31 protein-coding genes, 3 tRNA genes and 1 pseudogene are annotated in these 48,174 nt (G+C 63.2%); 21 read left to right on the plus strand and 14 right to left on the minus strand.

What is annotated here, in order from left to right; translation table 11 throughout:
- Positions 1-576 precede the first annotated feature (576 nt).
- From VNH11_28750 to VNH11_28770, 5 genes are all read left to right on the plus strand, one after another.
- A complete protein-coding gene (locus tag VNH11_28750; GenBank protein HVA50378.1) occupies positions 577-1,305 on the plus strand; it encodes a sulfite exporter TauE/SafE family protein in 729 nt (242 codons plus the stop codon).
- Between the two features lie 235 nt (positions 1,306-1,540).
- Entirely contained in the window at positions 1,541-3,262 is a 1,722-nt protein-coding gene (locus tag VNH11_28755) for an SMP-30/gluconolactonase/LRE family protein (protein ID HVA50379.1), read from the plus strand.
- A gap of 22 nt (positions 3,263-3,284) precedes the next feature.
- Entirely contained in the window at positions 3,285-4,220 is a 936-nt protein-coding gene (nadC, locus tag VNH11_28760; protein HVA50380.1) for a carboxylating nicotinate-nucleotide diphosphorylase, read from the plus strand.
- Positions 4,221-4,393: 173 nt separating this feature from the next.
- Positions 4,394-4,921, plus strand: coding sequence for a histidine kinase dimerization/phospho-acceptor domain-containing protein (locus VNH11_28765; protein ID HVA50381.1), 528 nt, complete (start codon positions 4,394-4,396; stop codon positions 4,919-4,921).
- 34 nt (positions 4,922-4,955) lie between these two features.
- The gene (locus VNH11_28770; GenBank protein HVA50382.1) at positions 4,956-5,369 is read left to right on the plus strand and encodes a response regulator; all 414 of its coding nucleotides are present in this window, start codon (positions 4,956-4,958) and stop codon (positions 5,367-5,369) included.
- On the opposite strand, the gene rpsU is transcribed toward VNH11_28770, so the two are convergent.
- The 3 genes from rpsU to VNH11_28785 form a co-directional block, all read right to left on the minus strand.
- The gene (rpsU, locus tag VNH11_28775) at positions 5,370-5,564 is read right to left on the minus strand and encodes a 30S ribosomal protein S21 (protein ID HVA50383.1); all 195 of its coding nucleotides are present in this window, start codon (positions 5,562-5,564) and stop codon (positions 5,370-5,372) included.
- Between the two features lie 212 nt (positions 5,565-5,776).
- Positions 5,777-6,109, minus strand: coding sequence for a hypothetical protein (locus tag VNH11_28780; GenBank protein ID HVA50384.1), 333 nt, complete (start codon positions 6,107-6,109; stop codon positions 5,777-5,779).
- A 177-nt stretch (positions 6,110-6,286) separates the two neighbouring features.
- Complete coding sequence (locus tag VNH11_28785; protein HVA50385.1) at positions 6,287-6,811, minus strand: CBS domain-containing protein; 525 nt, start codon at positions 6,809-6,811, stop codon at positions 6,287-6,289.
- A 145-nt stretch (positions 6,812-6,956) separates the two neighbouring features.
- On the opposite strand from VNH11_28785, the gene VNH11_28790 reads away from it, so the two are divergent.
- From VNH11_28790 to VNH11_28810, 5 genes are all read left to right on the plus strand, one after another.
- Positions 6,957-7,038: transfer RNA gene (locus VNH11_28790), tRNA-Ser, on the plus strand.
- 659 nt (positions 7,039-7,697) lie between these two features.
- The gene (locus tag VNH11_28795; GenBank protein HVA50386.1) at positions 7,698-8,294 is read left to right on the plus strand and encodes a hypothetical protein; all 597 of its coding nucleotides are present in this window, start codon (positions 7,698-7,700) and stop codon (positions 8,292-8,294) included.
- Between the two features lie 134 nt (positions 8,295-8,428).
- Positions 8,429-13,699: an RHS repeat-associated core domain-containing protein gene (locus tag VNH11_28800; GenBank protein HVA50387.1), complete on the plus strand. Its 5,271-nt coding sequence runs from the start codon at positions 8,429-8,431 to the stop codon at positions 13,697-13,699.
- 614 nt (positions 13,700-14,313) lie between these two features.
- Positions 14,314-15,105: a PDZ domain-containing protein gene (locus tag VNH11_28805; protein HVA50388.1), complete on the plus strand. Its 792-nt coding sequence runs from the start codon at positions 14,314-14,316 to the stop codon at positions 15,103-15,105.
- A gap of 1,017 nt (positions 15,106-16,122) precedes the next feature.
- On the plus strand, positions 16,123-16,614 hold the full coding sequence (locus VNH11_28810) for a hypothetical protein (GenBank protein HVA50389.1): 492 nt from the start codon (positions 16,123-16,125) through the stop codon (positions 16,612-16,614).
- A 740-nt stretch (positions 16,615-17,354) separates the two neighbouring features.
- Here VNH11_28810 and VNH11_28815 read toward each other — a convergent pair.
- Positions 17,355-17,427: transfer RNA gene (locus VNH11_28815), tRNA-Ala, on the minus strand.
- Between the two features lie 147 nt (positions 17,428-17,574).
- Here VNH11_28815 and VNH11_28820 point away from each other — a divergent pair.
- A complete protein-coding gene (locus tag VNH11_28820; GenBank protein ID HVA50390.1) occupies positions 17,575-18,675 on the plus strand; it encodes a lysylphosphatidylglycerol synthase transmembrane domain-containing protein in 1,101 nt (366 codons plus the stop codon).
- 106 nt (positions 18,676-18,781) lie between these two features.
- Here VNH11_28820 and VNH11_28825 read toward each other — a convergent pair whose 3' ends face one another.
- Entirely contained in the window at positions 18,782-20,791 is a 2,010-nt protein-coding gene (locus tag VNH11_28825) for an alpha/beta fold hydrolase (GenBank protein ID HVA50391.1), read from the minus strand.
- A 283-nt stretch (positions 20,792-21,074) separates the two neighbouring features.
- On the opposite strand from VNH11_28825, the gene VNH11_28830 reads away from it, so the two are divergent.
- The 4 genes from VNH11_28830 to VNH11_28845 all read left to right on the plus strand — a co-directional run bounded on the left by VNH11_28830 (position 21,075) and on the right by VNH11_28845 (position 28,061).
- Positions 21,075-21,545 carry a MaoC family dehydratase gene (locus VNH11_28830; GenBank protein ID HVA50392.1) on the plus strand — a complete coding sequence of 157 codons (471 nt, stop codon included), beginning with the start codon at positions 21,075-21,077 and terminating at the stop codon, positions 21,543-21,545.
- Between the two features lie 141 nt (positions 21,546-21,686).
- Positions 21,687-22,673: a DUF6655 family protein gene (locus VNH11_28835; GenBank protein ID HVA50393.1), complete on the plus strand. Its 987-nt coding sequence runs from the start codon at positions 21,687-21,689 to the stop codon at positions 22,671-22,673.
- A 377-nt stretch (positions 22,674-23,050) separates the two neighbouring features.
- A complete protein-coding gene (locus VNH11_28840; protein HVA50394.1) occupies positions 23,051-24,442 on the plus strand; it encodes an efflux RND transporter periplasmic adaptor subunit in 1,392 nt (463 codons plus the stop codon).
- Between the two features lie 91 nt (positions 24,443-24,533).
- Positions 24,534-28,061, plus strand: coding sequence for an efflux RND transporter permease subunit (locus VNH11_28845; protein HVA50395.1), 3,528 nt, complete (start codon positions 24,534-24,536; stop codon positions 28,059-28,061).
- An 84-nt stretch (positions 28,062-28,145) separates the two neighbouring features.
- On the opposite strand, the gene VNH11_28850 is transcribed toward VNH11_28845, so the two are convergent.
- Positions 28,146-28,403, minus strand: coding sequence for a hypothetical protein (locus tag VNH11_28850; protein HVA50396.1), 258 nt, complete (start codon positions 28,401-28,403; stop codon positions 28,146-28,148).
- Positions 28,404-28,656: 253 nt separating this feature from the next.
- Between VNH11_28850 and VNH11_28855 the strand changes: the two genes are divergently transcribed.
- Positions 28,657-29,502 carry an ATP-binding protein gene (locus tag VNH11_28855; GenBank protein ID HVA50397.1) on the plus strand — a complete coding sequence of 282 codons (846 nt, stop codon included), beginning with the start codon at positions 28,657-28,659 and terminating at the stop codon, positions 29,500-29,502.
- On the opposite strand, the gene VNH11_28860 is transcribed toward VNH11_28855, so the two are convergent.
- The 3 genes from VNH11_28860 to VNH11_28870 form a co-directional block, all read right to left on the minus strand.
- The gene (locus VNH11_28860; protein HVA50398.1) at positions 29,411-30,049 is read right to left on the minus strand and encodes a hypothetical protein; all 639 of its coding nucleotides are present in this window, start codon (positions 30,047-30,049) and stop codon (positions 29,411-29,413) included. The two genes, VNH11_28855 and VNH11_28860, sit on opposite strands and share 92 nt — an antisense overlap.
- A 175-nt stretch (positions 30,050-30,224) precedes the next feature.
- Positions 30,225-31,394 (minus strand): hypothetical protein, encoded by a 1,170-nt coding sequence (locus tag VNH11_28865; GenBank protein HVA50399.1) that lies wholly within the window; start codon positions 31,392-31,394, stop codon positions 30,225-30,227.
- A 39-nt stretch (positions 31,395-31,433) separates the two neighbouring features.
- The gene (locus VNH11_28870; GenBank protein ID HVA50400.1) at positions 31,434-31,625 is read right to left on the minus strand and encodes a hypothetical protein; all 192 of its coding nucleotides are present in this window, start codon (positions 31,623-31,625) and stop codon (positions 31,434-31,436) included.
- A 494-nt stretch (positions 31,626-32,119) separates the two neighbouring features.
- Here VNH11_28870 and VNH11_28875 point away from each other — a divergent pair, with 494 nt between their 5' ends.
- Positions 32,120-33,004, plus strand: coding sequence for a M48 family metalloprotease (locus VNH11_28875; GenBank protein HVA50401.1), 885 nt, complete (start codon positions 32,120-32,122; stop codon positions 33,002-33,004).
- A gap of 46 nt (positions 33,005-33,050) precedes the next feature.
- Here VNH11_28875 and VNH11_28880 read toward each other — a convergent pair whose 3' ends face one another.
- From VNH11_28880 to VNH11_28890, 3 genes are all read right to left on the minus strand, one after another.
- Positions 33,051-34,592 carry a hypothetical protein gene (locus tag VNH11_28880; GenBank protein HVA50402.1) on the minus strand — a complete coding sequence of 514 codons (1,542 nt, stop codon included), beginning with the start codon at positions 34,590-34,592 and terminating at the stop codon, positions 33,051-33,053.
- Between the two features lie 156 nt (positions 34,593-34,748).
- Positions 34,749-35,615 (minus strand): hypothetical protein, encoded by an 867-nt coding sequence (locus VNH11_28885; GenBank protein HVA50403.1) that lies wholly within the window; start codon positions 35,613-35,615, stop codon positions 34,749-34,751.
- A gap of 20 nt (positions 35,616-35,635) precedes the next feature.
- The gene (locus VNH11_28890; GenBank protein ID HVA50404.1) at positions 35,636-38,122 is read right to left on the minus strand and encodes an Hsp70 family protein; all 2,487 of its coding nucleotides are present in this window, start codon (positions 38,120-38,122) and stop codon (positions 35,636-35,638) included.
- Between the two features lie 243 nt (positions 38,123-38,365).
- Between VNH11_28890 and VNH11_28895 the strand changes: the two genes are divergently transcribed.
- The 3 genes from VNH11_28895 to VNH11_28905 all read left to right on the plus strand — a co-directional run bounded on the left by VNH11_28895 (position 38,366) and on the right by VNH11_28905 (position 44,778).
- A complete protein-coding gene (locus tag VNH11_28895) occupies positions 38,366-40,990 on the plus strand; it encodes an FHA domain-containing protein (protein ID HVA50405.1) in 2,625 nt (874 codons plus the stop codon).
- A gap of 851 nt (positions 40,991-41,841) precedes the next feature.
- On the plus strand, positions 41,842-43,428 hold the full coding sequence (locus tag VNH11_28900; GenBank protein ID HVA50406.1) for a sigma-70 family RNA polymerase sigma factor: 1,587 nt from the start codon (positions 41,842-41,844) through the stop codon (positions 43,426-43,428).
- Between the two features lie 228 nt (positions 43,429-43,656).
- Complete coding sequence (locus tag VNH11_28905; GenBank protein HVA50407.1) at positions 43,657-44,778, plus strand: protein-L-isoaspartate(D-aspartate) O-methyltransferase; 1,122 nt, start codon at positions 43,657-43,659, stop codon at positions 44,776-44,778.
- 134 nt (positions 44,779-44,912) lie between these two features.
- Here the strand turns inward: VNH11_28905 and VNH11_28910 are convergent, their stop codons facing one another.
- Positions 44,913-47,297 carry a DEAD/DEAH box helicase gene (locus VNH11_28910; protein ID HVA50408.1) on the minus strand — a complete coding sequence of 795 codons (2,385 nt, stop codon included), beginning with the start codon at positions 47,295-47,297 and terminating at the stop codon, positions 44,913-44,915.
- A 305-nt stretch (positions 47,298-47,602) separates the two neighbouring features.
- Between VNH11_28910 and VNH11_28915 the strand changes: the two genes are divergently transcribed.
- Positions 47,603-47,688: transfer RNA gene (locus VNH11_28915), tRNA-Leu, on the plus strand.
- A 330-nt stretch (positions 47,689-48,018) separates the two neighbouring features.
- Here the strand turns inward: VNH11_28915 and VNH11_28920 are convergent.
- Positions 48,019-48,174, minus strand: a pseudogene (locus VNH11_28920) (transposase).

A 48,174-nucleotide genomic window follows, 5' to 3' on the forward strand; every position in this document is an offset into this window, starting at 1 on the left:
CTGCGCGGGGAAGTCCCGGCATTCATCGCTCAGAGCTAGGTCAAGCAGCGTGCCATCCATGATGGACGTGCTTTTACCCCGGAAATACCAGCGGGGACCAGATCAGTCCGCCAAAAAAAACGGGTTCGGCGAAGCTTTACAACCAGCGAGACGCTTCCTGATGGGTGTTTGCGCATCGTCCGCCGCGCGCGGCGGACGCTTGAAAAACCGGCGCCGCGCGCGGCGCCGGGGTTTTTGCGGGGCGGATACGCTCGCCGCCGCGCGCGGCGGCGACCTTGCGACTTGGGCTTCTTCGGAAAGCTGCATTGCGCGATGGCGACCACGACCTGGCCACCGCCGATCGCGCCGATCACGTGGTCCGCCTCGTTGAAGGACAGGCGGAACGAGCGTAGGTTTTGGCTTGGCGGTTCTAGCGGTCCAATACGAGGGTTCAGGGTTCACTCCCCGTCGCACAATCTATCGGGCGAGAGAGGCGGGTGCAATAATCAAAGGCGTTAGGCTCTGGGCAATTGCGAATTCGCAATTCGCAATTTGCAATATCCTGAACCCTGAACCCTGAACCCTGGACCTTCCTCAATGCCCACCGAAACCCTACTGCTCGCGACCCTCGTCCTGGCCTTGGCCGGTTTCACGCAGGGACTGACCGGTTTCGGCTTCGGCATCACCGCCATGTCGCTGCTGCCGTGGGTGCTGGGACTGGATGAGGCCCATGCGGTCGTGACGTTGACCAGCACGGCGGCCTGCCTGTTGATGGCGGCCGTCACGCTGCGCGACGTGCCGTGGCGCAGCTTGTGGCTGCTGGCGTTGGGCACCACCGCCGGCGTGCCGCTGGGATTTTGGCTGTTCGAATCGCTGCCGCGGTTGCTGGTCACGCGCGTGTTGGGGCTGACGTTGTGCTCGATGGTTCTGTTCGAGATGCTCGTCGTGTGGCACACCGAGTGGCGCTGGCCGCGCTGGCTGGAGCCGTTCGTCGGGCTGGGCAGCGGCATCTTGACCGGCGCCTTCAACGTCGGCGGCCCGCCGCTGGTGGCCTACATTTATTCACAGCCCTGGTCGAAACAGCGGCATGTCGCCGGCCTGACCGCGGTGTTCATGAGCGGCGGTTTGATGCGCGTGGCGCTGCTCGTCAGTCATCGTGAAGTTCCGCCCGACGTGTGGAAGGCGACGGGCTGGTCGCTGGTGCCGATGCTGGCCGCCATCGTGTTCGGCAACCGGCTGCTGGGCCTGATTCCGCAACAGCGGTTGCGAACGGGCGTGTTCGCGGTTTTACTGTTTTTGGGCGGCCGCTATTTGTTGGCCGGGTAATGTAGGGTGGGACCAGCGAGCTTGCGAGCGCCGGCCCACCATAAACGACGTTGCTATCGGTGGGCCGGCGCTCGCAAGCTCGCTGGTCCCACCCTACCTCCAAAACCGAAGTCGTTTGGCAAAACACTTCAGCCATGATTTCTCTTACTGCCCGTCGCCCGTTATCATAGTCACTCGAACCGAGCGGGCGAACCCGCCGGCCGCCCACCCACGCCCAGGCAACAGGACCGACACCATGCGCTCGTCTGCCGTTTCCCTTTCGATCGTCCTCGCGTTGCTGCCCCTGCCGGCCCTCGCCGACGACGCGCAGCCTGCGGTACCCAAGGGCGAGGTGACCAAGTACACGTTCGAAAGCAGCAAGGTTTTTCCCGGCACCGTCCGCGATTATTGGATCTATGTGCCCAAGCAGTACGATCCGGCCAGGCTGGCGTGTCTGCACATCAACCAGGACGGCGTGCAATTCAACGCGCCCGCGGTCTTCGACCGGCTGATCGAGGCCAAAGAAATGCCGGTGGTGATCGGCGTGTTCGTGATGCACGGCCGCGTCAAGGCATCCAGCGACGCGGCACTCGATCGCTTCAACCGCAGTTTTGAATACGACGGGCTGGGCGACAACTACGTCCGCTTCCTGCTGGAGGAGCTGTTGCCCGACGTGGAGAAGCGGACCGCCGCCGACGGTCGGCCGGTCCGGCTGTCGCGCGAGGGCAACGACCGGGCGATCGCCGGCTCCAGCAGCGGTGCGATTTGTGCCTTCACGGCCGCCTGGGAACGGCCCGACGCTTTTCGCCGCGTATTCAGCGCCGTCGGCACTTATGTGGGCCTGCGGGGCGGCAACAACTATCCCACGCTCATCCGCAAGTTCGCGCCGAAGCCGCTCCGCATCTTTCTCGAAGACGGCAGCAACGACCTGAACATCTACGGCGGCGATTGGTGGATGGCCAATCAAGAGATGGAGCGGGCACTCGTCTTCGCCGGCTATGAAGTCAACCACGCCTGGGGCGACGGCGGGCACAACGGCAAGCACGCCACCGAAATCTTCGCCGACGCCACGCGCTGGCTCTGGAAGGACTGGCCGCAACCGATCAAGGCCGGGGCCGGCTCGCCGCAACTGCAAGACATTCTCCTGCCCGGCGAAGATTGGCGGCCTGTCGCCCAGGGCTACAAGTTCACCGAGGGGCCGGCGGTGAATGCCCAAGGCGAGGTTTTTTACAACGACGTGCCGGCCAGCAAAACGTATAAGGTCGGCCTCGACGGCGGCGTGAGCGTGTTTCTCAACGAGACGCAAAAGGGCGACGGCCAGCGGTTCGGCCCCGACGGCCGGCTGTATTCCGTGGCCGGCGGCGCCGAGCAGATCGTCGCTTACGACGCGGCTGGCAAGCCGACGGTGATCGCCGACGGATTTCGCGGCAACGACCTGGTGGTGCGTCACGACGGCAGCGTCTACGTGACCAATCCCGGTTGGAACGGCACCGATCCGAGCAAGATTTGGCTCATCAGTCCGAAGGGTGAGAAGAAAGTCGTCGATACCGGGCTGAAGTTCTCCAATGGCCTCACGCTCTCGCCCGACCAGTCGCTGCTGTATGTCGCAGACAGCCGCAGCCATTGGGTCTACAGCTATCAAATTCAGTCCGATGGCACGCTCCGCTACAAGCAGCGGTATTGTCATCTGCACGTGCCCGACACGGCCGACGACAGCGGGGCCGACGGCATGCGCGTCGATCGCGACGGGCGGCTCTACGTGGCGACCCGCATGGGCATTCAGGTTTGCGATCAGGCCGGGCGGGTCAACGCGATCATCCCCACGCCGAACGGCAAAGTGTCGAATCTCTGCTTTGGCGGCAAGGATTTCGACGTGTTGTTCGCCACCTGCGGCGACCGCGTTTACAAGCGGAAAGTGAAGGTCCCCGGCGCCCCGTCGTTTTTGCCGCCGGTCAGGCCCGCCGCGCCGCGGCTCTAGGGGCTTTTGTCGAGCGATTCGAATGAACGATTTTCGCCAGGTCGAATGGGATGCGGAGGTCGAGGACGACTGCCGCCAGTTGGTGCGACTGGCGGTGCGTGAGGATCTCGAACGGCTTTACGATTGGACCAGCGTGGCCCTCGTGCCGGAGGCCGCCGGCGGAAAAGCGCGCGTCGTCGCTCGCAAGCCGGGCGTGATTGCCGGATTGCCGGCCGCCCGCGTGACGCTCGACGAATACGATCCGCGGCTCGAATGGCGGACGCTGATCGACGACGGACAGCCGGTCGGGGCCGCGACGGTCGTCGCCGAGGTCGCCGGCAATGCCCGCAGTTTGTTGGCGGTCGAGCGGCCGCTGTTGAATCTGCTGGGCCACCTGTCGGGCATCGCCACGCTCACCCGACGCTTTGTCGATGCCGTCGCCGGCACTTCGGCCCGAATCTACGATACGCGCAAGACCACTCCCGGCTGGCGACGGCTGGAGAAGTACGCGGTGCGCCTCGGCGGCGGGCACAATCACCGGCTGGGGCTGTTCGACGGCATCCTCATCAAAGACAACCACCTTGCCCTTGGCGCCGCGGCCGAAGGGCCGCACTTTTCCCCTGCCGACGCCGTGGGCAAGGCACGGGAGTTTTTGGCCCGGCTTGACGAACGCGATGCTCATCGTCGGATGATGGTCGAGATCGAGGTCGACTCGCTCGATCAATTGCGCGAGGTGTTGCCGCTGGGGCCCGACATCGTGCTCTTGGACAACATGCCGCCCTCGATGCTGCGGGAGGCGGTGGAGTTGCGGAACTCGCTTGCGCCGGACGTCGAGCTGGAAGCATCGGGCGGCATCCGTCTGCAAACGGTGGCCGACGTGGCGCGAAGCGGAGTCGAGAGAATCAGCGTCGGGGCCTTGACGCATTCGGCCGAGTGGCTCGATGTGGGGCTGGATTGGCTTGCAGGTCGGCCATTGTGACCTATAGTTTCCGTACACTCCGGTGGCAGGGACGGCCCCCGCACGAAATACCTTGGCGCGGCAGGGAAGCTGGATGCAAGAGGGGACCCCTGCCGCGCCTACTTCCACCGCGGCGCCGTGTAAACCGAATTCATTCCGTTACTGCTCGCGAAACCTCCGTGACCCTAAATGGAATGAATCTGCTCCCAGGCCGTCGCGATGCGATGATCGCCAGGGCGCTGCCGCCGGGCTTAGGGGCCGCAACCGTGCTCTCCGCCGCCGCGGCCCTGGCCACATGTTCGGCCTGGACCGCCCGGCAACCCTGGCTCTTGCAATTCGGCTTTCAAACCTTGGCGATCGCCGCTGCCGCCGCCCCGTTTTGGCTGTGGGCGCGGTGGGCCGCCTCGGACAAACCGGCCGTGCCGCTCCGCTCCGCCGCGCATCGCGGCCCCCTGGCGGAATTCCTGCTGGTGGCCAACCATGAAATGAAAACGCCCCTGGCAGGCATCAAAGCCTATGTCGAATTGCTGGCCGACGGCGATGCCGACGACGACGTGACGCGCGAAGAGTTTCTGAACGGCATCAGCAGTCAGGCCCAACGCTTGGAGGAAGCCATCGACGACTTGCTCGAACGAGCGCGGGCCGAGGTGGAGGTTTCACTGGCCGGAGACACGCTGGCCGACCACGCCGCCGACCACGCCGCCGCCCTCGCCGCCCCTTGACCCTCCCACCGCGCACTTTCCTCAGGAGAACCCTATGACCGCGAAAATCCTGCTCTGCGACGACGAAGTACACATCTTGCGGGCGGCGGAATTCAAGCTGGCCCGTGCCGGCTTCGAGGTGCGTTGCGCCGCCAACGGGCAGGAAGCCTGGGAAGCGATCGAGCTTGATCCGCCCGACCTGCTGATCACCGATCTTCAAATGCCGCGGCTGAACGGGCTGGAATTGATCGAACGCATTCGGCAACGGCCGGACATGGAGAAACTGCCGGTCATCGTGCTGACTGCCAAAGGCTTTGAGTTGTCGCCGGAACGATTGGCGGAAAAGTGGGGCGTGCTGGCCGTGGTCGGCAAGCCGTTCAGCCCCCGTGAACTACTGCGGTTGGTGGAACCGATTGCCGCCCAGGTCGCGGCACGTTCGACACCCTTACTTGAAACCGCCACGCGATAATCAGCGGACCAGGAGCGTGTTGCGACGCGTGCGCCGCTCGGCACGCAATCGGGAGCGGCGGCGTGTTTCGCTCGGTTTTTCGTAGTATTCTTTCCGCCTCATCTCCTTTTTGATACCACTCCGCTCGACCAGCTTTCGGAAACGGCGAACGGCTTCTTGAATCGATTCGCGTTCCCGAACGTTCAACTTGACCACAACTCCTCCTTTACTAAGACTGGAAACGGAAATACCGACGGACAATCCCCAGGCCCCAGCTTTACTTATCGGCAGGGGCGAACCGCTCAGTATAACCACGGCCCACCGCTTCTGTCCATCCCGGCCGTGACGCGGCGACAAGGCCGCCGAGGAGGAATCGGCCGTTAAGCAATTGCCAATTCGCAATTGCCTGAACCCTGAACCCCGAACCCTTACTGTGCCCCTTGGTCCAACTCGACGGCCGTCTCTTGCGACTGCGACGCCGCAACTTGGCTTCGCCGCCGCGCGATCTTCGCCGTGCTCCACTCTTTGGTCAGGGTTTCGAACACTTCGGGCGACTCGTAGCGGACGATATTCTTTCCTTCCGGCATGGGGCCGATCAGGCCGCGGAAGACGGGCAGGCCACGCAGGCCCAGGTCGGTGCTGCAATCGTCGATGCCGACTTGCGTGTGCATCTTGAGCAGCGATTCAGGTTTGTTGTATTCCCTTACACGAAGTTTGCCATCGGTCCCTCGAGTGACGACTCGGACGATCTCTTTGGGCATGGGTGTCGGTCCTACGTGGATAGCTTCGTGACAAGCGAAGTATCGGCGGCGGCGGCGGCGGCGGCGCAGGCTTTTTGGGCCGCTCAACACGGCGGGTCGAACCGCAAGAACCCCTAGATTGCATACGCCGGCAAGACTTGCTACCAGCGGCCGCGAGGCGGGTCGTTCGGGCGGGTTTTAATGATTGGCGGCCGTGAATTGCGCGGCCGTTGCGGCAGGTGACTGATGGAGGGTTTGTAACAACGTTTCCAGAACGACGTACAAATCGGTGCTCGTCAGGATGCCGACCACCTTCCCTCCCTCGACCACCGGCAGGCAGTTGATGCCAAAGCCGCACAGCAATTCGATGGCCTGCGCCAGCGGCGCCGAGGGCGAAATCGTCACCAGGTCGGTGCTCATGATGTCGGCCGCCGTCACGCTTTCCAGCACCCGTTCTTCCGGGTAACGGCCCGGACCAAAGCAGCGAATGACGTCGCGGTCGCTCACCACGCCCACCAGCCGGCCATCGGCATCGGCCACCAGGGGATGGCGAAATTCCTTGGCATGAAAAAGCTTCACCAGTTCGAGCAGCGTCGCGCTTGGCGAGATGCACGTCGGACCGACCGTCATGACGTCGCCGACCGCGACGGTCTCGCCGGACGCCTGCCGCGCGATGTCGAAGAGGCTTTCGAGTTGCTGTCGTTTGCGATCAAGTCGGTCCATGGATGGGCCCGCCCGGAGGTTTGAGGGCGACCGCTCGGCCGGCGCGAACCTGCCGCCCGCCAGCGCGGTCTCAAAGGAAACTTAGTTCACGTTGGGCCAGCTTGCCAATGCACGGCACGCACAGTAGATTCACAAAATGCCGCTCGGAGGGTAAGCGAATGGCTAGCGGCCTGACTCGAAATCAGGTGCCCCTTACGGGGTTGAGGGTTCGAATCCCTTGCCCTCCGCTTCGACGAAAACAAATACGCTGCTTGAACTTGCGATGTTTCTTTGCATGGCATGCCGCCGGCTTGCGCGGCGGTTCCTGACCTCGCTATAGAGCGGCGGCTCAAACCATCTCTCGCCGCATTCCGCCCTACTTCGCGCGCAGCAGGATTCGTGAGAATTCCGGCTCGAACTGTGGGGACGGCCTGACTTCTCACAAAGCCGGCTACCGGCCAGAGCGGTGGCGCGGCCGTCAGCAAGGAAACGATTCCTCCGTCAATCTCCGGTTGACCCGGGCTTTCCACCGTCAAGCATCGTCAAAAAGCGCCGTTCGACCGTCAAGCTCCGTCAAACACCGACGTTCGCATCGTCAAGCGCCGTGGTTTTGCGCCGTCAAGCGCCGATTGCAATGGCCTTGGCGTCGCCCTTAAAGTGACGCCAACACGCGTCAGTGCAATCACAAGCGGATTGCCGACGCGGACCACCTGACCTTTCAAAAGGGCGGCACGCCGATGGCAAGCGACCGGAATCCAATCTTGAAGGCGCAAGACTGCCGCCAAGGCGCTGACGTGCTACTCGCTGACTCGACAAACCGATGGCACGTGGCGATGCGGGCCGAATCCGGACCAAGGCGCCGACGTGCTACTTCACTTCCCCCCAAAACCACCCCAAGGAGGGCCACATGATTCAGGCGATTTCTCCCTGCACCAATCAGATTTGCGATTCCGCTGCGCTGGGCCAACCGCGGATGGATTTTCCCAGCGAAGGTTGGACGCTCCCCGAGCTCTACGACCGGGCAAGGTGGGAGGACAAAGAGATCGGGCATTGCCAGCGGTGCTGCCCCCGCTACTGGTTTTTCGGCAAGGTGCTTTTGCTCGTGCAGGCGCAGGTGCCCGAGGGCGGCTGGCAGGACTGGTGTATCGAAAACCACATTCAGCGCGACCGTTGGCACTGCGGCCGGCTGCTGGCTTTGGCGTTCGAGTCGCCCGACGACGTGGCCGAGCTGACGATCGACGAGGCCGAACGGCTGGCCCGTGAGATTCTCGGCCTGCCCCAACGCCGTTCGACGGCCGACGCCAAGCTCCGCCGCTGGCTTTCGGCCATGAGCAAGTCGCTGCAGGAAAGGCTCGACGAATTCGGCGAGGTCACGAACGTCAAGGACGTGCGCGTCTATGTGGCCGAGCTGCGGCGGAAGCTCAACGAGCTCGATGCCGCCTGTGCCGCACTGGAAAAACGCCACCCCGCCCCCGTCCGCAAACGTCGCAAACAAAAGCCCTGAATCCAAAACCCAAGACCCAAAATCCAAGACCCAAAATCCAAGACCCAAGACCCAAGACCCAAGACCCAAGACCCAAGACCCAAGACCTAAGACCTAAGACGCTGAACCCCGAACCCTCACACACGGAGTCGATCATGTTCAAAAAACGCACGCCAAAATCCCCGCCCCGCCGGTCCAACTCGCTGCTCGAGCGGCTCAGCGAAGGCCTGCCTTGGCTGTGGATGGTCATGCGGCCCAAGCCGCGCCGGGCCAAGCGCCGCACAACCCTCGCCCGGCCCGGTCTGTCGTGGCGGCAGCTCGCGCACGTGCGGGCCATCGAGCAGCTCGAAATGCGGGCCATGCTCTCCATCACCGCCAACAACGCCAACTACGACGCCTCCAGCGCCGGCACCCTCAACGTCGCCGCGCCCGGCCTGCTGGCCGATTGCAGCGACAGCGGCGGTTACCAGATGAGCGCCTACCTGATGGGCAGCCCGAGCTACGGTACCGCCAGCGTCAACACCGACGGCGGCTTCTCCTATACGCCCGACCCGAACTTCACCGGTACCGATACCTTCGAATACTACGCCACCGACACCAACGGCGGCCGCGGCAATATCGCCGCCGTCCAGCTCGATGTGCAGATGGGCGTCGTGACCTTCGTCGATACCACCAAGCTGCCGGTCGATACGATCGACGTCAGCCGGCAAATTCTCAACGACCCCTATCCCGACCAGGCGATCACCTCGCCTCTGCCGGCCGGCGGTTCGGGCGGCACCGTCGTCTCGGCCCAACCGGCCGACGGAGCGCCCGCCACCGCCCACAACCTCTCGCTGGAATATAGCAGCATCGCCGGCAGCCCCGATGTGGTGCTGGAAGGCGACACCCAACTCGCCATCGCGTCGGGCACCATGGGCACCGTCGAAGTCTCCGCCACCCTCGACGGCGCGGCCGCGGGCACCAGCTACTTCACCACCCAGTACCTCGGCGCCGACCCCACCGTCCACGTGGCCATCCAGACCAGCACCTCGCTGCCCACCGGTTGTTATCCCTACACGCTGACCCTCAGCGGCAGCACCTACGGCACTCCCACGATCAGCGGCTACGTGAACGTGGTCAACAACAGCGCCAGCCCGTTCGGCCTGGGCTGGGACATGCCCGGCCTCGACCGCCTCTACCAGAACAACGTGCCGGGCGTGCCCGCCGGCGTGCTCCTTACCGACGGCAGCGCTGAGGGCTGGTATTTCACGGCCGGCTCGGGCAACAGCTACACCAGCCCGGCCGGACCCCACGCCTTCGACACGCTCACCGCCGTCAGCGGCGGCGGCTGGCAGCTTGTGACGCGCCAGGGCGTCACCTTCACCTTCAACGGCTCCGGCGACCTCACCAGCCGCGTCGAGCGCACCGGTGAGACCACCGCCTACGGCTGGACCGGCGCCGATCTGACATCGATCACCGATCAATTCGGGAGGTCCGTCGATTTGAGCTATGCCTCGGGCCTCCTCAGCTCGATTAGCGACTATGCGGCCGACGTCTGGAGCTTTGGCATGACGAGCGGCGATTTGACCAGCGTCACTGAGCCCAACCCAGGCGGCGGCTCGCCCGTTTGGCAATACGCCTATTCGGTGGGATACATGACCAGCGAAACCGACCCCAACAGCAACGAATCGCAATTCGTGCTCAACAGCTACCATCGCCTCAGCCAGACCACTCTGCCTGGCGGAGCGAGCACCGCGGACACCAGCGAGCAGAACTACGGCTACGGCGGTACGCAATACCAGCCCTCGCAAGGCACGCTCGCCTCCAGCGTGGTTCCCAGCGCGACGGACGCCGATGGCAATACCAGGTCCTATCAAACGGACCAGCTCGGGGATGTGATCAGCCAAACCGACGCGGCGGGCAACACCACAACCATCCAGCGGGATGCCAACGGCTTGCCGACCGTGATCACCCAGCCGCCGCCGACCACGGGCGCCACCTCGCCCGTGACCACCATCGCCCACGATTCGATGGGCAACGAAACGTCGGCCAGCGGGGCCATGCCGACCTACGGCACGTGGACGTTCAACGCCTTCGGCGAGTGGGCCACCTTCATCGACACGACCGGAAAAGAATGGCTGCGAACCTTCGATAGCAAAGGCGATGTGCTGACCGAGCAAGATCCGTCGGGCAACCAGGTTTCGTGGACGTTTAACTCTTACGGGGAGCCTTTGACGATGACCGTGCCGGCGCCCAATAACGGCACGGGCACCGAGACCACGCAGTATTTCTACGACCAGTACCAGCGGCTTGACGAGATCGAGTGGCCCGACGGCAGCACCCAGCTCTTCGCCTATAACGCCGACGATCGCCAAACCAGTTTCACGAACGAAGACTCGGCGACGACCACCACGGCCTACGACGTCCTGGGGCGTGTCGTAAGCGTGACGAACGCGCTAAACGGCGTCGTATCAATGACTTACGACAAAGACGGAAACGTGCTCACCACGCAAGACGAAATGGGCAACATTTCCAGTCTTCAATACAATTCGCGCAACGAGTTGGTGCAAGAGACCTTGCCCGCGCCGGCGACCGGCGATGCCAATCCCGTGCTCTCATTCACCTATGACGCAAACGGAAATCAACTAACGTCCACTTCTGCGCTCGGTCGCGTCGCGTCCTACACGTGGGACAAGTTGAACCGCATGGCCAGCGAAACGCTGCCCGCGCCCGCCAAGGGCCAGTCGTGGCCGGTGACGACGGTGGCCTACGACAACCTCTCGCGCAAGGTGTCGGAGACGAACGCCCTGTCGGGCACCACGACCTGGGCCTACGCCAATGCCGACGAACGGCTGGTCACGACTGAAACGTTGCCCGCCCAAAGCGGTTCGGGTCAGGGACCAACGACGACGTTCGGTTTTGATGCCGACGGGCGGCCGGTGACGGTCACCGATGCCATGAATCACAACCAAACGACCGCCTATACGGCCGACGCGCAGGTGGCCTCGGTAACCGACAATTTGAACCACAGCACCTCGTATTCCTATGGGCACCTGGGAGAACTGCTCGGCACTACCGACGGGCTGAACCATACCGGCAGCCATCAATATGATTCTCGCTTTCGGCTCGTGCAAACCACGGACGCCAACGCGGGAGTGACCCAAATCACCCTGGATCCGGCGGGAAACGAAGTGAAGCTCGTCGACCCGGCTGGTAATTCTACTTCATGGACGTATGACCAGTTAAACCGCCAGCTCACGGAAACGAATGCCGGCGGAACGACGACTTGGGGCTATAACCCATCTTCTGACGTGACCAGCATCCAGGATGCCGACGGGCGCGTCCGAGATTTCACGTATGACAACCTGCACCGGCTGACGGCCGAGCAGTGGATGAGCGGCGGCACGGTGATCGCCACGATGGCCTACACATACGATGCCGATAACGAACTGCTCACCGCCAGCGATCCGAACTCGGCCTACGCCTTCGCCTATAACGGAGATGGCCTGGTGACTTCGACCGACAACGCGGGCACGCCCAACGTGCCCGACGTGCTGCTCACCAACGGCTACGACCTGATGGGTGACCGCACCAGCCAGTCGGCCACCGTCGCCGGCACGCTCGACTTCCTCAACAGTTATTCCTACGACGGCGATCAGAACTTGACGAGCGTCACGCAGCAGGACCAGACCGGCGGCAACATCGTCTCGCCCAAGGAGGCCGACTACGACTACAACGCCCTGGGCCAAGTCACGGATACGTGGGCGTACAACACTCTCGGCGGCCCGCGCAGCGACGTGTTGCATGGGGCTTATTCCTACGACACCGGCAACCGCCTGACCGGCCTGGCCTACACCTCGAACGCCGGCGCCAACACGATAGACACCTTGGGCTGGGGCTACGACGCCGCGAACAACATCACCAGTTTCACCAGCATCGACGGCACGGCCAGCTATGGTTATGACCCCACGAACCAGCTCACGTCGGCGACCTACACCACGGCGCCCGGTGGCACCCAGCCGGCCAACGAAAGCTATTCGTTCGACCTCAACGGCAACAGAACGAATACCGGATATTCGACCGGCTCCGACAACCTGATCACCAGCGACGGCACGTTCAACTATCAGCACGACGCCGACGGCAACACCACCGTCCGCACCCGGATCTCGACGAATTACGCCAGCGACTATCAGACCACGTATTCCTGGGACTACCGCAATCGCCTCACGGACGTCGAATACTACGACAACAACAGCGTGCTGACCGAGCACGTGCATTATGTTTACGACGTGTTCGATCATCTCCTGGCCACCGAAGTCGACACGACCGGCAGCGGCACCTACAACGAGATCGAGCATTACGTGCTCGATGTGTCGCGCGAAATCCCCGCGGCCGGCGTACCGGGCACGGCGCTGGCGCAGCCGGTGTTCGTGGTCGACGGCAACGGGAACCTGACGCAGCGGAACCTGGTGGCCCTGAATCCGGCGGGGGTCGACGCGGTCACTGCGCAGGAGGCGGTCTCTTCGCCCAACCAGGGCGGCGTCAACACCTGGGCGGCGGACGACAACCTCGGCACTCCGCACGACATCGTCAGCAACAGCGGCACGGTTCTGAATCACATTGTCGACACCGTCTTTGGCGAGACGGCGTACCAGAGCGACCCCTCGGTGACATGGTGGTCCGGCTTCGCGGGGGGCCATGAGGATGCGATTACTGGTCTGGTGAACAACTACCACCGCTGGTACAATCCCGCCACAGCCACCTGGGAGAGCCAGGATCCCGCGGGCTTCATGGCCGGTGACGTCAACTTGAGTCGGTACGCGCGAAACGACCCCAGCGACAGGATTGATCCGCTCGGTTTACAGTCGCCGCAGCCTTCACCGGGTGGGCCGTTCTCGCAGGCGGCGCAGCAGGCTGCTGCGGACATGGCCGCCATGCAGCAACAGATGCAGCAGCACCAGCAGCCGGGCGGGGTACTCCCAGCCTCGAGCCCCTTTGCTGCTGCAGTCACGAGCGAAGGTGGAACGGTAGCGGCGGCAGCGGCCGAGCAGGCCATGGAGGCCGCAGAGCTCGCGGCGCAGATCGGCGGCGACGTGGGACCATCGGGCGACCTGCTGCAGACGCAGGAGGCGAGCATGAAGCTTGAGGCGAGTTCGCCTAGCGCACCCCTTAAGCTTGAAGAAATCAAATTCGAGCAGAGCGCGCTGTTCGCGAAAGCGGCCATGTTCGCCACCGTCAACGAGACGAACCAAATCATGATTGGAGTGCAGAATGCGAACGGCGCCACTGCCTTGCAGGCGGGGCTCGCGATGCAGTTGTACGAAATGTCTGCGCCGTTCAATCTTACCGCGAAAATCGGCTTCATCTTGAGCGAGCCGCTCATGAACCACTCTAGAGAAAACACCAAGGAGACCCTTTGGATTCAAGGGACGATAATTCTCCCTTAACGATGAACTGGAGGAGCTGACGGAGCTTTGGGGGCGACGCCGGCAACGTCGATGTTGGATCGCAATTAGGGGTTAACAGGGTCTGAGACGGTTCCCGCGTGCATCGTGCATGCTAGCGCGGAACGCCTCATAAGGACGTCCTGCTCGGACGCTCATGCAGAATGTCTTGCGCTGTTAATCACGACCGGACGAAGCTTGTGGTGCCAGGACTCTTCTGCGCGCGTCTTGGTATTTGCTTGGCCCTACTCGTCACGACCCATGGGAGGGCGGAGCCGACGTCCGGCCACGAGAAGCTCGTCGAGGCGCGAGCCAAATTCGACCCCAATGGGCCACTCATCGGGGTTCCCATTAACTTGAACGGGACGACGCGGCCTTTTTTCATCGACACGGGCGCATCCATAACGGCCGTCGATTTGTCAGTCCGCGCGGAGTTAGGAAATCTCTTGCGGAACGTGGAAGTACATACATCGAATGGGACCAGACAGCTTGAGCTTTTCGCGGCACCGCGGGCTAAATTTGGGGATCGCGTTCTTTCGGGCGTCACGGAGGTTCTTTGCCACGATATGTCGTGGGCGCGCGAGGGCACCGGAGTCGATGTTGCAGGTATAATTGGAATGGACTTCCTCTGGCAACGAATCCTGCGACTCGATTTCGATCGAGGCGAGGTCGCGTGTCTCCGCGGCATTCCCAAAGGATCGGGAGAACCGCTGCCGCTAGATCGCCTGCCCCGGGGACCCGCCGTAACGCTGGAGATAAGCGGTTTGGGTCGCCTGCCGTTCACCATTGACACAGGCTGCACAGGCCAGGGCACGATCGAGGCCGGGCACTTCGCCACGATGGTGGATGGCGCGCATGCGGCGCACGTTACGACGGCGCGCGTCGCATCGGCGGGGGGAGTTTCGTCGCGGCGCGGTGCGCTGGCTGCGGGCGTCGCGCTGGGCGACTTCCGCCACTGCGACGTACTGTTCTATGAAGGTGAGAGCAATCTGCTAGGTCTTGAGTACCTCTCGCGATACGTCGTTACGTTCGATTTCCCCGGCAAGCGAATGTACCTTCGGCCGAGCGCGCGCCACAACAATCCGAGTCACTGGGACCTTAGCGGCGCGAATCTCTCGCGAAAGGACGGATGCACCGTCGTTTCGTTCGTGCTGCCTGGCAGCGCCGCCGAGCGCGCTGGCTTGGCCGTTGGCGATTTGATCGAGATGATAGATTCACGGCGCACCAGCGGGCGCACACTGTGGGATATCTGTCGGCCCCTTCGGGAACCCGGCACCCACACGCTCTGCGTTGAGCGAGGGAATCACACTATCGATCTTACTTTGCTTTTAGAGCGGCCCGAGAGCACCGCCGCAGCAGCCCCTGCGGCCAAAGCCACAACTGAAGTCACAAAGGGCAAACGGCGGTGATCAACCACAATTGGCTGCGACGCCGCCTCTGCACGTCTCGCACGCATCGCGCCTGCCCTTGGGATCGTCCTAACTTCGGTTTTCGGCACGGCTTCGCCAAGGTTGAGCGTAGTCGGCATGCCACCGGCGCGGCTGACACGAGAACCCTCCAAGCCAGCCCTACGGTAGGAACGACGTAGGCGGACGGTTGGCGGCGGGCGGTAGGCGGCCGAGCGACGTGCAGCGTGCCGTGTCGGAACGTCGCAAATCGAAGCAGTAAAAGCATTTACGTCGATCATGCGGGGTGGCGCCGGACGGCGAAAAGGGGAGAAGTCCAATGATTGACTCCGCAACGTATGCCCGACGCGCTGCGGCAACCTCCCGCACCCATCACGAATGCCCTTGGGATCGTCGCGACTTCGGTTTTCGGCACGGCTCCGCCAAGGTTGAGCGTAGTCGGCATGCTACCGGCGCGGCCGACACAAGAACCCTCCAAGCCAGCCCTTCGGTAGGAACGACGTAGGCGGACGATTCACGGCGGGCGGTAGGCGGACGATTGGCGGCGGGAGATAGGCCGATGTCGGAACGTCGCAAATCAAAGCGGCAAAAGCATTTACGTCGACCATGCGGAGAGGCGCCGCACCGGCGCCCGCGGCGGCGCCTAAACAAAAGCGACACGCGCGCGGCGCTTTTGTTCAGGAACGGGCCGCGCGCGGCGTGCGGCCACGCGCTGGAGGTGCCCCTGGATGTCCGCGTGCCGCTGACGCACGCGCAACCGAAGTCGCCAGCTCCAGAACGCTGGACGCGACAAACGTGTTGCCTGCCGCGCCGGCCGAGGCCCTGTCGTCGATCGCAGCGACCATCGCCATGAGCGAAAAATGCGCGGGTGCTTGACTTTGGCCGAGTGATTGTTATGTTAAGTGGGACGAAGACCGTGCCCGTTAGGCGGAATCAAACAAGGCGACGGCAAGTGCCGTGATGGAAGCCGGGGGGACGGGGTCAGAACATTTCCATCGGCTTTCATACGGAGATTTCGCCATGGCACGCTCAGTGCGTACGGCGCAGCGCTCCCTGGAGTCGCGCGCCTCGATTCCGTTGACCGACTCGGTCATTCTTGTCGATATCCATTATCACCCCTCGCCCGGCTCGCCCCTGATTCTGGCCGAGACGGTCGTCGAGGAGTTTCCCAGGTACGACGCGCTGCGGCGCGAGCTCTGGTTTCTGGGAGTGCTGGTCAAGAAGCTAAGAGTGTCGTCCGAGAACCAAGAGACGTTTCTCAACTGCTACGAAGACCAAGGGTGGCAGCGGCTGCTCTTCGACCCGCTGTCGCCCAATGGCACAACCGACCCTCACAAGCGCTTTTTCGACACCGTCGCGTCGCTGAACAAGCGCCATGCCAACCCCGGCTGGCTCGCGTTCCAGCCCGACGGCGGCGAAAAACTGTACTGGGTCGAAGGCCCGCAGGCGATCGAGCATCTCGCGCTGCGGCACGCCACGCCGCGCGCCCGTGCTCTGTCAGCCGTGCTGTGATCGGTCGACGCGGTGGCTGGGGCAGAAGCTGGCCGAGGTAGACGTCGGCTCTACCAAAACGCGCTGCCGGCCAGCGATGCGCCGGTTGTCGCGCTACCGGGGCATCGCCGCGACGGAGCGGACTGGGCGAGCTTGCGCGTCGAACTCGGCTCTGCCCCAGCCACCCCATAGGACCGGAACCAGCCGGATTTACGCGGGAGGGGCCAAGAGGCACGGACGGGCTTGTCGTCGGCCGCGCCGTGCAGCCAGAGGTATAATCTGCACCAGGGCCACTCCTCGGCGCGACGCACGAGGTCCGCGCGCAAGGCGTACCACATGCACTTGCAACAGGACAAAGACCAGCGGCTCTCGCCGCGGACCGCGCGCACCTACATGCAGCTCGCCCGCAACTGACCGCGCAGCACCCCGATGGCTATTCGTCGCAACGGCAGGCCCTGAAAGCACTTGCGGCGATCGTGCAGACGGACGAACCCGCCCCGGACGCAGCCAGTTCGGCCGCGCGCGGCCAAAGTGCCGTCGCCAGTTCGGCTGCGCGCAGCCAAAGTGAGGTCGCCAGTTCGGCCGCGCGCCGCCAAAGTGCCGTCGCCGGTCCGGCCGCGCGCGGCGCAAGTGCGGGCGGCAAGCGCAGGCGCACCGGTCCGGTTTGGCGGGCCTCGGGCACGTTCGTCCGCGAGGCCCTGCGCCTGGTCAACTCCCTCGACGCGATGCGACACGCGTGTCGCGTGCGCTGCTGGAAAAGGTGGAGGATAGGGGACTTGAACCCCTGACCTTCTGGCTGCCAGCCAGACGCTCTCCCAACTGAGCTAATCCCCCAAGGCAACCAAAAACAAGACCGTGCCCAGCGCGCAGATTGCCGCCCTTCCCTGGTCAACTGGTCTTGTCATGGCGAAGTGAAAAGCCTATCACCACATGCTGCCGGTGTCAAGGACACCGCCGAAATTTGCACCTATGCACGGACCTATGCAGCGACTCAAACCCCATCTTAAACGCATCGTTTTCAATCTGCTCAAGTTCGGCGTGTCGCTTGGGATCGTGGTTTGGCTCGTCATCGGCGCCTGCCGCGACCAGGCGTTCGCTCAGTTGAGCCAGCAGCCGAAGGACTGGCCGCTGCTCGCACTGGCCGCCGGTGCCGGGCTGGGGGCCGTTTTGCTCACCTTCGTACGCTGGCTCGTGCTCGTGCGGGCACTCGACCTTCCCTTCACGCTCAAAGACGCTCTGCGGCTGGGATTCCTCGGATACCTGCTCAATTTCGTGTCGCTGGGGGCCGTCGGCGGCGATCTGTTCAAGGCCGTGTTCGTGGCCCGCCAGTTTCCCGGCCGCCGGCCCGAAGCCGTGGCCACCGTCGTGCTCGATCGCGTCGTCGGCCTCTATATGCTGTTCGTCATGGCCAGCGTGGCCATCCTCGCCACGGGGCAACTCCACAATTCCGACGAAACCGTCCGTATCATCGGCCGCGGGGCCCTGCTGGCCAGCATGCTCGGCGCGGCCGGCATCCTCGTGATGCTCATTCCCGGCGTCACTCAGGGAAGCTTCTCGTCGTTGCTCAACCGGCTCCCCAAAGTCGGCCCGACCTTTGGAAAACTGCTGGGAGCCATTCGCATTTATCGCAGCCGGCCGGGCGTACTGGTTCTCTCCGCACTGATCAGCGTAGGAGTCCACTCGCTCAGCACGCTGTCGGTCTACCTGGTGGCCCGCGGCTTGCCCGGCGAGTGCCCCTCGCTGGCGGACCATTTCGTCATGGTTCCGCTGGCCTTCGTGACCGGCGTGTTGCCGTTGCCCGTCAACGGCTTGGGGGCCTTCGAGATGGTGGTGAAGATGCTCTATGAACGCGTGCCGCTCGACATCCACGTGGCCGAAGGGCAGGGCTTTGTGGTTTCGCTGGGCTATCGGGCCGTGACCATCCTGATCGCCCTGATCGGCGTTTGCTACTACCTGGCCAGCCGCCGCGAAGTGGCCAAGGTGCTGGCCGAGGCCGAACGCGAGATGGACGAAGAAGGCGAGCAGCCGGCGGCGGGAAGTCCGGACCTTTGCACCTCGGAACTCCGCGTCTCAAATTGCTGACAGGGCGTTAGGCCGCCAATGTCTCATTCTCGGCCGAGTGAAGTAGAACGCCTTGAACGCGGTGGGCCGGCGCTCGCAAGCTCGCTTGTCCCACCCTGCGACCGGCTCAGCGGCGCATTTCGCCGGTCATGCTCTCGCCCGCTGTGCGGTCGCCGCGGGGTGCCCGATAGGGGAACGCGTTCAGGTCGCGGAGGTGTTCCAGCAGGATGCGGCGAACTTCCAGAATGCTGAGCGGATGGCGGTTGACCGTCGTGTGATCTGCCGGCACTTTTGTTTCCGAGGCCACGTTGTCGAGGTGCGCGCTCTCATACGACACCACGCCGTCGGTGCCGCCGGCCACCGACCCGATCAGGCCCTTGTTGGGCAGCACTCCCACGATGTTATGACACTTCAGCCATGGCGGCTGAGGCGCTTCAAGCAGCACGGGCAGAATCGGCGAATCGGGCGCCAGCGAGTCGACGCTGGTCTTCACTTCCAAGATGGTATGATCTCGAAACACGCCCGGATTCTCTTTCAACAGCTCATCGCGGTGCAGCAACTGGAGCTTCGGCAAATTGATCAGCTCGTTGGCCAGCCAGCGCGTGGCGTTGTTGGCAAAGCGGCTGCCGCGATGCGGCGTGGCAATGGTGATCAGCCGGCGGACCGCCGGTTCCGGACGAAAGAAAAACACGTCTTCGAGCTGCCGCCGCTCGCCGGACGAAGCTTTGACGAGCCGAAACGGCTTGTCGCTGACAATGTGCCAGAAGTCGTCGCGGCTGGCCACCGTCTGCATCTTGGCCACCAGCCCGCCCATGCTGTGGCCCACCAGCACCATCTGGTCGAAGGCCGGCTCGCGGCGCCGCGGATCGAGCACGGCCCGCGCGTGCGCCAGGTCTTTGCGCAGCCGCGTGGCGCCCTGCCAGAACGGCTGGGCCGTGGGATAGAGATAGAACCAGAACTGGTAATGTTTGCGGATCTCCGGGTCACCGCGCAGGTCGTTGAACATTTCCATCCAGGTCATGGGGCTCGACCAGAGTCCGTGGACCATCAGCACCGGAATCTTGTCGGGCTCGTAGGGCTGCAGCATGTAGAGACCCGCTTCGGCGGCCGTCTGTTCGGGGTGCAACAGTCCTTGGGTGGCCACGGTTTCCAGGTTCAACCGCGGATTGTTCGGATCGAGCAACGGGTCGTTGAGGAAATACGCCAGCGGCGTGCTGAGGTCGGTCTCCAGCGGCACTCGCCGGTTGCCGGCCAAGATGTCGGTCGATAACAGCGGATCGTAAAGATTCAAGATCGCCGTGTGCCGCGGGCGCGTGCCGTCGCCCGAGGTCTGCTGATCGGGCACGACGTGCAAGAAGGCCGTCACCGGAAAGCTCAGCACGGCGGGCAGAAACTGTTCTTCCGGCCGCTGCTCGCCCCGACGCTCGCGGATGGCGATCAACGGCACGCCCAGGCCAAAGTTGTGGAACTGGTTTTTCAGTTCCCGCACTTCGTAGTCGGAAACGAACTTGAAGGCCGCGAAGTCGTCGTTCTGCCAACGCCCCGGACTGACCACGATTTTGACGTCCCAGGCCTGGCTCGCCGATTCGATGCTGTAGGTGCGGCCTGGCAACAGCCCGCCCCGCCGTTGCACCAAGCGCAAGGTGCTTTCCAACGCCCCGTTGTAGAGATCGCACGCGCTGCGAAACTCAGGATCGTAGGGATTTCGCATCGGTCCGTAACGCGGATCGAAAAGATAGAGGTAGGCGTGCGTGACCGTGGTGCCGAAGTAGTCGAGCGCCAGATCGGGATTCTTCAGCTCCGCTTTTCGTCCGGCGATGTAGTTCAATTCGGCGAAGGCATAGACTTTGTCGGGCGTCGGCTCGCGGTCGACGATGGCCTGAAACTTATCCAGCAACGGCTGCAGGTTGCCGTGCAGGTCGTCGCGCAGGTTATACAGCCGCAGCAGTTGCAACGTGCGAGCGCTCGGCTGCGGACCGCCGCGCGACGTGAGCTTGAGCTGCTCGACCAGCGGGCTGCGCGGCACCGAGCGCACCTTGACATAGTGCGTGGTGCCGCAGCCGGTCAAAACCGCGACGACCGCGGCGCAGGCCAGCCGGGCGACGGTCGAAGGCGCGTCGTTGCGGTGGGCGAGCATGGTTTGGAACGTGGCGGGGATCCGATGCAGAATGAGCTTCCTGACGGGCGCGGCTCCGCCCTCTAATAATGGGGCTGCACAATAGGGAGACCACGTGAAATGGGTCAATGCCGGTTTCGCCGCTGCTGTAGGGAACGCCCTCCGCGTGTGGCGTTCCGCGGCGTCGCCGGTGGAGAGTCCATGGGTGGGCCGCGGAACGCCACGGAGGGCGTTCCCTACAGAGTCTGGCCGACGACCGATTGCCGCCCTATACTGCGGAGAACGTGGTCGAAGCAGGTTGTGAATGGCAAAACGAGTGATTCAGGGGCTGAAAGGGCTGCAAGCGCTCGTCGGGCAGCACCTGGGCACGAGTTCGTGGGTGACCGTGACCCAGGAACGCATCGACGCCTTTGCGGCCGGGACCGGCGATTTTCAGTGGATCCATTGCGATCCGGCGCGTTGCCGCACGCAGTCGCCCTATGGCACCACCGTGGCCCACGGCTTTCTGACGCTCTCGCTCTGCAACTGCATGGTGCAGGAAATCTTCGAGATCGAAGGCGTGCAGATGATCCTCAACTACGGGGTCAACCGCGTGCGCTTTCCCGCCCCGGTGCGCGTCGGCTCGCGGGTGCGCATGAGTTGCGACCTGGCGGCCCTGAAGGAGACCCGCGGCAGCGTGCAGGCCACCTTCAAGCAGAGCTTCGAGGTGGAGGGCGAGAGCAAGCCCGCCTGCGTGGCCGAAACCGTGGTCCGGATCTTCTTTGCCGATCCTTGAGGCCGCCTGATTCCTCCATTTTTCCCCATCGTCGAAAACACCGGCAACTCGCGTTTAGCTCCGCGGCCTTGCTCGCTATAATCCGCGGCCCAGCCTGCCACGGCAGCACGTCCCATTGGCCGCCCACTCGACCTGTTTCTGATGCGCTTGTTTTATCTCTCCGTCGCCGCGCTCGCCTCGCTGGTGCTGGGGTGCGGCACCACGAAGTGGTCCGACACCGCGCGCACCGCGACCGAGCAACTGCTCCTGTCGACCGCCATCGACCGGGCCGTCGGCGCCATGGACTTCGCTCCCTTGACGGACAAGTTCGTCTACCTGGACGTCCAGTACCTCGATTGCGAGGACAACAAGTACGTGGTCAGCACGCTGCGGCAGCACATGCTCGCCGAGGGGTGTGTGCTGATGCCCGATCCGGCCTCGGCCGATTACGTCGTCGAGGTCCGCTCCGGCGCGGTGGGCACCGATCACCACGACGTCCTGGTCGGGGTGCCGGCGATCAGTGTGCCGACGGGAGTAGGCAGTTCCACGGGCATCCCCGAGATCCCGTTCGCCAAATCCACCGCCCAGAAAGGCATCGCCAAAATTGCCTGCTTTGCCTACAACCGCGAGACCGGCCAGGCCGTCTGGCAATCGGGCGCCTACCCGGTGGTCTCTACAGCGAAAGACTCTTGGTTCCTCGGTACGGGACCGTTCCAACGCGGCACGATCTACGATGGAACGCACTTCGCGGGGAGCCGCTTCATGTTCATGCGCAAGCAGGGGGTGGCGCCGTTGCGGACGCCCGACACGCCTTTGACGACTCAGGCCGTATTCCCCCATCGGCCGGCACTGGTGCGCAAGCGTCCGCCCGCCACGGGAAGCAACGATGCGCCCAAATCGGCCGGCGGAGGCAGCGGCGGTCCGCAACAAACCGTGAGCGGAAGCAGCGGACCGTCGCTTCCCACCGGCACGTCCACGGCGGGCACGGGCAGTTCGTCGGGCAACCTATCGGGCGCCGGCACCTCGACCGGACTGCCGGCCGGGCAGGTGGTGCGTCTGCCGGCGCTGCCGGCTCCGCAATCGACGAGCGGCGGGTCGAATTCGGGAGGTCTGAGTTTGATCCCCGACTCGTGGCTTAAGTTGAAATGAACCCGCTTTCCAGGCGAGGGCCCGGTCGAGCCTGGGCCGCAGCCGTAGGGTAGGACCAGCGAGCTTGCGAGCGCCGGCCCACCGTGGGCGACGTCGATTACGGTGGGCCGGCGCTCGCAAGCTCGCTGGTCCCACCCTACGTTCTTTCTCACGAGTTGGGAGTCTCGTTGTTTCGGCAGCATCGCCCGAAAATCGCGGTTCTGCCGGATAGTCCGCTCAGGTCCCCACTTGGCCTCTCTTTTTTCGCCCGCCAAACGCGATTCTGCCACCCTCCGCCGAATGCGCAACCTTAAACCTTTGTCATCACAGAACTTGGACGGTGCTGGTTGCTTGCCCGGCTCTCTCGCCGGTTGTAGGTTTAGGGAAAAGGCAGCAGCATGCAAAAGCGAACCATCGGCATCTTGGCGGTCGTCTTGGCAGTCGTTTGCGGCGCCGTCGCGGTTGCCCGATGGCCGCGGCTCAGCGAACTCTGGGCCAGCCGCAAAGGCAAAGACAAGGCCGACGAGACGGTGTTCGTCGATCAGGCCAAGGTCGCACGCTTCATCGAGCTGTTGCCCAGCGTCGTCGAGTTGAACGGCATCCGCACTGCCCCGGTGACCAAGCCGACGCGCAAACGAAGGCTCGAGCTCCGCGGGCAGCTCGATTTCGATCCCGACAGCATGGTCCACGTACACGGCCGTTTTCCCGGACAAATCGTGTCGCTGCGGCAGGTCGATGAGCCCAACGCCGAACTCCACACGCAATCGTTGAAGACGAAGCGCGACATCGCGGTCATGGACCACGTGGTGCAAGGGCAGGAAATCGGGATTCTGTGGAGCAAGGAGTTGGGTGAGAAAAAGAGCGAGCTGGTGTCATCGCTGATCCGTCTGCGTGTCGATCGGCAAAACCTGAAGCAGACCCTGCGGACCTATGAAGAAGGGGCCGCCCCGGAACGGACGGTCCGCGAGGCCACGCGGCTCGTCGAGCAAGATGAGACCGATGTGGAGAAGGCCCGCATGACGTTGCGAAGCTGGCTGTTGAGCAGCCCGGAAATCGACGAGGTGGCGGCCGAAGCCGACCGGATCCATCGGGAGCGGGGCGAGCGAATCGTGCCGTCCACGCGGATCGTGCAGGTGGAGAACGAATGGGCGCGCGTCAAAATCGAGGCGCCGCGCAAAGGCACGATCGTCGAAAAAAACGTGGCGGTGGGCACGATCGTCGATACCAACACCGACCTGTTCAAGATCGCCGACCTCTCGCGTTTGCGGGTCGTGGCCAACGTTTATGAGGAGGATCTGCGTTACCTGGAACAGATGCCGCGGCCGATTCCCTGGACCATCACCGTCAACTCCATGCCCGGCATGGAACCGATCAACGGTTTCGTCGAGCATTTGGGCGCCGTGATCGATCCGGCCGAACACGTGGCCCTGGTGTTTGGGAAGGTGGACAATCCGCGCGGTGAATTGGTGGCGGGCCAATTCATCAAGGCGGCCATCGAACTACCCGAATTGCCCAACGTCGTGGAAATCCCGACCCGCGCCTTGGTCGAAGACGGCAAAGAGAGCGTGGTGCTGGTGCGGGTTGACAAAACGCGGTTCCGTTACGCGCCGCGCCGCGTGCTGGTGGTAAGGCGCTATCACGACGTGGTCCGCGTCCGCAGCACGCTTACCGACGCCGAACGCGAGCAGGGACTGGAGGAGCTGCACGAAGGCGAAGAAGTGGTGGCGGTGGGAGCGTTGGATCTCAAAGCCGCGCTGTCGCAGCAGGAATCGCTGGAGAAGGAACCGTAGGCCCACCGACATTTTGGATTTTCGATTTTGGATTTTGGATTCTTATAGTTCCAATCCAAAATCGAAAATCCAAAATCCAAAATCCATTGCCATGATCGCCAAACTCATCCACTGGTCCATCACCAATCCGCTGGTGGTCGTTTTGTTGGCCATCTCGCTGGCGGCCGTGGGCGGCTACGCCTTCATGAACGTGAACGTCGAGGCCTATCCCGATCCCGCCCCGGCCATCGTGGAGGTCATCGCCCAGGCGCGCGGCCGCTCGGCGGAAGAGATGGAACGCCTGGTCACGATCCCGTTGGAAGTGGCCCTGGCCGGCATGCCCGGCCTCAAGTACACACGCAGCAAGTCGCTGTTCGGACTGACCTGGATCAACAACCAGTTCGAATACGGCGTCGATTACCTGAGCGCCCGGCAAGAGGTGATCAACCGCATGCTGATCGCCGAGCTGCCGCCCGACGTCGAGCCACAAATCTCGCCCCGCTCGCCCATCGGCGAAATTTTGCGCTACGCCGTCACCTGTCCCAAGGACGCCTTCGGCAACAACATCTACGAGTTGAGAGACCTGCGCAGCCTGCAAACCTGGACGTTGGAACGCGAGTTCCGCCGCGTGCCGGGCATCGTCGACGTCACCAGTTTCGGCGGCGTGATGAAGCGCTACGAGATCCATCCCGACCCCGACCGGCTCAAAAAATACGGCATCACCTTGGACACGCTGCAGCAGGCCATCGCCGACAGCAACGCCAACGTGAGCGGCGATTACCTGGTACAGGGCGAGACCGCCGCCGTGGTGCGCGGCCTGGGTCTGATCGGCCGCGGACGCGATCCGATGCAACACATTCTGATGAAGACCGATCCGGTCGAAGCCCATGAGTATCTGCGCGCCGAAGAGCGGCGTCGGCTTCGGCAGATCCGACAAATCGTCGTGACCACGACGAACAACGTGCCGATTCGCGTCGATCACCTGGTCGAAGGCGGGTCGCTGGGGCCGGGCGAGGAGTTCAGCCCGCAGGGCGTGGTCGTCGGTCACCTGACGCGGCTGGGCAAGATGGCCCTGAGCCGCCCCTTGCGCGACCGCGAAGGCCGCGTCGTCGTCGATCGAGAGAACAACCGTCTGTGGGTCGACGAAGAAGAAGCCATCCAAGGGCTGGTCTTGTTGCGAAAAGGCGCCGAATCACTCCCCGCACTCAAACTCGTCAAGGCCAAGATCGACGAACTCAACAACATCCCCGGCCGGTTGCCGCCCGGCGTGCGGATCGAGACCTACTACGACCGCACCGATTTAATCAGCACCACCACCGAGACGGTACACGAGAACCTGCTCGTCGGCATCTCGCTGGTGACCGTGATTCTGTTGATGTTTCTCTCCAACGTGCGCAGCGCGATCATCATCGCCGTCAATCTTCCGCTGGCCTTGATGTTCGCCTTTTTTGTGCTCTTCTTGCGCGGCAAGTCGGCCAATTTGTTGTCGATCGGCGCGGTCGACTTCGGCATCATCATCGACTCGACCGTGATCATGGTCGAGAACATTTATCGCGTGCTCAGCGCCGGCAAATACGCCGAATTCAGCATTACCGAGCGGATTGTGCGGGCGGCGCACGAAATCGAGCGCAGCTTGCTGTTCTCGACGTTGATCATGGTCTGCGCGCTGTTGCCGCTGTTCACCATGACCGGCCCGGAGGGCCAGCTCTTTCGCCCGATGGCCGAGACCTACGCCTTTGCCCTGGGCGGGGCGCTGCTGCTCTCCTCGACCATCGCGCCGGTGCTGTGCCTGCTGCTGTTTAGAAACCTGAAACCGAGCCGCGATAACTTCTTGGTCCGCTACCTGAAACACGGTTACTTGCGGAATCTGGAATTCTGCCTCAATCATCGCTGGTTTGTGGTGGGGACGTTCAGCGTCTTGATCGCCTTCACCATCGCGCTCTTGCCGCATTTGGGCCGCGAATTCATGCCGCCCTTGGAAGAGGGCCACCTTTGGATTCGCGGCATCTTTCCCGTCAGCATCTCGCTGGAACAAAATGCCGAAAGCTCCCGGCTGGCCCGCCGGGTGATGCAAAAGTATCCCGAGGTCGAGATCGTCGTCTGCCAGCTCGGGCGTCCCGAGTCGGGCACCGATCCGATCGGTTTCTACAGCGCCGAGTTCTTCGTGCCCCTCAAGCCATTTGAAACGTGGCCCGCCACCACACCCACCCACGGCTGGCGACGCTGGTTCGCCGCCACGCGGCCGCGCACCAAGCCCGAACTGATTCGCGCCATGAGCGGCGAGCTGGAGGAGCTGTTACCGGGCGTCAACTGGAACTTTTCGCAGGTCATCCGCGACAACGTGCTGGAAGTGCTGTCCGGCGTGCAGGGCGAAAACTCGGTCAAAATCATCGGTCCCGACCTGGACACGCTGGAGAAGCTCGGCCAGCAGGCCGTCGCCGTGATGCGCGGCGTGCCCGGCGTCAAAGACGTGGGACTGTACCGGATTCAGGGGCAGTGCAACCTGGAACTGCCGATCGACCGCGAGAAGTGTTCGCTGTGGAACGTCAGCGTGGCCGACGTGAACAACGTGATCGCCGCCGCCATCGGCGGAAAAAAGGTGTCCGATATGATCGAGGGTGAAAAGACCTTCGACATCATCGTCCGCTGGCCGCAACGGCTGCGGCAAGACCAGACCGACATCCTCAGTATTCCGGTCGACGTGACCGACCAGCGCGTCACGGAGGGGTTCGCCGGCGGCGCCGGCGCCACGCCCCTTTCGGGCGCCAGTCAACGGGTGGCCTCGATCGGCTCGTCGAGCGCGTTGCCTTCGTTGACGGGCAGCCGCTCGACCTCGCTCGACATCAGCAATTCGCCGCGCGAGCGGTTGGCCGATCTGGTCACGCCGCTGGCGGCCGATTCCGACCTGGAAACCCTCGACCCCCAAGGCGACTTTGTGCGGCCCGGCGCGTCGATGATCACCCGTGAAATGGGCAACCGCATGGTGGCCGTCAAGTTCAGCGTTCGCGACCGCGATCTGGGCGGCACCGTCGCCGAAGCCCAGCAGCGCGTGGCGCCGTTGATTCCGCAGGGCTATCGCGTCGCCTGGAGCGGTGAGTTTCAACAGATGGAAGAGGGCGAGCGGCGATTGATGGTCATCATTCCCGTCTCGCTGGTCTTGATCTTCATGCTGCTCTATCTGGCCTTCCGTTCGCTGCTCGATGCCGTCGTCGTTTTGATGAACGTGGTCGAGCTCTCGTTGGGCGGACTATGGGCTTTGTATCTGACGGGGACGAACTTCAGCATCGCCGCGGCGGTCGGTTTCGCCTCGATTTTCGGGGTGGCGGTGATGGACGGTCTGCTGCTGGTGTCGTCGTTCAATCAATTGCGATTGCAGGGTCTGCCCCTGCGCGAGGCGGTTCTGCAAGGGGCGGAGCGCCGCCTGCGGCCGGTGATGATGACCGCGCTGACGGCGATTTTCGGCCTGTTGCCGGCGGCCGTCTCGACCAAAATCGGCGCTCAGAACCAGAAGCCGCTGGCCATCGTGGTGGTGGGCAGCATGATCACGACGTTGTTTCTGACCCGCTACCTGATGCCGGTTCTGTACAGCTTTTACGGCGAGCGTCAGCCGCCCGAAGACGCCGGCGGAATGGCGCATTGAGATGATACTTCACGTGGCCGAGAGTGAGACGTTTTGCCGCGAGGAAAAAGTGGTGGCTGGGGCAGAAGCGGGCCGGGTCGCGGGTCAGGCCGCACGCGACAAGCCGAGCAACCGGCGCAGCGGGGCGCTGAGCGGCAGCCGACTCACGCCATCTTCGCGCGCCAGCGCGGTCAGCACAATTTGCAGCCGCTCTTGGACGCTCAGCGCAAGATCGAGAAACAGGTGCTTTCGTCCCATGATCTCGCAATCGCCGCCCGCCCCGTCCAGCCATTCTTGCCGCACGCGGTAACCAAGTGCGCGGGCCGCCCCAAGCGCCTCCTCCAATAACTCGACTGTGTGCATCCCAGCTTCTCCAAATGACCTGCATGAGGCAGCAGGCTTCGGGCATGCTGTGCAGACTTTGCCGCGTACCTCACGCCCGACGCCTGACGCCTGACGCCTCAAACGGTGGGCCGGCGCTCGCAAGCTCGCTGGTCCCACCCTACGTCTCCCCTCGCTCCCTCCCAAAAACCGGCGGCGGATTATAGGTCAGCAAGCTACAGTTGCCCAGCCGACTGCGACGATTCCTTAGAAAGCCATTCCAGGGAGGTGCCTCATGTCGATCGGCGGTGACGAAGCGGACTTGCGCGAGCAGGTGACCAAGCTTAAAGAGCAGCTTGCCCATGCCCAGCGGCTGACGGCGCTGGGCGAGTTGGTGAGCACCACCACGCACGAATTCAACAACGTGTTGATGACCATCATCAACTACGCCAAGCTCGGCCTGCGCCATAAGGACGCCGCCACCCACCAGAAGGCCTTCGACAAAATCCTGCAGGCCGGCAACCGCGCCGCCCGCATCACCAACGGCATCCTCGGATTCGCCCGAAACCGCTCCGGCAGCCCCGAGCCGACGGACATGGCCAAGCTGGTCGACGACACGCTGTTGCTGCTGGAACGCGAAATGGCGAAGTACCGTGTGGCGGTCGAGCGGCAAATCGACGAGGTGCCGCGGGCCCGCGCCAACCCGAACCAGATTCAGCAGGTGCTGGTCAACCTGCTGATCAACGCCCGTCAGGCGATGCCCCAGGGCGGCCGCGTGCTGGTGCGGTTGGCTTATGATCGCGAGGCCGACATGGTTGACTTGGCCGTGCGCGACAGCGGTTGCGGCATACCGCCCGACGTATTGCCCAGGATATTCGAACCGTTTTACACGACCAAGCGCGGCCCCGACGCCAGCGGCAAAGGCGGCACGGGCCTGGGGCTTTCGGCCTGCCGCGACATTGTGGAGGCCCACCAGGGACGAATCCGCGTGGAGAGCGCCGTCGGCAAGGGGACGGCCTTCACCATCAAGCTGCCGGCCGCCCGTGCGGTTACGGCGGCCCCGGTGGCGTTGCCGCATATAACCGCGGGCCGCGCAGAAACCACGGCGGCTGGAGTCCCAACCGCACAAACAACTGGTTGATCATCTTCTGCTCCAGGTTCGGGTCGCGACCCTGGGGAATCCAGCCGGTGACGGTCGGCTGCTGTCCCACGGGCATTTTCACATGCCGCTGCGAGGTTTCGTTCCGCAGCACGCCCGATCCGGCCGTGGCAAAGAGCGGTTTGGGCACGTCTTCCAGTTCCTTGAAGACGGTCACCTGCACGTTGAAGCCGCCTTCGACCGGAGATATCAGCACATTGGCTTTGCGGCGGTAAGACTGGAAGGTGCTCTCCAGCTTGTCGTAGAAGGTCACGGTGTCGCTGAGCCACGGCTCGGCCAGCGTGGAGCTGGCTTCGGGCCAGGTCCGAATCTCGCCGACCGTCAACGTGTTGTCGATCAGCCGCACACGCTCTTCGCGTTCGATGCGAAAATGGTCGTCGACCACATCGACCAGGGCATTGAAAACGATTTCGGGGTCGGGGACCGGCACGAAAACCGGGTTGGGATGCCGTACCAGCAGCCAGGGCGTGCCGCAGCCGAGGCAGGGCAGCAGCAGCGCGAGCCAGGCGATGTAAAGCGAGCGACCCACCGGGGACCGTTCGAGGGTTGAGGTGGCAAAGACGTGCGGAGAGCAAGGGTGGGTAGTGTGGCAAGAAGCATCGTCCGTTGCAAGACGAACTTGTGCGATTGCGGTTAGCTGGGTAAAGTGCGTTGCGAATCCGGCAGCAGCAGGCATGCCAGCCACGGGCCGAACTCGATCCAGGTCACAAACGGCAAGGCCCACGTCCAGTACCAGGGATTTTGGGTGGGCGACAAGAGCCAAAAAACCAAGCCAAGGTATGAAATGCGGCCCGCAACCACGTCGATGCGTTTGGCTCGGCGGCCGCGCGCCAAGCCAGCGTCAGGGCCATGAGAACGAAGGCCAGGCTCGTCGCGACGCGGACCAGCAGAAAGGCGCTCGTCTTGGGCGAAACGTCGAGCCGCTGCGCGAGTGGCGAGACAAGCCGCTGCCGCCAACTCTCCGGCAGAAGGGCGAACCAAGGCCGCTCGGCGGCGGGCGTTTCGGCGAGCGGCTTGACGTTTTCGATCAACAGCATGAATAGAAAGTCGTTCATCTCCCGACGGCCCAGGAAGGCTTGCAGTCCGCGGCTGGGGGCTTGCGGCGCCAAGGCGGCGTCACCGGCCGGCAAAGGTGGTAGATCGTCTTGTGATTCGGTCGACAGCGCGGGTGGTGGGGCCACGGTGCGTGGAAGCATCGGCCAAAGGACCGCCGTGGTGCAGCCGGCGAGCAGAATGCCGGAGCGAAGTCCCTCGCGCCAACCGCGACGGCGGGCGATGGCGACGAGAAACAGCGGCGCCAGAATAATCGGATAGAGTTTCGCCCCCTCCGCCAGGGAAAGGCACACCACGGCGCACACCAAATATCCCCGTCGTCGTCGTTCGCTCACATGTTCATCAAGCAGGGCATGAACCGCCGCACACACGGCGGCCGTGGTCAGGCAAACGGCGATTGCATCGAGGTGCCCGCTGTTGGCAAATTCCTTCATCACGAGGGGACACCAGGCGTAGGCCAACGACCAACCGACATGCCGACGCGCCTGCCGTAACAGGGTCATCACGAGTGAAAGAGTGGCTAGGTCAAAGACCAGCAAAAGCGCCTTGATCGAGAGAAGGTGCCTGGCCACGGTCTCCTGATCCTGCAAGAGCTTGAGGGTGGTGGTCAGCACGAACGCGAAGTTCTGGCTGTGGTGAATGGCCTTGGCGATCGCCAACCACACCAGATTCACCAGATTCAAAGCGCTGCGGCCGATGCGCACGTCCGCTCGACGCGCGGCTTCGGTAAATACCTCGGCCGTGAGCTGCTTGCCAAACGCACGGACATCGTGTTGACGAATGTCGTTCCATACTTTATCCCTGAGTTCATCCTTGAACACGTTCGAGCCCTCCTGGCTAAGTTGTTGTGGAAAAATAAATTAGGCCAGCGAGGGCTTTTTCAAGTCAAGACCAGGCTTACTGCCATTGGGGCAAGCCCGGACGGTGGCGGAGCGGAACAAATCTCGCCGCAGGTCATTGACCGTCTGCCAGCAATACGAAGCGGCATCGCCCAAAAATTCCACCGCAGGCTCTTTGGTTCTCCTTTTTCCGCTGAAGGTGATGTTGGCCACGCGGGCCAACAATTCCCGCATCCGCCTGATGGTTAGACGCTCTTCCTCGCTAAAAAGTTCCACATTTTCTGCCGCGCGATCTTCCCGCTGCGGGCCATACGGGCGGGCGAGGGACCAAAAGCGTTTGCACGACGCTCCCCAACGGTGTACGATCGAACTAACTATTTGGGCTTCGTGGCGCCGTGGGTTCGCCTTGCTCGGTGGCGGGCCCACGTGGCGGTTCGCTGCTTGACGGGTTGAACTGGCCTGTGGCGAATCGAGAACCTCTCGACGGTCAAAAGAACCTGATCGCGGATCGGCGATGTCGGAATTGATCGGAACGCGAGGATCCAGGCATGAATGCGGAGATTTGTGCTCAGGCGATTTTAGAGTTGCGGTGCTGCACGACACGAGGCTAAACGGTGGTCGTTATGAAACACTACCTGATCGGCGGAATCGTAGTCGGCGGCGTCATTGGGGCCGCGTTTCTTATCATTCGCGGCGAATCGGAGAAAATGCGCGAAACGATCCGCGACGCTGCGCGTGAGACGCGAGAAGATTTGGCGCATGACGCGGTTAAAGAAGGAATTGAAGGCGCGGCCGACGCGGTGCATGAGAAGATCGCTGAGAAGGCGACGCTCGCCAAGCCGGAAGAAGTGGTCGCAGGTGTTTTCGACGTGTTCCATGGCGCCACGAAGGCGGCTGACGAGTTGGGGCTGAAGATCATCGGCCTCGATACCGACGAGGAAAATCAATGGGGCGACAAGCTCGCCGAGGCGATGCGGGCCAACTCGAAGCTGCTCGAAGATCCGCGGGCGCTCGAGCGCATCGAGCGGACCGCGGCGCCCCTCATCAAACAATGCCGTCGCAGCCGCATCAGGTACACGTTCGCCGTGCTTGACGATCCCGAAATCAACGCCTGCTCCATTCTCGGCGGGCATGTCTTCGTCAACAGGGGCTTGCTTGAGTTCGCCGTCGGCGACGCTGAACTGCAGTTTGTGCTGGGTCATGAAATCGCCCATGTCGAGCTCAAGCACTGCGTAAAGAGGATGAGCTACGCGGCCCGTGCCACGCAACTTGCCTCGGTGACCGCGGGAAACTTGGTGGCGATTCTTCACGCGCTTGTGTCAGCCGGTTATTCCGAAGACGAGGAGTTCGCCGCCGATGAATGGAGTGCGCGCGGCATGACGTCGGTTGGTCGCAGTGCTGATGAGATTCTGTCGTTCATCAGGCGATTTAACCGGTTCTGCGACGACCACGGACTCGAAACGAGACCGTCAGCGAAGCCCGAAACCGTGCTTGCGACGGTAAATCGCGAGCTTGGCGATCATTTCCGCACGCATCCACCGGGCCGCGAACGATTGCGCCGATTAGAGCTGCTCACCAGGAGCGGTAAGTAGCGGATCTCAAGGAAGCATTTTCCAAGGCAATTACAGTTAGCTGGCCCTACTTGCCGCGAGGCTTGGCACTGCCGTTGACGACCAGCGCGAGCGCGTCCACAACCAAGCCCTGCCGTTTGTGGATGCCGATGACCGGCGCTCCATCGCCAGTCAGCGTGTATTCTAGACCCAATGCGGGGTACCCCATCCACTCGCTCACGTAAGAATCGTTCTTGTCGAGCGATCCTCCGTCTTGGATGCGCATGAAGACCAATTGCAGTGCGTTCACATACTTTCGTGAGCTTACGTGTACGGCGCCCACCGCGTAGCCCTCGCGGGCGATGGCTCCGTAAATGTAGGTGTTCGGCCGCTCGAATGAGAAAATCGGCAGCAACTGGCCGATACACTTCTCCCCGAATTCGCCCGGCGCACACTCGACCCCAACCAGGAATCCGGCATCCGTGACCAGGCGCTGCGCACCGCCGCCCATGCTGTTGCCCGCGAAAGCGGTGTCTTGGCCCAAGTTGTCCTTGGCGAATGGATTGAAAAGCCTATTACGGTTTCGCGCGGGTTTAGCACGCGCGGCTGCCACCTTCTCCGGTTTCGACGACGCTTTTCGGGCCGCCCTCTCCAACGATGGCCAACTTCCTGGCGGCTCGATGGTCGTCTCGCGACGTTGCGCCTGTCGGGCCCGTTCGGCTGCCTGAGCCTTTACCTCTGCCCTCATTCGCTCGAAGATATCGTCGACCTGCTCGTCATTCGGAAAACCTGGTACGGCTTGCGGAGGGGCAGGCGAGATCGGTTCGGCGGTTGCCTGGGGCCCGGAAGACGGTTGGGCACCTATCGAGGGCGACTGGTCTACGCTCACGTAAGGTTGAACCGGACTAACGCTGGGGCTGGACGGCGCGGGTCCGCGATTTCCAGGCTGCCCGGACGGGTAAGGTCCGCTGGCGATCAACACCGTGCCAGCCCGCGACGAGTCGACGTCGCCCACTGTGGCCTGAGAATCTGAATCGGGCGATCGGCCGGAGAAAGCAACACCCAAGAGCGCGATTGGCACGCAGCACCCGAGCAGCACAAACCAAACCCAGATTGGCGGCATGCCGAGTCGGGGCCGCGCCGCCGGTCGGAGCGGACCGGTCCCAGCGGGGACCGCCGCAACGGGGGCCGCCCACGCCGCAGTCGCGCTGGAGAACGGCCTACGTTCGGGCCCGGCCACTTGCGTTTGGCCGGCGAAGCGGCGAGCGGTGTCGGCGGGCGCCGCAACGGGCCGCGACGCAATCGGTGGCCGACCGGGCGGCTGGTCGGCCGCCTTGGCCGGACGCAACGGAGGGACGAACTCGTCGTTGCGCCGCTCGGCGTCGTAGCGCGAGCGTTTCAGCGGGTCGAGGAGGCAAAGCTTGGCCGCCGCGATTTCATTCAGCAGGCGGGTCGCTTCCGCGCCATACTTTCCGGTCTGGAAATTTCGCACGTAGGCGCTTTGACGCACCACCGCGGCGTTAATGACCTCCGTGTCCCGCTCGTCGGGCGAGATCCCAAGCAACTGGTAATGCGTTGGGGGACGTCGTCCCTCGGGGATACCCAGCCATTTGCGATACGGATCGAACATCGAAGCTCCACCCTTCAAATATGCGTTTCGCGCTGCGGTGCCGCATGCGCGCCGGCCCACCTAATGCCGCGCATGCGAATCATCTTAGACGATGTTCGCTGTCAAGCCAACTGGAAGCGGCAATAGTAACGTGTAAAATGCGAGGTCTCGCCGAGATCAGGGTCGCGCGACGTCGGCGAGCTGGGGGATTGAGTGGAGCGGTCGCCAATCGTTGGCGTGCCAGCTTCCGTGTCGCGCGAGGCTGTCGAGCGTCACTTCTTGCGCTTGGTACAGCGCTTTCACGTGGTGCTTTCGTAACGACGCTGAATACATTCCGCGCACCCGGACGTACCACTCATCGTTGGCCGGTGGAGCAGGCGGTCGAAGTCGGGCCAGTGGATAACCATTGGTCGCCTGCGGCGACCTAGCAGGTTGCGACGCTCCCGGCGGCCGAACCGTCGGCGGATTTCGCACAAGCGACGAAGTTGGGACCACCGCGGTCGGAGCGAGGGGCGGCGGCGATGGTTCGACCAACTCGGCCTCAATCGGCACGTCGGCCACTGGCGTCGATGGGAACCGGGGGGTGGCCGCTCTCTCCGTCGTCGCTGCCGGTGGCTGTGAGGCAGGCGGCCCGACCGCCGCGGGCGCGGGTGCGAAGAAGTCGCCGATGCGCATCCACGGCCCGTTCGACGCACATATCAGGTCGTCGTCAGCGACGCGCCCCGCGAGGCGAAGCTGCTCGACTTCGTGGCGGTGCAAGGAGCTGACAATGCGGCCCCCACGAATCACCCGCAGCTCGCCTCTCTTGTGCCGGCTGACCGGTGTGGCAGGATCCGCCGCGGGCGGATGCTGATCGTTCGTCGTCCGCGCCGGGGCAGCAAGGAATTCGGCGATCGACATCCAGTCGGCGTTGCGCACCGAGACATGATCGGCCAACGTAATGCGGCCTGAGGCGAGCAAACGCTCCAACCCCGCGCGATCGGTCGGCCCAAACGCTACGCCGTCTTTCAACAGCCGCAAATCGCCCTGCTTCTTGCTCGCCATCCGCCTACTCCCCTACTCCCCTACTCCCCATTCCGCATCGCTTCGGCCGTCAGAGATTCGCCCCACAGCATGAGATCATCTTCCGACAAACTGTTATCGCGGACAAATTCGGCTTTCACTTTCGCCTCATGCCCGACAAGCGTGGCCGACACCTGCAGGCGGCCGTTCTCTTGATAGCTGTAACGCACCTCGACGGGCCAGCCCGCGGGCAAGTTGGGCGGCAGGCCGCGGATCACACACGTGCCCACCTCCATGCAGGCGTCGGGGATTTCGCTTTCGCCCTCGACCACCGCCACCTTCACGGTCGTCTGACCGGCCTTGAACGTCTGGAACCGCTGGGCGGCCGAGTGCGGCAGCGGCGTGTTCTTGGCGATGATCACGCGGTTCACGCGCTCGCCGCTCTGCGCGTCGATGCCCACGATGCCCAAGCTGTGCGAGTTGATGTTCGTCACCGCGAATTGCGCGTGGCCGCCGCCGCACCCCTGCTGTTGGAGCATAACGTCCGCATACAGCGCCGCGCCGTGGGCCACCGCTTCGTCGACCGAAACCGAGTAATCGACGGCGCGGCCCGCCAGCTTCTCCAGCATGCGGCGAATCATCGGCATTCGCGTCGCCCCGCCCACGACCAGCACCCGATCGATGTCCGGCCAGGTCAACCCCGCCTGCATTACCACAATGTCGGCGGTAGTGCCGGTGCGCAGTACCAGCGGCGCAGTCGCCTCTTCGAACTCTTGCCGCGTGATCTCCACTTTCAACCGCCGGCCGGCGTGGTTGACGAACATGGTCGCCTTCAGCCGTTCCGAAAGGGTTCTTTTGGCTGATTCCGCGGCCAGCCACATGTCTTCGAGAGTCTCCGGGCATTGCCGCGGGTCTTCGCCCAGCTCTTTCTGCAACCGTTCCGCGGCGATCTCGACCAGTTTTTCGTCCCAATCTTTGCCGCCCAGCCGCACGTCGCCGTCGGTCGCCAGCGCCTTGAACGACTGGTCCCGCATCTCCACCACGGTCACGTCGAACGTTCCGCCGCCCAGGTCGTACACCAGCGCGCGCAGGGGCTTGTCTCCCTTGACCCTGCCCGATCGGTCGAGAAAGCCCTCCTGATAACCGTAAGCAATGGCCGCGGCGGTCGGCTCGTTGAGAATGTCGAGCACTTCCAGTCCGGCCAAACGGCCGGCGTCCATGGTGGCGCGACGCCGCGTTTCGTCGAAATACGCGGGCACCGTGATGACCGCCTTATCAACCGCGCCGAGTTTGCGTTGGGCGTCGGCCTTCAGCCGCCGCAAGATATAGCTGGAAATGACCTCGGGCGGCAGCGGCTCGCCGTTGATCTTTTTGTGGTAATGCTTGCTCCCCATATCACGCTTGACGCAGTCAGCGACCTTCTCGGGTTCGATCGCCGCGGCCAACACGGCCTGTTTTCCGACGACCGTGCCGCCGTCGTCAAAGAGCACCACGCTGGGCGTGAGCAAGTCGCCATCGGCGTTCGGAATGCTCGTTGGGCGGCCCTGTGGATCGAGGCAAGCAATTACCGAGTAGGTCGTGCCTAGATCGATTCCGACTGCGCGCGCAGGCTGAGCGGCGACAGGCGACCGCGGTAAGGGATACGGCTCGCGCTCCGCGCGCGGCAAATGTGCCGGCTCGCGCACAGCCTTCGAAAAGGCATCAGCGAAGGAAACGCAGCTTGGGAAGCGGTCGTTCGGATGCTTCGACAGGGCGCGTTTCACCGCAGTGGAGACTGCCGCTGGAATCGTGGGCACGAGTGCGTGCAGAACGTCGGGCTCCTGCGTCACCTGGGCTACGTAGATTCCATTTGCCGTCGAACCTTCAATTGGGTGACGGTCCGCTAGGCACTGAAAGACGGTGACGGCCAGAGCGTATTGGTCGGTCTTGCCGTCGATCGGCTTGCCCATAATGAGTTCGGGTGCCATGTACTCTGGCGTCCCCAGCACCATGCCCGCCCTCGTGAAGCCTTGCTTCGAATCCGCTTGGTCTGTCGCGAGAACCTTAGCGATACCAAAATCGCTCAAATATGCGTTTCCAGGCTCATCGAAGAGGATGTTCCCTGGCTTCACGTCTCGGTGGACGTAGCCCCGCGTGCCAACAAAGTCCAGCGCGCCGGCGATATGGGGAAGCCATTCGAGCACGCCGGCAAGCTTTCCTTGAATGGGCTTTTCGCGGTCCGTTCGAAGTCGGTCATCAAGGCTGCCGCCGGACAGGAACTGCATCACCGCGAAGGGAAGGCCGTCGTGTTCGTCCACGTCCGTTATCTTGACGATATGCGGGTGCGACAGGCGCACGAGCGATCGAATTTCGCGCGAAAAACGCTGAGCGAATTCGTCGTCCGCCATCAAAGTACGGCGCGGAACTTTGATGACCACGTCGGCCTGTAGCTTGCCGTCGTGCGCACGGAAGACGAACCCCATGCCGCCTTCGCCGAGCTTGGCGGTTACGCGGTAACGGCCACCGGACAAGTCGATGCCCGTCCAATCGAGGTTGACGTCTAGGCTCACGTTTGCTGCTCCTAACGCGTCTTGGTCCGAGCGGCGAGTGTTGGGGACGCTGCCAGGCTTGCACGAGATCGAGCATAGCCGGGCCGAAGCCGGTACGCAAGCATGGCGGCCAGATGAAGCCTGCTGATTGTAGGGCGGCGCGAACTCTCTTACGATAGTCAGAGGCCAAAGGCTGCGCCCTCAAAGAACGTCTCTCGGGGCCCAGGCCCAACCCGATTGACCGTTCAACAGCGAGAAAGAGCGATGGCGGCACGGAACCGATGGACGTTCGGGCGTGATCCGAACTGCGATATTGTCATCGAACACGCGGCGGTGTCATCCCGGCATTGCCAGTTGACCCGCCTCCCTGATGGGTTCGTGCTGGAAGATCTCGGGTCGAGCAAGGGCACCTTCGTCAACGGCCAAAGGATCTCGGCAGTGGTCAAGGTCGGGCCGCACGATCAAATCACCCTCGGACACGATTGTCGGTTGCCGTGGCCAGGACCAACGGCCGCCCCGGGGCGGGTCATCCCAATCGGCCGCGCAGACGACAACGACGTTGTTCTCGACTATCCGATGGTTTCCCTTCACCACGCGCAGTTGATCGTGAACGGCTCACAACTGACGCTGGAAGATCTGCGGTCGAGCCACGGAACCGCAATTGGAAGTCCCGAACGAAAAATCACCAGGGCGCCGCTGTCCCCTAACGACGTCGTCTATTTCGGCTCGCTACGTGTGCCGGCGCAGCGTCTCCTGGCGGGTCGGCTCGTCTTGGGCCAAAAACCCAGCCTTCAGGTGAAGGTTCCCGTGTCGGCGATCATCTTCGGTCGCGATCCATCGTGCGATCAGGTGCTGGATGACCCTCTCGTCTCGCGCCGGCACGCTCGCTTGATCCGCAGTGAGCAGGGCTATTTGATCGAAGATTTGGGCTCGACGAACGGCACCTTCCTCAACGGCCGGCGGTTGGCGGAAAAAGCGCCAGTGCAGCCGGGTGACCGAATTGGGCTGGGAGATTGCGTGTTTCAATTGACTGACGACGGCAGGCTCGAGAGGCGAGATTATCGCGGCAACGTCACACTCGAGGCGCGTGATATCGGCGTTTCCGTCCCCCGCCGACGTTTGCTCGAAGGGGTCTCATTAACCATCTTCCCTTCAGAATTCGTGGGTTTGATGGGACCCAGCGGAGCTGGAAAAACAACTCTCATGACCGCCCTGAACGGCTACACGCCGCCCAGCACCGGTCACGTCATGGTCAATGGCAGCGATCTGTATTCGAATTACGATCAATTCAGCGGCTCGATCGGCTACGTGCCTCAAGACGACATCATCCACCGAGAGCTGACTGTCTACCAGGCACTCTACTTCACGGCGAAGCTTAGGCTGCCCGCCGATTATTCGCGGCAAGACATTCAATCCCGGATCGCAACGGTGCTCGACGAGCTCGGCATCACGGGGACCGAGCACGTGCCAATTGGTTCGCCGGAAACAAAAAAGGGCATAAGCGGGGGCCAGCGCAAGCGCGTCAATTTGGCGATGGAGCTTCTCACCGACCCCTCCCTGCTGTTCCTCGATGAACCGACTTCCGGACTGTCGTCGGGCGACACGCTGGTAGTGATGCGGATGCTGCGCAAGCTGGCTGACCGTGGGAAGACGATCTTGCTGACGATCCATCAGCCGAGCCTCGAGGTTTTCCGGTTGATGGACAACCTTGTCTTTGTGGCGCGCGACAAAGAACAGGACGGCCCTGGCACGGTCGTTTACTATGGCCCGGCGTACCCGGATGCCGTCGAGTTCTTCAATCCAAATGGTGTGCCGAACCTGCGGCCAGGCGCGGATGCGCCGCCTGAGGCGGTGGAAGAAGGCTATAAGAAGGGCTGCCAAGAGCACGGCCACGCGGATTGGGTCCGGCGCTATGGCGGCTCGGTCCACCACCGCGACTACGTGGCATCCCGCGCCGGCCGGCAGCCGAGCATCGGCCAGTTGGCCTCGTCGTACAAGAAGCGCCCGGGCTTCGATCTGCGGCAGTGGCTGACCTTAACCGCCCGCGCGGCGACGATCAAAGCCAAAGACCACCGCAACACGGCGGTTTTGCTGGTGCAGGCCCCGATCATTGCACTGCTCATCAACGCTGTATTTAGCGCCCAGGTCGCGGAAGCCCAGGCAAATCCGGTTCAAGCGTCAAACTCGCTGTCAGTAACGGTCTTTCTGCTTGTGCTTTCCGCTTTATGGTTCGGCTGCTCCAACTCGGTCCGCGACATCGTCGGCGAAGCCGCGATCTATCGGCGCGAACGGATGGTCGGTTTATCGATCGGTTCCTACGTGGCCTCGAAGTTTACTGTGCTGGGAGGCCTTTGCGTTCTGCAATGCCTCGTTCTGCAAGCCCTGGTCGCACGGGGGTGCGACCTAAAAGCGGGATTCCCAGGCATGTTCGCGGTGCTGTTGGTTGTCGCGCTCGTCGGGGTGGCGATTGGCCTGGCGGTGTCGGCATTTGCGAAGACTTCGGAGTTTGCCATTGCCATGCTCCCAATCGTTCTGCTGCCGATGGTGATTCTTGGCGGGATCATGCTACCGGTACATAGGATTCAGGCCGGCGTTCGCCCGATGGCCCAGCTCATGCCGTCGCGTTGGGGGTTCGAGGGCCTCCTCCTCTTGGAGAATAAAAGACGATCGCCGTTTAGCGCGCCCGCCGAGAGAAAAAAAGACGAGAAACGTTCGTCGGCTCCGGTCATGGAGAGACGCGACTGGGCCGAATACTATTTTCCGGCAAATCAACACCGGTCCGGCGTCATCGCAGCGTTCGTGGCGCTCCTCGCCATGTTGACGGTGCTTATAACGGCAATTTGTTTGATTCTGCGATCGCGCGATATACGTGCGCGACGAACGCGGTGACATCTCGTAATGGTGGCCTGGGAAGCGATTCGCGAAGAGGTCGAAGCACGACTGGAGTCGTTGCGTGACGCGATCGCCCAACAAGAGGCGATTCTGTAACAAATCGTCAAGCCGGAAGATGCGGCGTTGGCCGTCGCCTTGACGGATTTGCAAGCTCGCCGCGACCAGCTTAAGGACGAGCGTATCCAATCCTTGGGCGAGGTCAGCCAAGCGCAAATCAACACGAACGAGGTCGCTTTGAAAAGCGCTCCAGCGGCGGACGACGCCGCAGCCGATTCGTGCGAGAATCGCCTCCACAACCACCGTTTCAGGTGGAAAGGCTTGCGATCCACCGTGCCGGCGGCTTCGACGCGCGTGCGATCGAGTCGCCCCCCCTTGCCAAAGTACACGGTGACATGGCACAACATAGGATACAGCATCGCCGGCCAGTGGCGGTAAGTGGGGATGGGGGCGACGGTTGCGCGCCGCAAGGGGTGCCGGCAGGGTGCTGCCTTCCGAGGCAAGTGCGATCTGAGTGCCGCACATTGCCATCGTGTTGTGCATTTGCAACATGCCCGTTAGCGCATGCTGCCGACAAGCAACGTCGAACGCGCCGCAGGGAGCTGCCGCGCGAGCGCTGACTTTTGCGAATGCTCGTGGCCGCAAACGACTTACGGCCATCTCTCGCCGAATGGATCCCGATTGTGGCACCGCGCGTGCTTTTGGTTCCAGCGACACGCATTTCGGCTGGCAACCACATCCAGGCCAGCCATTTTCAGCAACCGCAAAAAGGAAACTCGCCCTTGGCCAAAACCCCCAAGCACGCTGGTCACACTCGCAAAATCTCGACGGACCCGGCCCACAAACAGAACATGAAACCGCGGTCGAAACCCGTCGCCGGACGCCCGAACGCCTTTGATTTCGACGACGAACCGCTGGCCCGCTTGAGCGACGAGCACGAACCGCTCATCGACGACGAAGCCGACGAGACAGCCGAAGCCGCGGATGCCGACGAGGCCGACGAAGAAGAACTCGGCTTCGGCGACCAGGAACTGGAAGGCAGCATGGGCGGAGACCGCATCGACGATCCGGTGCGGATCTACCTGATGCAGATGGGCGAGATTCCGCTGTTGACGCGCGAGCAAGAGATTGCCGCCGCCAAGGAAATCGACCAGGCGCGACGCCGTTATCGCATCACGCTGTTGGCCAGCGACTTTTTGTTGCAAGGCGCGGTGGCCCTGCTGAAAAAGGTCCGCGACGGCGAGCTGCGGCTCGATCGCACGGTCGATGTCTCCGTGACCGACGCCCAAGAGAAGAAGCGGATCATGGCCCGGCTTCATCCGAATTTGAAAACGCTCGACCACCTGCTCAAGCAGAACGAGCTTGACTTCCGCACCGTGATGAGCCGCGGCGCCAAGATGCCCGACCGCCGCGCGGCCTGGCGGCGGCTGGTCTTGCGACGCCACAAGGCCGTGCGGCTCGTCGAAGAGCTCGATTTGCGAACGCAACGCTTGCAGCCGTTGATGGAGAAACTGGCCGAAATCTCCCGGCGCATGGACGACCTGCTCGACCAGATCAACGTCCTGCGGGTCAAACACGCTGGGCCGGAGCAAGTGGCCTCGCTACGGAAAGAGCTGCGTTATCTGCTGCGAATTACGCTGGAAAGCCCGTCGACTTTGCGTGCCCGGACCGCCAACACGGCGGCCTGCCTGACGCGCTACGATGCGGCCAAGCGCGTGCTGTCGGCGGGCAACTTGCGTCTGGTGGTCTCCATCGCCAAGCGCTATCGCAACCGGGGCCTGAGCTTCCTCGATTTGATTCAGGAAGGGAACACCGGGCTGATGCGGGCGGTCGACAAGTTCGAGCACGGCCGCGGCTTCAAGTTCTCGACCTACGCGACTTGGTGGATTCGCCAGGCCATTACGCGGGCCATCGCCGACCAGAGCCGCACCATCCGTTTGCCGGTCCACATGATCGAAACGATGGGCCGGGTGAGGGAGGTCACGCGCCGCTGGTTGCAAGAATACGGCCGCGAACCGACGGTCGACGAAACGGCGGCCGAAACCGGGCTGACTCTGGAAGAGGCCCGCTGCGTGTTGAAGATGACGCGGCATCCGCTCTCGCTGGACCAGCCGGTGGGCGACCACGACGACAGCTTCTTCGGCGAGTTCGTGGAAGACCATCGCCACGAGGACCCGCTGCACGACATGACGCAAAACATGCTCAAAGAGCGGCTGGCCGACGCCCTGGGCGAGCTGAATTATCGCGAGCGCGAAATCCTCCGATTGCGTTACGGACTGGCCGACGGGTATTCTTACACATTGGAGGAGGTCGGAAAGATCTTCTCGGTGACGCGGGAGCGCGTGCGGCAGATCGAGGCCAAGGCCGTCCGCAAGTTGCAGCATCCCGTGCGTTGCCGCCGCCTGGTCGGCTTCCTCGATCAGGTCGGCTCGGCGTGAGGCACGGAGGTAGACGGTAGACAGTAGACGGTAGACAGGGAGAGGGATATGAAGAGCGAGCATGTCGGCCAGACTCCAAGTTTGCAATTCGCAATTGGCAATTGGCAATTTGCAATTTCCTCCCCCCGTCTGCGGTCTGCCGTCTACCGTCTACTTGTCGTCGCATTCATCATCGCCATCGCATCAAGCGCCCGCGCCGCCGACCGCTTCGCGGCTATTCGCGACCGAATGGTCGACGACGTTGTCATCGGCCAGGGGGTGACCGACTCGCGCGTGATCGCGGTCATGCGCAAGGTGCCGCGGCACGAGTTCATGCCCGAAAAGCAGCGCGACAAGGCCTATCGCGACGAGGCCTTGCCGATCGGCGAAGGGCAGACGATCTCGCCGCCGTTTGTGGTGGCCTCGATGACCGAGCATCTCGATCCACAGCCCGACGACAAGGTGCTGGAGATCGGCACGGGCAGCGGTTATCAGGCGGCCGTGCTGAGCGGTCTGGTGAAAGACGTCTACACGATCGAGATTCAAAAGCCGTTGGGGGTCCGCGCCGAAGCCACGTTGCGGCGGATCGGCTATCAGAACGTCCATTGCCGCATCGGCGACGGCTACCAGGGATGGCCCGAAGCCGCGCCCTTCGACAAGATCATCGTCACCTGTTCGCCCGAAAAAATCCCCCAGCCGCTCATCGACCAGTTGGCCGACGGCGGCCGCATGATGATTCCGGTCGGCCAGCGGTTTCAGCAGGTGCTCTATCTGTATAAGAAGAGCGGCGGCAAGCTGGAAAAAGAGGCGGTCGAGGCGACGATGTTTGTGCCGATGACGGGCACGGCCGAGAATTTGCGCGAGGTGGAATATGATTCGGCGCACCCGGAGATGATCAACGGGAGCTTCGAGAAATCGACGGTGATCGAGGGCGTGCCCGACGGCTGGTACTACGCGCGGCAGTGCAAGCTGGAAGCCGTCGACCGAGCGCCCGACGGGCGGCAGATACTCACCTGCCGCAACATCGAGCCGGGCAAGTTTTCGCAGATTCTGCAGGCGTTTGGCGTCGATGGCCGAAAGGTTCGGCAGTTGGAAGTGGGGCTGTGGGTCCAAGGCTTCGACATTCGTCCGCCCCTGACGGAGCCCGACCGCCGGCCGCGGCTGATCGTGAATTATTACGACCAGAACAAGGCGTTCATCAAAGAGGAGTCGCTGGGTCCGTGGACGGGCACCTTCGGCTGGATCGCGGTCCGCGATGTGGTTCCCGTTCCGCGTGAGGCCCGCGTGGTCGTGCTCTATCTGGGCATGCTGGGCGCGACGGGCGAGGTTTCTTTCGACAACGTCAGCGTCAAAGCGGTGGCTGCGAAGTGACCGCCGCGCAAAACAAAAGCGACACGCGCGCGTCGCTTTTGTTTGGGCTGGCCGCTTCAGCGAACGCTGTTTCGATCCAGGTCCCTCCTCGACGAGTCAGCCGCACGGCTGGAAGACCTGGCCAATCAATGGCTTCAATGATCTTGCAGTCCGGTTTCTGCCGACGCCTCCGCCGCGTGCGACTCGCCTTCGATAAGATCGGCGGCGTGGGCATGCTGGATCGCTTCTTCGGTGCTGGATGGGTCGACCACGCGGCAACTCGCCGCCAGCCGCTCGGACAGCTCGCGCAATTCCGCCTGCCAGGCGGCCGGCTCGACCTCCGGCGGACAAACGGCGGCAAATTCCTCGCACAGCAAGATCAGCCGCAGCAGATGCCGGAAGATCAGCCCTTCCTGCTTGGTCAGATCGCGCGACTTGACGAAGTTGTTGAAGTTGCCGCCGAAGAAGAACAGCTCGCCCGCCGCCCACACCGCTTGTGTCTCGACGTCGCGCACTTCGGGGTGCAAGGCGTCGAACAACAGCCGCAGCTTTTCGGCGAAAACAGGCGGCCGCTCGAAAGGCCCGTCGCGGTCGAAGCGGTCTTCCTCTTCTTCGCCTTCCGGCACGGGGGCCGCCATCAGGCCACGGGCGATCAGCTCGTCGTCGAGCCGCGTGGTCGCCAACGGGCCGGGCGGCAGGTCGCGCGGCACGCGCACGTATTTCAGCACCGGTCCCGGCAAGCCCAGCACGCTCTCCAACGCTTGCAGCCGCTCCGTGCGGTCGGCGATGCCAAGCTGCTCGATCAGAAAGGCGCCGTACAGCGGATTGACGCTGCGAAACGACAGCAGCCGCGGCAATGTGTCCGTCGCATGCGCCAAACGCGGCGAATAACGCGGCGGAGTCGGCGCGTCGCTCCCGCTCCCGCCGTGAGAGGCGTGGGGCGATGACTGCGGCAAACCAAACAGTCCCTTGGTCGGCGCCGCCGCGACCTTCGGTTGCTGCGGTTCCTCATTTTTCTCAGGCGGCTCGGGCTCCAGCCTCACATAGCCGCCGGAGCAGAGCGTAAGCAGCATGCGGTCAAGCGCCTGTTCGCCGGCACGAATCCGCGGCTCGTCCATCAGCCGCTTGCGAATCAGCTTGCGGATGAGATCGACGTCGGGCGAGATGCTGAGCAAATATGCCAAGAGCCGCCAGGGAAGCTGTCCCTTGCTGTAAAGCTTGCCCGGCGGCGCCAGCTTCAGCTTGTCGAACTGCTGCTCGTTCCAATAGGCCTGGTTTTCGCGCCGCGTCGGCCGCTTCTTCTTGAGGGCTTTTTTGGCCTTCATCAGGCCGGGGTCTTTGGTGTCTTCCGGAATGGCGTCGTACTTTTGCTTCCAGCGCAGAATCTTCACGTCGTCTTCGTGGGCCAGGGCGAACACGTAGCCGCGGTCGTCGAATTGCGGGCGGCCGGCACGCCCGAAAATCTGGTGGGCCGTGCTCGCCTCCAGCAGCTTCTGCTCGCCCGGCTTGCCTTTGACCAGCGACGTCAGCACCACGCTTCGCGCGGGCAGATTGATGCCGGCCGCCAGCGTCTCGGTGCAGACGCACACGGCCAGCAGCTTGCGCTGAAAGAGGTGTTCGACGATGCGGCGATACTTGGGCAGCAGGCCGGCATGATGGACGCCCACGCCGCGCATCAAAAGCTGCTTGAGCTTCGTGCCCGCCCCCTGCGATAAGTCGAGCTTGTTGACTTCGTCCAGAAGCCGCGAGCGGACCGGCTCGCCGAGCAAGTGGCAACCTTTGAGCTGCTCGGCCACGCTCCAGCATTCGTCGCGGTTGAAGCAGAACACGAGTGCGGGCGTCTGCCGGGTGGCGTCGTCGCCCGCGGCGATGCGGGTGGCAAACTCGTTCAGCAGCTCGTCGGGCACCCACTGATACGTCAGCGGCACGCGCCGCTCGGTGCTTTGCACCAGCTCGACTTTGCGGCCGTGGCAACGGTCGAGCCAATTGACGAACTCCTGTGCGTTGCCGACGGTGGCCGAGAGCAGCAGCAGCTTGACGTGCGGCGGCAGCATGCCCAACGACAATTCCCAGACGGCGCCGCGTTCGACGTCGGCGAAACTGTGAAACTCATCCATCACCACGGCGCTGACCGGCGTAAAGTCGAACGCCGCCTGGTGCAGCAGCCGGTTGAGCAGAATCTCGGCCACGACCACCAGCACGCGGGCCTTGGGGTTGACGCGGCGGTTGCCGGTCACGAGTCCCACGTCGTCGGGCGAGAAGCCCCAGCGGACGGCGGCCGCCTGCATCTCGGAGAATTTTTGTTCGGTAAGCGCGATGAGCGGGGTGGTGTAATAAGCGAGCGTGCCGTTGTGCAGGGCCTCGAACAGAGCGGCTTCGGCGATCAGCGTTTTGCCCGTGCCGGTCGGCGCGCAGACCAGCACTCCCTGCTCGGCCGTGAACCAGGCCAGCAGCGCCTCTTCCTGCACCGCGTAGGGCGGATAAGGGAGCTGTTTGAGATACGCTTCGGCCAGTTCGTCGCGGGAGAGCGTGGTGGGCATCCGCCCAGTGTAGAGCCTGCCGGTCGCGACGCCAATGCTCGGACTTTCGCGTAAGATTGTCCAGCGGCTCCAATTCCGATCTATCCGGCCGGCACCTCGGGACCGCCGGAGGCCGACCGCCCGATGGAAGAACGTTTTGGCGGTTGGCGACGACCAAGGTCGTCGTCTCGGTGGAACGAGGCGAGGGAAAAGTCTTTACGGGCGCGGGTCCGATTGGTTGGTCCCGGCGTTGCGGAAGCTCCGCGCGTGACGATTTCAGGCACTGGACGAGCACGCTTTTATAGCGTAGAACCCGTGAAAACGCGGGCCGAATGGCGGAATTGGCAGACGCACAGGACTTAAAATCCTGTGGTGGGCAACCACCGTGCGGGTTCGATCCCCGCTTCGGCCAATGCGTTACGGCAACTCCACCCAATCGGCCGGGGGGACTCACAACGAGTAGCCAACGCGCCGCCCCCCTCATCCCGAATGGCCGAAGTTCAGATTTCGGCGACTGGTCTCGCCACAACTGCAGGAGTTGCCCCAACGTGGGCCGAGCCACGCTCTCGCGCGGGAATAACCGCCCGCTACGGCAGACGGGACAGGCGTGAGCTTCAGGCCCGAAAGGAAAATCGCCTGCGCTGGCCGGCTCCGCGGCGGGCGGTGCGGCGGGCGGTGCGGCCTGTTCCTGCTGTTGTTGCAGCAGCCGGCGGCACACGTCGAGCTTTCTCTGGCGATGGCAGTTCGCCAAAAAGCCGTAGTGCCGGATGCGCTGAAAACCGGAGGGCAAGACGTGCAGCAGGAAACGACGCAGGAACTCCACCGCCAGCAGCGTCATCGTGCGCCAGCCCCCGCCGTGCGCGTAATCTTTCCATCGAAAGCTGACGTGGCGGTCGTC

Source organism: Pirellulales bacterium (assembly GCA_035533075.1).
In the GTDB taxonomy this organism is placed as follows: domain Bacteria; phylum Planctomycetota; class Planctomycetia; order Pirellulales; family JAICIG01; genus DASSFG01.

Bases quoted from the DNA above. Each gene is read 5' to 3' on its own strand.
- VNH11_28750 (HVA50378.1), top strand. From the start codon at position 577: ATGCCCACCGAAACCCTACTGCTCGCGACCCTCGTCCTGGCCTTGGCC.
- VNH11_28755 (HVA50379.1), top strand. From the start codon at position 1,541: ATGCGCTCGTCTGCCGTTTCCCTTTCGATCGTCCTCGCGTTGCTGCCC.
- nadC (HVA50380.1), top strand. From the start codon at position 3,285: ATGAACGATTTTCGCCAGGTCGAATGGGATGCGGAGGTCGAGGACGAC.
- VNH11_28765 (HVA50381.1), top strand. From the start codon at position 4,394: ATGAATCTGCTCCCAGGCCGTCGCGATGCGATGATCGCCAGGGCGCTG.
- VNH11_28770 (HVA50382.1), top strand. From the start codon at position 4,956: ATGACCGCGAAAATCCTGCTCTGCGACGACGAAGTACACATCTTGCGG.
- VNH11_28780 (HVA50384.1), bottom strand. From the start codon at position 6,109: ATGCCCAAAGAGATCGTCCGAGTCGTCACTCGAGGGACCGATGGCAAA.
- VNH11_28785 (HVA50385.1), bottom strand. From the start codon at position 6,811: ATGGACCGACTTGATCGCAAACGACAGCAACTCGAAAGCCTCTTCGAC.
- VNH11_28795 (HVA50386.1), top strand. From the start codon at position 7,698: ATGATTCAGGCGATTTCTCCCTGCACCAATCAGATTTGCGATTCCGCT.
- VNH11_28800 (HVA50387.1), top strand. From the start codon at position 8,429: ATGTTCAAAAAACGCACGCCAAAATCCCCGCCCCGCCGGTCCAACTCG.
- VNH11_28805 (HVA50388.1), top strand. From the start codon at position 14,314: ATGGACTTCCTCTGGCAACGAATCCTGCGACTCGATTTCGATCGAGGC.
- VNH11_28810 (HVA50389.1), top strand. From the start codon at position 16,123: ATGGCACGCTCAGTGCGTACGGCGCAGCGCTCCCTGGAGTCGCGCGCC.
- VNH11_28820 (HVA50390.1), top strand. From the start codon at position 17,575: ATGCAGCGACTCAAACCCCATCTTAAACGCATCGTTTTCAATCTGCTC.
- VNH11_28825 (HVA50391.1), bottom strand. From the start codon at position 20,791: ATGCTCGCCCACCGCAACGACGCGCCTTCGACCGTCGCCCGGCTGGCC.
- VNH11_28830 (HVA50392.1), top strand. From the start codon at position 21,075: ATGGCAAAACGAGTGATTCAGGGGCTGAAAGGGCTGCAAGCGCTCGTC.
- VNH11_28835 (HVA50393.1), top strand. From the start codon at position 21,687: ATGCGCTTGTTTTATCTCTCCGTCGCCGCGCTCGCCTCGCTGGTGCTG.
- VNH11_28840 (HVA50394.1), top strand. From the start codon at position 23,051: ATGCAAAAGCGAACCATCGGCATCTTGGCGGTCGTCTTGGCAGTCGTT.
- VNH11_28845 (HVA50395.1), top strand. From the start codon at position 24,534: ATGATCGCCAAACTCATCCACTGGTCCATCACCAATCCGCTGGTGGTC.
- VNH11_28850 (HVA50396.1), bottom strand. From the start codon at position 28,403: ATGCACACAGTCGAGTTATTGGAGGAGGCGCTTGGGGCGGCCCGCGCA.
- VNH11_28855 (HVA50397.1), top strand. From the start codon at position 28,657: ATGTCGATCGGCGGTGACGAAGCGGACTTGCGCGAGCAGGTGACCAAG.
- VNH11_28875 (HVA50401.1), top strand. From the start codon at position 32,120: ATGCGCGAAACGATCCGCGACGCTGCGCGTGAGACGCGAGAAGATTTG.
- VNH11_28880 (HVA50402.1), bottom strand. From the start codon at position 34,592: ATGTTCGATCCGTATCGCAAATGGCTGGGTATCCCCGAGGGACGACGT.
- VNH11_28885 (HVA50403.1), bottom strand. From the start codon at position 35,615: ATGGCGAGCAAGAAGCAGGGCGATTTGCGGCTGTTGAAAGACGGCGTA.
- VNH11_28895 (HVA50405.1), top strand. From the start codon at position 38,366: ATGGCGGCACGGAACCGATGGACGTTCGGGCGTGATCCGAACTGCGAT.
- VNH11_28900 (HVA50406.1), top strand. From the start codon at position 41,842: ATGAAACCGCGGTCGAAACCCGTCGCCGGACGCCCGAACGCCTTTGAT.
- VNH11_28905 (HVA50407.1), top strand. From the start codon at position 43,657: ATGGTCGACGACGTTGTCATCGGCCAGGGGGTGACCGACTCGCGCGTG.
- VNH11_28910 (HVA50408.1), bottom strand. From the start codon at position 47,297: ATGCCCACCACGCTCTCCCGCGACGAACTGGCCGAAGCGTATCTCAAA.